General features: G+C 64.4%; 53 protein-coding genes and 4 tRNA genes (2 of these 57 running past the window's edge). 15 read left to right on the top strand and 42 right to left on the bottom strand.

The features are described from left to right. Positions 1 to 661, top strand: the 3' portion of a protein-coding gene (locus FHS50_RS03165) for an MFS transporter (protein ID WP_183932923.1). The gene continues 545 nt to the left of window position 1, outside the view; 661 of the gene's 1206 nt are visible here — the last part of the coding sequence; its start codon lies beyond the left edge, outside the window; it ends in the stop codon at positions 659 to 661. Here FHS50_RS03165 and FHS50_RS03160 read toward each other — a convergent pair. Both FHS50_RS03160 and FHS50_RS03155 read right to left on the bottom strand, forming a co-directional pair. Beyond that, the gene (locus tag FHS50_RS03160; RefSeq protein WP_246332937.1) at positions 658 to 1596 is read right to left on the bottom strand and encodes a glycoside hydrolase family 16 protein; all 939 of its coding nucleotides are present in this window, start codon (positions 1594 to 1596) and stop codon (positions 658 to 660) included. The genes FHS50_RS03165 and FHS50_RS03160 overlap by 4 nt on opposite strands. A gap of 102 nt (positions 1597 to 1698) precedes the next feature. Continuing rightward, positions 1699 to 4938: a TonB-dependent receptor gene (locus FHS50_RS03155; RefSeq protein ID WP_246332936.1), complete on the bottom strand. Its 3240-nt coding sequence runs from the start codon at positions 4936 to 4938 to the stop codon at positions 1699 to 1701. Positions 4939 to 5147: 209 nt separating this feature from the next. Here FHS50_RS03155 and FHS50_RS03150 point away from each other — a divergent pair, with 209 nt between their 5' ends. Then, positions 5148 to 6650: a tryptophan halogenase family protein gene (locus tag FHS50_RS03150; RefSeq protein ID WP_183932922.1), complete on the top strand. Its 1503-nt coding sequence runs from the start codon at positions 5148 to 5150 to the stop codon at positions 6648 to 6650. 22 nt (positions 6651 to 6672) lie between these two features. Here the strand turns inward: FHS50_RS03150 and FHS50_RS03145 are convergent, their stop codons facing one another. From FHS50_RS03145 to FHS50_RS03135, 3 genes are read right to left on the bottom strand one after another with little or no spacing between them, the layout of a single operon-like run. Beyond that, complete coding sequence (locus FHS50_RS03145) at positions 6673 to 7710, bottom strand: amidohydrolase family protein (RefSeq protein ID WP_183932921.1); 1038 nt, start codon at positions 7708 to 7710, stop codon at positions 6673 to 6675. Between the two features lie 43 nt (positions 7711 to 7753). Further along, positions 7754 to 9094 (bottom strand): glutamate-5-semialdehyde dehydrogenase, encoded by a 1341-nt coding sequence (locus tag FHS50_RS03140; RefSeq protein ID WP_183932920.1) that lies wholly within the window; start codon positions 9092 to 9094, stop codon positions 7754 to 7756. Continuing rightward, a complete protein-coding gene (locus FHS50_RS03135) occupies positions 9069 to 9848 on the bottom strand; it encodes a pyrroline-5-carboxylate reductase family protein (protein WP_183932919.1) in 780 nt (259 codons plus the stop codon). The genes FHS50_RS03140 and FHS50_RS03135 overlap by 26 nt, the downstream gene beginning before the upstream one ends. 284 nt (positions 9849 to 10132) lie before the next feature. Between FHS50_RS03135 and proB the strand changes: the two genes are divergently transcribed. Continuing rightward, positions 10133 to 11290: a glutamate 5-kinase gene (proB, locus tag FHS50_RS03130; protein WP_183932918.1), complete on the top strand. Its 1158-nt coding sequence runs from the start codon at positions 10133 to 10135 to the stop codon at positions 11288 to 11290. Positions 11291 to 11311: 21 nt separating this feature from the next. Here proB and FHS50_RS10655 read toward each other — a convergent pair whose 3' ends face one another. From FHS50_RS10655 to FHS50_RS03110, 4 genes are all read right to left on the bottom strand, one after another. Continuing rightward, positions 11312 to 14512 (bottom strand): PAS domain S-box protein, encoded by a 3201-nt coding sequence (locus FHS50_RS10655; RefSeq protein WP_183932917.1) that lies wholly within the window; start codon positions 14510 to 14512, stop codon positions 11312 to 11314. Between the two features lie 208 nt (positions 14513 to 14720). Continuing rightward, positions 14721 to 16337 carry a BCCT family transporter gene (locus FHS50_RS03120; protein ID WP_265568938.1) on the bottom strand — a complete coding sequence of 539 codons (1617 nt, stop codon included), beginning with the start codon at positions 16335 to 16337 and terminating at the stop codon, positions 14721 to 14723. Between the two features lie 184 nt (positions 16338 to 16521). After that, the gene (locus FHS50_RS03115) at positions 16522 to 16989 is read right to left on the bottom strand and encodes a DUF411 domain-containing protein (protein ID WP_246332932.1); all 468 of its coding nucleotides are present in this window, start codon (positions 16987 to 16989) and stop codon (positions 16522 to 16524) included. A gap of 92 nt (positions 16990 to 17081) precedes the next feature. Continuing rightward, positions 17082 to 17158: transfer RNA gene (locus tag FHS50_RS03110), tRNA-Met, on the bottom strand. Between the two features lie 120 nt (positions 17159 to 17278). Here FHS50_RS03110 and FHS50_RS03105 point away from each other — a divergent pair. Then, a complete protein-coding gene (locus FHS50_RS03105; RefSeq protein WP_183932916.1) occupies positions 17279 to 17692 on the top strand; it encodes a DUF3775 domain-containing protein in 414 nt (137 codons plus the stop codon). Here the strand turns inward: FHS50_RS03105 and FHS50_RS03100 are convergent. After that, positions 17689 to 18198 (bottom strand): 2'-5' RNA ligase family protein, encoded by a 510-nt coding sequence (locus tag FHS50_RS03100; RefSeq protein ID WP_246332930.1) that lies wholly within the window; start codon positions 18196 to 18198, stop codon positions 17689 to 17691. The genes FHS50_RS03105 and FHS50_RS03100 overlap by 4 nt on opposite strands. Before the next feature lie 134 nt (positions 18199 to 18332). Here FHS50_RS03100 and ald point away from each other — a divergent pair, with 134 nt between their 5' ends. Continuing rightward, complete coding sequence (gene ald, locus FHS50_RS03095; RefSeq protein ID WP_183932914.1) at positions 18333 to 19439, top strand: alanine dehydrogenase; 1107 nt, start codon at positions 18333 to 18335, stop codon at positions 19437 to 19439. Here ald and FHS50_RS03090 read toward each other — a convergent pair. The 9 genes from FHS50_RS03090 to FHS50_RS03050 all read right to left on the bottom strand — a co-directional run bounded on the left by FHS50_RS03090 (position 19421) and on the right by FHS50_RS03050 (position 25394). Then, positions 19421 to 20053, bottom strand: a complete 633-nt coding sequence (locus tag FHS50_RS03090; RefSeq protein ID WP_183932913.1) for a tetratricopeptide repeat protein — start codon at positions 20051 to 20053, stop codon at positions 19421 to 19423. The two genes, ald and FHS50_RS03090, sit on opposite strands and share 19 nt — an antisense overlap. Next, positions 20050 to 20460 (bottom strand): cytochrome c-type biogenesis protein, encoded by a 411-nt coding sequence (locus FHS50_RS03085; protein WP_183932912.1) that lies wholly within the window; start codon positions 20458 to 20460, stop codon positions 20050 to 20052. Before FHS50_RS03085 ends, FHS50_RS03090 begins: the two co-directional genes overlap by 4 nt. After that, complete coding sequence (locus FHS50_RS03080; RefSeq protein ID WP_183932911.1) at positions 20457 to 20981, bottom strand: DsbE family thiol:disulfide interchange protein; 525 nt, start codon at positions 20979 to 20981, stop codon at positions 20457 to 20459. The genes FHS50_RS03085 and FHS50_RS03080 overlap by 4 nt, the downstream gene beginning before the upstream one ends. Next, a complete protein-coding gene (locus FHS50_RS03075; protein ID WP_183932910.1) occupies positions 20975 to 22912 on the bottom strand; it encodes a heme lyase CcmF/NrfE family subunit in 1938 nt (645 codons plus the stop codon). The genes FHS50_RS03080 and FHS50_RS03075 overlap by 7 nt, the downstream gene beginning before the upstream one ends. Further along, on the bottom strand, positions 22909 to 23346 hold the full coding sequence (ccmE, locus tag FHS50_RS03070) for a cytochrome c maturation protein CcmE (protein WP_322597109.1): 438 nt from the start codon (positions 23344 to 23346) through the stop codon (positions 22909 to 22911). The genes FHS50_RS03075 and ccmE overlap by 4 nt, the downstream gene beginning before the upstream one ends. Beyond that, positions 23343 to 23471 carry a heme exporter protein CcmD gene (gene ccmD / locus FHS50_RS03065; RefSeq protein ID WP_183932909.1) on the bottom strand — a complete coding sequence of 43 codons (129 nt, stop codon included), beginning with the start codon at positions 23469 to 23471 and terminating at the stop codon, positions 23343 to 23345. Before ccmD ends, ccmE begins: the two co-directional genes overlap by 4 nt. Further along, positions 23468 to 24196, bottom strand: coding sequence for a heme ABC transporter permease CcmC (gene ccmC / locus FHS50_RS03060; RefSeq protein WP_183932908.1), 729 nt, complete (start codon positions 24194 to 24196; stop codon positions 23468 to 23470). The genes ccmD and ccmC overlap by 4 nt, the downstream gene beginning before the upstream one ends. Before the next feature lie 34 nt (positions 24197 to 24230). Then, positions 24231 to 25283: a Glu/Leu/Phe/Val family dehydrogenase gene (locus FHS50_RS03055; protein ID WP_183932907.1), complete on the bottom strand. Its 1053-nt coding sequence runs from the start codon at positions 25281 to 25283 to the stop codon at positions 24231 to 24233. 34 nt (positions 25284 to 25317) lie between these two features. Next, positions 25318 to 25394, bottom strand: a tRNA-His gene (locus tag FHS50_RS03050). A 76-nt stretch (positions 25395 to 25470) separates the two neighbouring features. On the opposite strand from FHS50_RS03050, the gene FHS50_RS03045 reads away from it, so the two are divergent. Together FHS50_RS03045 and FHS50_RS03040 are read left to right on the top strand one after the other, a co-directional pair. After that, complete coding sequence (locus FHS50_RS03045; protein WP_183933867.1) at positions 25471 to 25899, top strand: HIT family protein; 429 nt, start codon at positions 25471 to 25473, stop codon at positions 25897 to 25899. A gap of 94 nt (positions 25900 to 25993) precedes the next feature. Next, complete coding sequence (locus FHS50_RS03040) at positions 25994 to 26710, top strand: Crp/Fnr family transcriptional regulator (protein WP_183932906.1); 717 nt, start codon at positions 25994 to 25996, stop codon at positions 26708 to 26710. A gap of 89 nt (positions 26711 to 26799) precedes the next feature. On the opposite strand, the gene FHS50_RS03035 is transcribed toward FHS50_RS03040, so the two are convergent. From FHS50_RS03035 to FHS50_RS02990, 10 genes are all read right to left on the bottom strand, one after another. Beyond that, a tRNA-Val gene (locus tag FHS50_RS03035) sits at positions 26800 to 26874 on the bottom strand. A gap of 81 nt (positions 26875 to 26955) precedes the next feature. Continuing rightward, entirely contained in the window at positions 26956 to 27231 is a 276-nt protein-coding gene (locus tag FHS50_RS03030) for an HU family DNA-binding protein (RefSeq protein ID WP_183932905.1), read from the bottom strand. Between the two features lie 146 nt (positions 27232 to 27377). Beyond that, positions 27378 to 29777 (bottom strand): endopeptidase La, encoded by a 2400-nt coding sequence (gene lon / locus FHS50_RS03025; RefSeq protein ID WP_183932904.1) that lies wholly within the window; start codon positions 29775 to 29777, stop codon positions 27378 to 27380. A gap of 73 nt (positions 29778 to 29850) precedes the next feature. After that, positions 29851 to 30348, bottom strand: a complete 498-nt coding sequence (locus tag FHS50_RS03020) for a CPBP family glutamic-type intramembrane protease (RefSeq protein ID WP_183932903.1) — start codon at positions 30346 to 30348, stop codon at positions 29851 to 29853. A gap of 12 nt (positions 30349 to 30360) precedes the next feature. After that, positions 30361 to 31644, bottom strand: a complete 1284-nt coding sequence (clpX, locus tag FHS50_RS03015; RefSeq protein ID WP_183932902.1) for an ATP-dependent Clp protease ATP-binding subunit ClpX — start codon at positions 31642 to 31644, stop codon at positions 30361 to 30363. 193 nt (positions 31645 to 31837) lie between these two features. Then, positions 31838 to 32224 (bottom strand): J domain-containing protein, encoded by a 387-nt coding sequence (locus tag FHS50_RS03010; RefSeq protein WP_183932901.1) that lies wholly within the window; start codon positions 32222 to 32224, stop codon positions 31838 to 31840. Between the two features lie 79 nt (positions 32225 to 32303). Next, positions 32304 to 32957, bottom strand: a complete 654-nt coding sequence (locus FHS50_RS03005) for an ATP-dependent Clp protease proteolytic subunit (protein WP_183932900.1) — start codon at positions 32955 to 32957, stop codon at positions 32304 to 32306. 73 nt (positions 32958 to 33030) lie between these two features. After that, a complete protein-coding gene (locus tag FHS50_RS03000; RefSeq protein WP_183932899.1) occupies positions 33031 to 33960 on the bottom strand; it encodes a glycosyltransferase in 930 nt (309 codons plus the stop codon). 26 nt (positions 33961 to 33986) lie between these two features. Further along, on the bottom strand, positions 33987 to 35558 hold the full coding sequence (gene tig, locus FHS50_RS02995) for a trigger factor (RefSeq protein WP_183932898.1): 1572 nt from the start codon (positions 35556 to 35558) through the stop codon (positions 33987 to 33989). 63 nt (positions 35559 to 35621) lie between these two features. Further along, a tRNA-Leu gene (locus FHS50_RS02990) sits at positions 35622 to 35706 on the bottom strand. A gap of 137 nt (positions 35707 to 35843) precedes the next feature. On the opposite strand from FHS50_RS02990, the gene FHS50_RS02985 reads away from it, so the two are divergent. After that, positions 35844 to 35987, top strand: coding sequence for a hypothetical protein (locus FHS50_RS02985; protein ID WP_183932897.1), 144 nt, complete (start codon positions 35844 to 35846; stop codon positions 35985 to 35987). Here the strand turns inward: FHS50_RS02985 and FHS50_RS02980 are convergent. The 7 genes from FHS50_RS02980 to gatC are packed head-to-tail and all read right to left on the bottom strand — an operon-like array spanning position 35984 to position 43519. Next, positions 35984 to 36604 carry a hypothetical protein gene (locus FHS50_RS02980; RefSeq protein WP_183932896.1) on the bottom strand — a complete coding sequence of 207 codons (621 nt, stop codon included), beginning with the start codon at positions 36602 to 36604 and terminating at the stop codon, positions 35984 to 35986. The two genes, FHS50_RS02985 and FHS50_RS02980, sit on opposite strands and share 4 nt — an antisense overlap. Then, entirely contained in the window at positions 36601 to 37824 is a 1224-nt protein-coding gene (locus tag FHS50_RS02975) for a M48 family metallopeptidase (RefSeq protein WP_183932895.1), read from the bottom strand. The genes FHS50_RS02980 and FHS50_RS02975 overlap by 4 nt, the downstream gene beginning before the upstream one ends. After that, positions 37821 to 38597, bottom strand: a complete 777-nt coding sequence (locus tag FHS50_RS02970) for a hypothetical protein (protein ID WP_183932894.1) — start codon at positions 38595 to 38597, stop codon at positions 37821 to 37823. The genes FHS50_RS02975 and FHS50_RS02970 overlap by 4 nt, the downstream gene beginning before the upstream one ends. Before the next feature lie 57 nt (positions 38598 to 38654). Further along, on the bottom strand, positions 38655 to 40274 hold the full coding sequence (locus FHS50_RS02965) for an alkaline phosphatase family protein (protein ID WP_183932893.1): 1620 nt from the start codon (positions 40272 to 40274) through the stop codon (positions 38655 to 38657). Between the two features lie 10 nt (positions 40275 to 40284). Next, positions 40285 to 41751 carry an Asp-tRNA(Asn)/Glu-tRNA(Gln) amidotransferase subunit GatB gene (gatB, locus tag FHS50_RS02960; protein ID WP_183932892.1) on the bottom strand — a complete coding sequence of 489 codons (1467 nt, stop codon included), beginning with the start codon at positions 41749 to 41751 and terminating at the stop codon, positions 40285 to 40287. Positions 41752 to 41756: 5 nt separating this feature from the next. Continuing rightward, entirely contained in the window at positions 41757 to 43235 is a 1479-nt protein-coding gene (gatA, locus tag FHS50_RS02955; RefSeq protein ID WP_183933866.1) for an Asp-tRNA(Asn)/Glu-tRNA(Gln) amidotransferase subunit GatA, read from the bottom strand. Further along, positions 43232 to 43519 carry an Asp-tRNA(Asn)/Glu-tRNA(Gln) amidotransferase subunit GatC gene (gene gatC / locus FHS50_RS02950; RefSeq protein ID WP_183932891.1) on the bottom strand — a complete coding sequence of 96 codons (288 nt, stop codon included), beginning with the start codon at positions 43517 to 43519 and terminating at the stop codon, positions 43232 to 43234. Before gatC ends, gatA begins: the two co-directional genes overlap by 4 nt. A gap of 76 nt (positions 43520 to 43595) precedes the next feature. Here gatC and FHS50_RS02945 point away from each other — a divergent pair, with 76 nt between their 5' ends. From FHS50_RS02945 to FHS50_RS02935, 3 genes are read left to right on the top strand one after another with little or no spacing between them, the layout of a single operon-like run. Continuing rightward, entirely contained in the window at positions 43596 to 44702 is a 1107-nt protein-coding gene (locus FHS50_RS02945) for a DUF3089 domain-containing protein (RefSeq protein WP_183932890.1), read from the top strand. After that, positions 44699 to 45169 (top strand): Holliday junction resolvase RuvX, encoded by a 471-nt coding sequence (gene ruvX / locus FHS50_RS02940; RefSeq protein WP_183932889.1) that lies wholly within the window; start codon positions 44699 to 44701, stop codon positions 45167 to 45169. The genes FHS50_RS02945 and ruvX overlap by 4 nt, the downstream gene beginning before the upstream one ends. Positions 45170 to 45177: 8 nt before the next feature. After that, a complete protein-coding gene (locus FHS50_RS02935) occupies positions 45178 to 46089 on the top strand; it encodes an aspartate carbamoyltransferase catalytic subunit (protein WP_183932888.1) in 912 nt (303 codons plus the stop codon). On the opposite strand, the gene FHS50_RS02930 is transcribed toward FHS50_RS02935, so the two are convergent. The 3 genes from FHS50_RS02930 to FHS50_RS02920 form a co-directional block, all read right to left on the bottom strand. Beyond that, the gene (locus tag FHS50_RS02930) at positions 46086 to 47579 is read right to left on the bottom strand and encodes a tetratricopeptide repeat protein (RefSeq protein WP_183932887.1); all 1494 of its coding nucleotides are present in this window, start codon (positions 47577 to 47579) and stop codon (positions 46086 to 46088) included. The genes FHS50_RS02935 and FHS50_RS02930 overlap by 4 nt on opposite strands. A 33-nt stretch (positions 47580 to 47612) precedes the next feature. Further along, positions 47613 to 48329, bottom strand: a complete 717-nt coding sequence (locus FHS50_RS02925) for a hypothetical protein (RefSeq protein ID WP_407696060.1) — start codon at positions 48327 to 48329, stop codon at positions 47613 to 47615. Between the two features lie 277 nt (positions 48330 to 48606). Next, on the bottom strand, positions 48607 to 49329 hold the full coding sequence (locus FHS50_RS02920) for a ParA family protein (protein WP_183932886.1): 723 nt from the start codon (positions 49327 to 49329) through the stop codon (positions 48607 to 48609). Positions 49330 to 49492: 163 nt separating this feature from the next. Here FHS50_RS02920 and FHS50_RS02915 point away from each other — a divergent pair, with 163 nt between their 5' ends. Continuing rightward, positions 49493 to 50458, top strand: a complete 966-nt coding sequence (locus tag FHS50_RS02915; RefSeq protein ID WP_183932885.1) for an SPOR domain-containing protein — start codon at positions 49493 to 49495, stop codon at positions 50456 to 50458. Here the strand turns inward: FHS50_RS02915 and serB are convergent. After that, the gene (gene serB / locus FHS50_RS02910) at positions 50455 to 51297 is read right to left on the bottom strand and encodes a phosphoserine phosphatase SerB (RefSeq protein ID WP_183932884.1); all 843 of its coding nucleotides are present in this window, start codon (positions 51295 to 51297) and stop codon (positions 50455 to 50457) included. The two genes, FHS50_RS02915 and serB, sit on opposite strands and share 4 nt — an antisense overlap. On the opposite strand from serB, the gene miaA reads away from it, so the two are divergent. After that, on the top strand, positions 51290 to 52222 hold the full coding sequence (miaA, locus tag FHS50_RS02905) for a tRNA (adenosine(37)-N6)-dimethylallyltransferase MiaA (RefSeq protein WP_246332928.1): 933 nt from the start codon (positions 51290 to 51292) through the stop codon (positions 52220 to 52222). The two genes, serB and miaA, sit on opposite strands and share 8 nt — an antisense overlap. A gap of 9 nt (positions 52223 to 52231) precedes the next feature. Next, a complete protein-coding gene (ilvC, locus tag FHS50_RS02900) occupies positions 52232 to 53203 on the top strand; it encodes a ketol-acid reductoisomerase (protein WP_183932882.1) in 972 nt (323 codons plus the stop codon). A gap of 57 nt (positions 53204 to 53260) precedes the next feature. Here ilvC and FHS50_RS02895 read toward each other — a convergent pair whose 3' ends face one another. Then, positions 53261 to 53857 carry an outer membrane protein gene (locus FHS50_RS02895; protein ID WP_183932881.1) on the bottom strand — a complete coding sequence of 199 codons (597 nt, stop codon included), beginning with the start codon at positions 53855 to 53857 and terminating at the stop codon, positions 53261 to 53263. 223 nt (positions 53858 to 54080) lie between these two features. After that, entirely contained in the window at positions 54081 to 55880 is a 1800-nt protein-coding gene (gene mutL, locus FHS50_RS02890; protein WP_183932880.1) for a DNA mismatch repair endonuclease MutL, read from the bottom strand. 152 nt (positions 55881 to 56032) lie between these two features. Here mutL and FHS50_RS02885 point away from each other — a divergent pair, with 152 nt between their 5' ends. Continuing rightward, on the top strand, positions 56033 to 56764 hold the 5' portion of the coding sequence (locus FHS50_RS02885; protein ID WP_183932879.1) for a rod shape-determining protein. 312 nt of this gene lie beyond the right edge of the window; 732 of the gene's 1044 nt are visible here — the first part of the coding sequence; it begins with the start codon at positions 56033 to 56035; its stop codon lies off the right edge, out of view.

Raw genomic sequence — 56764 nt, 5'->3', positions numbered from 1 at the left:
GCTCATCGCCTGGCCAGCCGATCTCCCCCTCATCGCCCGCGAAGAACCGCCCGCCGACCGCGGCGCCGCGCTGGGCCGGGACTTCGCGCTGGCATGGGTGGCGCGCCTCACGGTGCAGACCGGCGCGGCGATCATGCTTTCCTATCTCTATCTTTACGTCGACGGCATCGCCTCGGGGGCGGCAGGTTATCCCGATCAGGCAGCTTCGGCGGGCGTGGCAACCCTCAGCCTCATCGCCACGATCATGTCCCTGGGCGCGGGGATCATCGCGGGCCGGATCAGCGATGTGGCGGGCAAGCGCCGCGTCCCGCTCGCGCTCACCGCCTGCGGCGTCGCGCTGGCGCTCGCGCTCCTGGCATGGGGAAGCCATTGGGGAGTCATTCTCGCTGCCTATGCGCTGTTCACCGCCTGCCTCACCGCTTTCCTTTCGGTCGATTCGGCGCTGGTCGCCCAGATGCTTGCGGGGCACCGGCGGCGGGGCACCTATCTGGGGCTGATGAACCTCACCAACACCTTGCCCGCGATCATCGCGCCTTCGGCGGCCCTTCTGCTCAGCAGCGGCGACCTGCCGGGCGGAGCGCTTCGGCTTCTCATCGGGCTGGGCACGCTCGCCGCGCTCGTGGCCGCGGCATCGGTGATGGGGATCCGCTCGGTCCGCTAGGGCGCGGCGCAGCCACCGGGCGGGTCGCATTGCCAGACCCGCACCCAGTCGACTTCCATCCACTTGGGATATCCGCTCTCGTCGACACCGCCGATCCCGCGCTCTTCGGACAGCTTCCCGCCGATGGCGAGATTGAGGATCAGATGGAACGGCCGGTCGAACGGCGCCTCGGCATTCTCGGATGCCGACGTCCACCACTCGTCCGCTTCGCGGCTGGCAAAGACCTTCCCATCGAAGGTCCAGTCGAACCGGCCGGGCCGCCAGACGATCCCGAAAGTGTGGAAACCTTCGAGCACTTCGGGCCGATGCACTTCGGTCGAGACATGCTCATTGTCGGGCCACTGCCCGCCATAATGAAGCGTACCCAGGATGCGATCCTCGCGCCCGCTCGGACATTGGGCGCAGGCCACGCCGAGATTGACCGCTTCCAGTATGTCGATCTCGCCCGATGCCGCCCAGCCGCCATAATTCCCGTCCTCGGGCAGCATCCAGATCGCCGGCCAAGTCCCCTGCCCCTGCGGCAGTTTGGCTCGAACCTCGACCTTTCCATATCGCCAGGCGGCCTTGCCCCGGGTCACCAGCCGGGCCGAGGTAAAGGGCTTGTGCGCGACACGGTCGGGATCGTCCTGCGCGGCGCGCAGGTGCGGCGGCCAGGCAGGCCCGCTCGCCTCTTCCCGTCGCGCCATGATGACGAGCTTGCCATCCTCGATGAAGGCGTTGCGCGGACTGTCGGTATAGCATTGCCGCTCTTCATTGCCCCCGCCCCAGCAATCGCGGTCGAAATCCCATTTGTGCGTGTCGATCCGGCTGTCGTCGAACTCGTCGGCCCAGACCAGGCTCCAGCCTTCGTGGCCGCCGCGATCCGTCACGCCCGCCGCGCATCCCGCGATCAGAAGCGCACCCGGCACCATCGCCCCGATCAAGCCTGCCCGCATCGCCCGAACCTTTCGCTTGCCTCCGCGCCACCAGCCTAAAGCTAGATGGGCCACCGCGCAAAGCGGCAGCCCATCACCCCCATTGGTAAAGCTCTCGCTTCCCTAGAAATCGAACCGCAAGAGGAAGGTGAACCTCCGGTCGTTGCGGAAGGCCGAACGCGTCAGCCGCGTCCCGTCATAATCGATCACCTGGGTGGTGCGCGTCACTTCGTCGAGAAGGTTCACGCCCTGCACCCCGATCTTCACATTGTCGGTGATCGAATAGAAGATCGACGCATCGAGCTGCCCCGTTTCCTCGCCATAGATGGGCGAGAAGGGGAAGATCACGTCGCGCGGCGTCTGCAGGAAATCGGAGCGCCAATGATAGGCCGCGCGCGCCGACAATCCGTATTTCTCGTAGAAGAGCACCGCGTTGACGGTATGCTTCGACACGCCCGGGAACGGCAGGCCTGGAAGGATGTCCCCCTCGCTCCCGAAATCGCTCGCATCGACATAGGTGTAGGTGAGCTGGGTGCCGAAGCCACCCAGCGCACCCGGCAGGAAGTCATATTGCTGCTGATAGGCGAGTTCCGCGCCCTTCAGGGTCGCTTCACCGAAATTGACCGGCCCCGTCACCAGCAACGGCACGTCCTCGCTGGCGCCGATATCGATCGGCCGCACGCTCGGACCGAAGCCGAACAGCTTGGAAAAGTCCTTCTGGAACAGTGACATGGTCACTGACCCCACGTCCGCCCAATAATATTCGGCCGACAGGTCGTAATTCCAGCTTTCGAGCGGCCTCAACAGGCGGTTACCCGTGAAGATCGAGAAGAGCGGCCCGGTCGCGGTCGTCCCTTCGGCGACGAGGGTACGGGTATTGTCACCCAGGAAACCACCTGTCCGATAGGCCGCCATGTCGGGCCTGAAGATGCCCTTCGACACCGCCCCGCGGAACAACAGTCCGCCGCCCACATCGACCTTGATGTTGAAGCTCGGAAGCCAATTGTCATAGACGATGTCGGCGCTGTCATCGACGATCTCGCCCGTCAGCGCGCCGACGAACTCGGCCTGCCGCGCCGCCGACAGGTCGCAATAGCCGGGCCGCGTCTGTCCTCCCGGGATATTGGCGCAGCGGTTCTGGATGTCCGACACTTCGGCGATCCCGTCGCCATCGCCCCCGCGATTGAACGAGGTCGGATCGCCCGGAATCTCATAGATGGGATCATCGACATAGGCTGCGGGGATCGCCTGCAATTCGCCCGCGCTGCCCACGGTCGTCTCGACATAGCGAAGCCCGAAATTGCCATCGACGCTCACGCCGCCCGCGAACTCGTGCCCGAAATCGACCCGCCCGTAAAAGGCCAGCGTTTCCTCGTCCACGTCCGAAATCTCGCCATCGAGGAACGGCAGCCCGGAGACCAGTCCTCCACGGCTGTAGATCAGCGGCCGCCCCTCGGGAGTGATCGTGAAGGCCTTGATGGCATTGAGCTGGTCCTCGAGCGACCGGTCGAGATAGGCCGCGACCAGGTCGTCTCCGCCAAAGAAGATCGCCGGCCCCACGGGCACCGCGACATTGCCGCGCTGGAAATCGTCTCCGAACGGATTGAAGGTATCGTAGGATTCGGGGAAATCGAAGGCATAGGCCCCGCCGCAGCCGAAGATTTGCGGATCGCCGCAGTTCCAATTGCCTCCGCGGCCGGTCCAGGTGTCGCCAAGATTGCTCCAGTTGGCGAAATTGGCATTGCGCGTCACCCGATTGCGGTCGGACCAACGCGCCCCGAACCGCACGCCCTTGACGGGGCCAAGACCGGTATCTTCGAGGTCGTAATCGGCATCGGCGCGCAGCGAATAGAGCTTGCCCTCATTGCGAACCTGGTTGTCGAGATGGAACCAGTAATAGATCGCCGCCGGATCGTTGAGATATTCGGTCGCATTGCCCGTGCTGCCCTGCCCCGCCTGGAGGAACTGCACCACCGGCGTCTCGCCCGAATTGTCGAAGAAGATATCGGTGAACGACCGCATCGCCAGGATGATGCCATCCTCGCTGCGGTCCGAATTGATATATTGCCCCTCGAAATTGAGTGCGAGCCGATCGGTCGGGTTGATCTGAAGGGTGCCCGACAGATCCTCGGTCATCGCTTCGTCCTTGCGCTGGAAGCGCAGGGTCTCGGTGGGAATGCCCGAAATGCCGAAGCTGTTCTGGGTCAGCGTCGCCGACACCACCTGGTTGCCGTCGATCACCGGGGTCGTGCCGGGCGCGATCACCGGGAAGAGATTGTCGTCATTGACCTGCGCCAGCACCGCGAACTCGTTGATGCTCGCATCGGTCTCGGCACGCAGATATTCGACCGTGAAGCCGACCGAACCGTCCTTCGATTCCATTTGCATGACCGCCGAATAGGCCTGGCGGTCGCGTTCGAGGCCCGTGGTGCGCACGCCCGCACCCTTCGGCGCCACCACCGTGTTGGCGGGCGGGAACTCGTCCGCACCGAAGATGACGTCGCCATAGCCGCCCGAACCCACCGGCGCGAAGCGGACGCACGGCCCGTCCAGCGTTTCGGCGCGATAGCAGGGATCGGTGATCTGCGAGGCGTCGGTCCGCGTCACCAGTTCCTGCTGCGCATAGCCAAGCTGGATGCCGAACTCCATGTCGCCCGAATCGAAGCTGTTCGACGCGAGGATCGAAAAGCCCGGCGACCATTTTTCGGCTAGGTCGCCGACATTGGCCTCGATCGTTCCCGCGATCTTGAGGCCCGGATTGTCGAGCGGCTTGCGGGTGACGAGATTGACGAGACCCGCGACCCCGCCCTCGACCATGTCGGCGGTCAGATTCTTGTACACTTCGACGCGCCCCAAAAGTTCGGGGGACACATCGTTGAAGCCGAGGACCCGGCCGCCGTTCGCGGAAAAGATGTCACGCCCGTTCAACTCCGAGCGGACATAGGGGAGACCGCGAATGATGACACCCGAGCCCTCGACCGAGAAACGGTCGGGATCGTCGCGCTGTTCGAACCTCGAGATATTGACGCCCGGAACCCGCTGCAGCGATTCGGCAACCGACCGGTCGGGAAGCGCGCCGATATCCTCGGCGGTGATGACATCGACGAAAGTATCGGCGTCGCGCTTGATCGCCTGCGCATTCTCGAGGCTCTGGAGGTAACCGGTAACGACGATCGTATCGTCTTCCTCGATCACTGGCGCATCGGTGCCCGCGCCTTCCTGCACTTCTTCCTCGTCCTGCGCTTCCTGCGTGTCCCGCGCGTGCGCGGGCTGGGTCATCGCCATGCACAAGGCCACGCTCGACACGGTGGCCAGCATGCGCGCGGCGGAAAAAGTCTCCGGATGCTCTTTGTCGATGGCCAAAATGATCCTCCCCTGACGAGTTTTGGCGAAGCGCAAAAACGCGATTGTTACGCCAGTGTTATCGCAAATTGTGAGCGTTCACAAGTCCAAGATGAACGTTCACATTTCGGGACTTTCCCGCTAAGCCTTGCCTCGCCTCTGGCGGTCATGCTTGATGAGTGTTGCCGCATTGGCACAGGCATGGCGTGTAGCGGGGGAGACAGGGCTCGATGGCCATTCGCAGGATCGTGATCGTCGGCGGCGGAACCGCGGGCTGGATGACCGCCGCAGCGCTTTCCAAGCTGGTCGACGCCCATCCCGTCAGCATCACCCTCGTCGAATCCGAGATGATCGGCACCGTGGGCGTGGGCGAAGCGACTATCCCGCCTTTCGTCGATTTCAATCGCCTCCTGGGCATCGACGAGGCCGAAATGCTCTCGGCGGTACAAGGCACCTTCAAGCTCGGCATCCACTTCCTCAACTGGCAGCGCCGGGGCGACAGCTATTTCCACCCCTTCGGAAATTATGGCTACGATATCGAAGGCTGCGCCTTCCACCAGATCTGGCTCAAATATCGCCTCGCGGGCGACCCGCGCCCGCTCCACGCCTTCAGCCCCGAAACCCAGGCAGCGATGCAGCGCAAGTTCGCCAAGACCGACCCCGCGCAGCGCGAGGATTTGCCGCCGATCAACTATGCCTATCATCTCGATGCCGGCCGCTACGCCAAGTTCCTGCGCCGCCACGCCGAGGCGCGCGGCGTGAAGCGGCAGGAAGGCAAGGTCGAAGATGTCCAGCTCAATTCCGAAAGCGGCTTCGTCGAAGCGATCCGCCTCGAAGGCGGGCAGGAAATCGCGGGCGACTTCTTCGTCGACTGCACCGGCTTTCGCGGCCTCCTCATCGAACAGGCACTGAAGTCCGGCTATGAGGAATGGACCCACTGGCTGCCCTGCGACCGGGCGGTCGCCCTCCCCTCGGCGGGCGATGGCAACATCCTGCCCTACACCCGCGCCACCGCGCACAGCGCGGGCTGGCAATGGCGCGTCCCGCTGCAACAGCGCAACGGCAACGGCCATGTCTATTGCTCCGCCTATATGGAGGATGAAAAGGCGCACGACATCCTTGCCGCCAATGTCGACGGGGAAATCCAGGCCGATCCCAATTTCCTCCGCTTCGTAACCGGCCGCCGTAAGAAATTCTGGAACCGCAACGTGGTCGCGATCGGCCTCTCGGCAGGCTTCATGGAGCCTCTGGAATCGACCTCGATCCACCTCATCAACACCGCGGTGAACAAGCTCGTCGCCCTGCTTTCGCTCGACGGCGTGACGCGCGAACAGGAAGAGGCCTTTAACCGCCTCACCCGCAAGGAATATGAGCGGATCCGCGACTTCCTCATCCTGCATTACAAATCCACTGAACGCGACGACAGCGAGTTCTGGAATTACTGCCGGACGATGGAAATCCCCGACACGCTCAAGGAAAAGATCGAGCTTTTCCGCCTCAACGGCCAGATCTTCCGAGAGGATGACGAACTCTTCACTGCGACCAGCTGGGTCGCGGTCATGGTCGGCCAGGGCATCAGTCCCATCGGCACCAACGCGATGGCAGGCACGGTGGCCGAACCCGGCCTGTCGAAGGAATTGGGCGAGATCCAGAAGTCAATCCAATATCTGGTCGACCATATGCCCACTCATGAGGAATATCTGGCGCGCTACTGCCCCGCCAATCCGATCTGATCAAACCCCGGCTCGGCGCCCTTCAGGGCGTGGCAGCGGCGATCGCATGGTGCCGCGCGATGGTCGCTTCGTCGAGGCGAAGAAAACGCGCGGCGTTATTGTAGAAGATATCGCGTTTCTGCTGCGCATCGAGGCAGGGTGCCGTCTCGATCGCCTTGATCGCCAGCGGGATGGTGTCGGGCCAGACCATCTGGTCGGTGCCGTAGAGAATGCGGTCGCCAAAACCGGCATCGACCAGGTCGCAGAGAAAGCCGTGGAATTGCGAGGGTCGCCGCGTATAGGCCAGCACGCCCACATCGGCATGAACCTGCGGATGCGCCATCATCAGCGCTTTCATCCGGTCCCGGAAGGGAAAGCCGGCATGCATGACATAGACCCGCAATTTCGGGTGGCGCAGCAGCACCGGCTCCAGAAGCAGGGGATCGCCCAGCGCCGCCTTGAACGGCAGGCCGAGATAGGCGGTGCCCGGCGGACCCTCCCCGATATGGATGCCGACCGGAATATCGAGCTCCTCGGCCAGCGCCCAGATGGGCTCCATCCGCTCGTCATCGGGCCCGATCCCGAAATATTGCACCTGGACCTCGGCAAGCACGGATAGCCTGCCCTCGGCATGGAGCGCGCGCAGCTTCTCGGCCGTATCCTCGCGCGGAAGGCTCAGGTCGAAGCCCGGGAGGAAACGGCCCGGCGCATGATCGCGCCATTCGGCGACCTTCTCGGGCGAACCGCCCAGCACGGCGAAGATGTCATGTTTCTCGACCAGTTCGATCGTGCGGTCGCGCAGCGCCTCGTCGCTCGCCGCCGAGACGATGGGATTATCGCACGCGATACCGTCGCGGGTCACCGCCTTGAAATGTTCGCGATAGTCGGTCGCCGGGTCCCATGCCGGAAAACGCTCCATTGGCGCGCACATATGCTGCGGCGGCGGACCGTTATGATCCGCCGCCACGGCATGGAGATGCATATCGATGATGGGACCGCGCCCGGCCGAAGGCCCGGCTTGCGCTCCCGCCAATCCCAAGGCGAACAATGCCCCCGCCAGCTTGCCCCACATGAACAACATGGAGCAAATTATTGCGCTAGGGGACCTTGCTTGTCAAACCAAGCTAAGCGGGCCGCGTCTGCCCTTCGCCATGGACGCGATAATGGAAGCTGCACAATTGCTCGAGCCCGACGGGGCCGCGCGCGTGCATCTTGCCGGTCGCGATGCCGATTTCGGCGCCCATGCCGAATTCGCCACCGTCGGAAAATTGGGTCGAGGCATTGTGCATCACCACCGCGCTGTCGACGCGGGTCATGAACTGCCGCGCCGCGTCTTCGTCCTCGGTCAGGATCGCATCGGTATGGCCCGAATGGTGCGCCGACACGAAGTCGATCGCATCTTCAAGACCATCGACCACCTTCACCGACAGGATATTGTCGAGATATTCGGTGTCCCAATCCTCGGCCGTCGCGGCCTTGATCCCCGGCAGAATACGCTGCGCCTCCTCGTCACCGCGCAATTCGCAATCGCCCAGCGCTTCGGCGAGCCTCGGCAGATAGTCTTTTGCCACGTCGCGATCGACCACGAGGCTCTCGGTCGCGCCGCACACGCCGAGACGGCGCTGCTTGGCATTCTGCACCACCGAAACCGCCTTATCCAGATCGGCCCTGGCATGGACATAGCTGTGGCAATTGCCGTCGAGATGCAGCAGCGTCGGCACCTTGGCCTGGTCGCGCACCCGCTCGACCAGCGACTTGCCGCCGCGCGGAATGATGAGGTCGATCTTGCCCACCGCCTCGAGCATCGCACCCACCGCGGCGCGGTCGGTCGTGCCGACGATCTGCACCGCTTCGGTGGGCAGTCCGGCGGCCTTCAGCCCTTCGGCGATCGCGGCATTGATTTCGCCTGCCGAATGATGGCTGTCCGACCCCCCGCGCAGGATCACGGCATTGCCGCTCTTGAGGCAGAGCGCGCTGGCGTCGGCGCCGACATTGGGGCGCGATTCATAGATCATCCCGATCACCCCGATCGGCACCGCGACGCGCTCGATCTTGAGGCCGTTGGGACGGTCGAAGGTGGCCAGCACGCGGCCCACCGGATCGTCGAGATCGGCGACGGTGCGCATTCCCTCGGCCATCGCCTCGATGCGCCCCTCGTCAAGCGCGAGGCGGTCGATGAAGGCATCGGGTTTCCCGGCCTTGCGGGCATTGTCCACGTCGCGCGCATTGGCACGCAGGATCTTCTCCTGCCGCTCGATGAGGGCATCGGCCCCGGCGCGGATCGCCTTGTTCTTGGTTTCGGTCGAAGCCGTGGCAAGCTGGGCAACCGCGCTCCTTGCGCGTCGTGCCAGCTCGTCCACATAGCTCTTGGCGTCGGTCGGCTCGATATCGGCCATATTCTTCTCCATATTCTGATTAATCGTCGGGCGCGGCGAAGGTTCAGCGCAATTCGACCGCCCGGGCATGGGCGGCGTCCACCGTCCGCCCCAGGAGGTCCTCGATCGCGCCCCCTTCGCGCAGCACCGACAGCCCGGCATCGGTCGTGCCGCCCGGACTCGTCACATCGTTGCGCAATTCTTCGAGCGACTTGTCTTCGCGGCGCGCCATTTCGCCCGTGCCGGACACGGTCTCGACCGCGATCCGACGCGCTTCCTCGGGCGCGAAGCCGCGCGCTTCGGCAATGTCCTGCATTGCCCGCATGATTTCGAACACATAGCCGGGGCCTGACCCGGCCAGCGCGGTGAAAAGGTCGATCCTTTCCTCATCCTCGATCCAGGCGGTCTCGCCCGTTGCCCCGACGAGCTTGCCGACCAGCAGCCGCTGCGTCGCGCTCACCTCGGGCTGGGCATAAAGCGCGCTCATCCCGCGCCCCATCGCCGCCGGCAGGTTGGGCATCACGCGCGCCGTCGGTACGCCGCCCAACAGGCTCGAAATCCGCTCGGCCGACACACCTGCCGCCATCGACAGCGCAAAGCCGTCATGCGCGATATGATCGGCATAGGTCGGCAGCACTTCCTCCATCATCTGCGGCTTGATCGCCACGATCAGCAGGCCGAACTTCTCGCCTTCCAGCGCATCCAGGCTGCGCAAGTGGCGCACCCGCTGCGGCGTCTCGATGGCAGCAGGATCGACGACCGTGATCGGCGGCAGGTCGCCTCCCGTCCAGCGGCGCAGCATCGCTCCGCCCATCTTTCCGCAACCGGCCATCAGGATTTTCATGAATGTCCTTCCCTTTCGCGACAATATTCGTCGCTCGTTTCAATTGATATGATGATCTCGATACATGAAATATGCAGACGCCAAGTTGGTTTCAACCGCTGCGCGGGACTCCTAAAGTCAAGCAAGACAAATATGCTTAGCCACGTGAATTTTTCACAGGATTATTTGTCACCACTTTGACATTACTTGTCTGTCACCATGCCGCCTTATTTCGCTCGGTCAGGAGGTTGAATCTCGACGATTAAACCGTATCTACGCACCTGAATGAATGAATGGAGTTTTTCGTGAGCGAGCAGAAACGTATCGTCATCAAGGTCGGCAGCGGCCTCGTGGTATCCGAAGAGGAGCGGAGCCCCCGCTTCGCCTTCCTCCACGGGCTGATGGCCGACATCGCCCAGCTGCGCAGCGAGGGCTATGAGGTGGTGCTCACGTCATCGGGCGCGGCAGCGATCGGTCTCGACATGATCGGCATGGCCCCCGAGGAAGCGGGCCTGCAGGACAAGCAGGCCGCCGCCGCCTGCGGCCAGCCGCTCATCATCAACGCCTACAAGCAGATCGCGCTCGAATTCGGCATCGACATCGCGCAGGTGCTCCTCACTTCGGAAGAACTGGAAAACGCCCGCCGTTACCAGAACACCAAGAACACGGTCGAACGGCTGCTCAAGAATGGCATCCTCCCCATCGTCAACGAGAATGACACGGTGACGACCAAGGAAATCCGCGTCGGCGACAATGACCGCCTCGCCGCCAAGGTCACGCAGATGATCCACGCCGAGGAATTCGTCATGCTCACCGACATCGACGGCCTCTACGACCGCCCGCCCCACGAGGAAGGCGCACAGTTCGTCGAGACGGTGACCGACGTCGCCGATTATCTCGACGCCACCAAGGGCAAGGGCCTCCTAGGCTCGGGCGGGATGCTTACCAAGATGCAGGCCGCCAACATGGCGCAGAATGCGGGCGCAACCGCGCGCATCGCCAAGGGCATCATCGAGGCCCCCGTGACGTCGCTTCTCGACGGCAGCCGCCGCCACACCCGCTGCACCGCGCATGGCGATCCGCAGTCGGCATGGCGCGTCTGGCTGACCGACCGCATCCAGATGGCCGGCAGCGTCACCGTTACCGCCGAGGCCGCCAAGGGTCTTCGCGAAGGCACGCAGGGCATCGACCGCCACGACCTCATCGCCACCAGCGGCAATTACCAGAAGGGCGACGTGCTCCACGTCTATGACGAGGACGGACGCGAGATCGGTCGCGGCCTCACCAACTTCTCCTCGAACGAGACGATGCTCCTCGCCCGCTGCCGCCAGGACGAAGTCAGCGACGTTCTTGGCTATTCGAGCCATTCGGACATCATCGCCCAGCGCGACTTCGCGCTCCTCGGCGATCACAACCTATCCTGGGACCAGCCCGACGAGACCGCGCTCGCCCTCACCGGCTGACCGCGCGGCGGCTAACGTCCGTCAGGCGGAGCCCAGCATCTCGCGAATGCGCCGCGCAAGCCCCTGGTAGGTAAAGGGCTTGGAGACGATATCGACCCCCGGCTCGATCCGTCCCTCGTGGACGATCTCGTCGCGCGTATATCCCGAGGTGTAGAGCACCTTGAGGTCGGGCTGCATCTCGCGCGCCTTGTCAGCCAGTTCGCGTCCCGACATGCCGGGCATCACGACATCGGTGAACAACAGGTCGACATCGGTTTCGCGCCGGTCGAGCAGGCTCAGCGCCGATGCCCCGTCATGCGCCTCGAGCACCCGGTATCCCAGCTCGCGCAGGATCTCGACCGTGTAGATGCGTACATCGTCATCATCCTCGACGACGAGAATGGTGGACTCGCTTTCCGCGCCCTCGACCGGCTCGTCGCGACCGTCATCCTCGAAATGGGCGGCGGCATCGCCTTCCATCCGCGGCAGGTAAAGCCGTACCGTCGTGCCTTCGCCGGGCGTAGAATGAATCTTCACATGGCCGCCCGACTGCTTGACGAATCCATAGACCATCGACAGCCCCAGCCCCGTGCCCTTGCCCACTTCCTTGGTGGTGAAGAAGGGATCGAAGACGCGGCTGGTGGTTTCCTTGTCCATTCCCTCGCCGTCGTCGGAGATGGCCAGCACCACATATTCCCCGGGCTCGAGACCCGAACGCTGATCGGATTGCGCCACCCGCGCATTGGTCGCTTCGATGATCAGCTTGCCGCCCTCGGCCATGGCATCGCGGGAGTTGACTGCAAGGTTGAGGATCGAACTTTCGATCTGTCCCGGATCGACCTCGACCAGCCACAGGTCGGGCTTGGTCAAGGTCTCCAGCTCGATCCGTTCGCCCAGCGCGCGGTGCAGCAGCTCGGCCATCCCCTCGACCAGCTTGCCCAGGTCCACCGGTTTGGGGTCGAGCGGCTGGCGACGTGAAAAGGCGAGCAGCCGCTGGGTCAGCGCTGCCGCGCGATCGGCACCTTGCTGGGCGTTGTCGATGGCACGTTGGACACGGCTGAGATTGCCCTGCTCGAGGCTCCGCCCCGCCATGTCGACATTACCGGTGATGATCGTGAGCAGATTGTTGAAGTCATGCGCGATCCCGCCCGTCAACTGGCCGACCGCGTCCATCTTCTGGGTCTGGCGCAGCGCTTCCTCGGCACGGCTAAGCGCCGCTTCATGTTCCTTCTCGGCGCTGATGTCGCGGGCGACGCAATAATAATTGCCGCCCTCCAGAGCCGCGGTCCAAGACAGCCAGCGATAGCTACCGTCCTTATGGCGGAACCGGCATTCGAACGGAGCGGCATTTTCCTCGTCGGCAAGGCGGCGCAGATCCTCGACCCGCATCGGCTCTTCGTCGGGGTGGCCGAATGCCTCGGACGTCTGCCCGACAATATCCCTTTCCTTCCAACCAAGAACGCGCGTCCAGGCCGGGTTGACGCTGACCCAGCGCCCTTGTTCATCGGCCACACCCAGAAGGTCCTGGCTCAACCGCCAGATTCGGTCGCGCTCCTCGGTGCGCTCGGCCACGCGTTGCTCGAGCGTGTCATTGAGTTCGCGAAGCCGCTGCTCGGCCAGCTTCTTCTCGGTGACATCCTGCACCAGCCCGAAATAGCGGATCGGCTTGCCATTCTCGTCGAGTTGCGGCTCGCTCCGCGCCTCGACCCAGCGGATCTCCCCGTCGTTGGCGCGCTTGATCCTGCAACCGAAATGCCAGCCCGAGGCGTCGGCCTGCGCCTTCTCGAATTCGGCGCGCACCCGGTCGCGATCCTCGGGGACGACATGCTCCATGAACTTGTGAAAGCCCCAGTCCTCGACCGGCTCGTCATAACCGAAAATCTGGTCATGAAGCGGCGCGCGGATCGCCTGGTCGGCTTTGACGTCGAGTTCCCATTCGCCCAGCCGCGCGGCATCGACCGCGAGCCTGAGTCGCGTTTCCTTGCCTCGCAGCGCATCCTCGGTCGCCTTGCGGTCGGTGACATCGACCGCCACGCCCGGAAAGCGCATGGGCTGGCCATTCTCGTCAAAGATCGCTCGTCCGCGAACAAAGACCCAGCGCAGAGCTCCGTCGGCCGGGAGCACGCGATATTCGGCCTCCAGCAGTTCGCCGCTCACCAGCGCTTCGTCGATCTTCGCCTCGATCATGGGCCGGTCGCCGGGATGGATGCCATCGACGAATTCGGCGATCGGTGCCCCTGCCTTCGCGCGTTCGGGATCGACCGAATAGAATTGGGCGAACAACGCGTCGGCATAGACCTTGTCGTTCTGGACGTCCCAGTCCCAGGTTCCGATTGCCGATGCCGCGTTGAGCGCGAGCTGGTAGCGTTCCTCGCTCCGCTTCAATTCCTGTTCGCGCGCCTTGTCCTCGGCGATGTTGCGCGCTTCGATGACCGTTCCGACGGGTTTCCCGCCCTCGCCGCGCAGCGGACTGGCGGTGAAGGCGACAGGGTAGAAGCTGCCGTCCTTGTGGACGAACATCTCTTCGCCGCGCATCTGGTTTTCCTCGGGAAAGGCCCGGTCGATCGGACATTCCTCCAGCGGATAGGGCCGCCCGTCGGGATAGCTGTGATGGACCACATCGTGCAGCGGCCGCCCTTCCATTTCGGAAAAGCGATAGCCTGTCATCTTCTCCGCAGAGGCATTGGCATAGATGCAATGCTGCTGCTCATCCATCACGAACACCGCCATCTCGGTATTGTTGAGAATGGCATCGAGCCGCCGCGAGGTCTCGCTCAGCCGCCGCTCGACCTCGCGCCTCTCGGTCACGTCGATGATGGTGCAGATCGCCCCGTGAAGCTTGCCATCCTTCAGAATGGGGCTGGCGCGATATTCGACTGGGAAAGCCGATCCATCTACCCGGAAGAAGACCTCGTCGGTGACATGGAAATCCTCACCGGTGCGGGCGCATTTGTAGATCGGGCATTCCTCGACCGCATAATCCGACCCGTCCGGATGGCTGTGGTGAATGAGGTCATGCAGACGACGGCCCAGCACCTCTTCCTCGGATGCAAAACCCAGCATCACCTGGAAAGCGGTGTTGCACATCATCGTCACGCCGCCCGTATCGACCGCGTAGAAGGCCTCCCCGGCGCAATCGAGCAGAACCCGGAGAAATTCGCCGTCATCAATGTCGCCAAAGCTGCCACGAGGGCGATTGGCCCCTGCCAGCAGGCTGGCAGCAGTGGTATTGGAATCGGTCATGCGGGGATAATCGCCATAATATCAACTCGCCTCACGCCCTGACCCCTCCATGTTGCCCCCTCGGCAACCACAGCGGTCGAAGGTCGATGGCCTTACGCTCGCTCCTATGTCGCACCGGATGGATAGCAATGGTTACAGGTCCGGCACAGACCAAATGTTCTATCCCCTTAATGTTCCGGAAAAAAACCGGAATTGTGGTTAATCGGGATCAACGCTCTTCGGGTGGCAAAGGGGTCGCCGGAATGGCCGCATCCATCTCCAGAGCGTATGCGGTCGTGGGAACGCCATGATGCTTGCGCCGGATGTCATAGATCACTGCCTTGACGATCGCCGCGGCGATGAAGGCGATCACCAACGAGAAAGGCAGCGCGCCGATGATCATGGTGATGCGGATCGCGTCGATCCCGCCGAGGATGAGCATACTGCCGACGACGAACGCCAGTGCCGCACCCCAGAAAAGGATGTGCCGCCGCCGCTGCCCCTCGTCGTCGCCCGCGCCGTTGATCGTGTTGACGATCAGGATCGCGCTGTCCGCCGAGGTGACGAGATAGGTAAGGAGAAGGAGAACCACGAGCCCCGAGACGATCATCGCCACTCCGGGGTCGAGCAGCACCGCGAGCGTGGCGAAAAGCTGGTCGGATAGGCCCGCTTCGACGATCCGGCCCGCTGCCGTTCCGCTCAGTTCGAGGTCGATCGCGGTCCCGCCCGCCAGCGCCATCCAGATGAAGCACATCAACGACGGCAGGAGCACCACGCCAAAGATGAATTCGCGGATCGTCCGCCCCTTTGAGATACGCGCGATGAACATGCCGACAAACGGTGCGAATGCGATCCACCATGCCCAGTAGAAGACCGACCAGTCGAGCTGCCAGCGCACCAGGGTCTCGGCCACCGCGCTCCCGTCGGGCCGGAACAGGGTCAGCGTCTTTTCGGGCAAGGTTCGGAGATAATCGTACAGCCCGACGCCCAATAGCTTCAGCCCGAACAGTCCCGATCCCACGATCGCGAACAGTGCGAGCAGCGAGAAGGACAGGCCCATGTTGATGTTCGACAGCCATTTGATTCCCCGCCCCACGCCCGACAGCGCACTCACCGTCGAGGCACCGACCAGCACGAGCAGCGCGGTAATGATCGCTGCCGCCGAGGCCGAGCCGTCACCATCGATCAGCCAGTCTCCCATCCCGATGCGATGCAGGCCCGCGACGAATTGTTCGACCCCGAACCCCATGGTCACCGCCACCCCGAGGATGGTCGCCACCACCGCGACGATGTCGACCAGATGCCCTAGCGGTCCGGACATGGCCGATCCGAACAGCGGCGCGAGGCTCGACCGGATCGTCAGCGGAAGCGCGCGCCGGTAGGCGACATAGGCGATGCCCAGTCCGACCAGCGCATAGGTGCACCAGGCGGCAAATCCCCAGTGGAGGAAGGTATAGACATAGGCAGGTCGCACCGCCTCGTCGCTCAGGGCTTCGACCTCGCCGCGGATGATATCGGGGCTGTTGGCGAAATGCGCCATCGGCTCGCCGGTCGAATAGGTCAGCATCCCGATCCCGATCCCTGCTCCGAACAGCATCGCGAACCAGGATGCGCGGGAGAATTCGGGCCGGTCGTCGGGCGCGCCCAGCCGCAACCGACCCGACTGGGGAATGATCGCGACGAGAAAGCAGACCAGCATCAGCGCCGCGACCAGATAGACATACCAGCCCGAGAAGGTCGCGATGATGGTCGAATTGGCGGCGCTCAACGTATCGTTGGCATGGACCGGAAAAAAGATGGCCCACATGATGATCAGCGAAACGATCACCTTGGAGGTGATGGTCACCTCGCGGCTGAAGCCATGGTAGAAACCGCGTTCCGCCGTCGAAATCGGCAGGTCGACTAGGGGTGGATCGATCGGACCGTCGGACTTGATGGCACTGCTCCCTCGGATTGCACGTGCAAGTGCAACGAGCGAGCCCCCCAAAGAGGTCCGAACGGCGTAAGGGCCGCGCCCGGGCGGCCCTTTCCTAACGGGCGATCAGCCGGCCACCCTCGAAGCGCGCGAAGACGCTCGCGCCCTTCTCGCCGAACGCGACCACGTCATAGGTCTGCTCGCGGCCCGGGACTTCCATGCCGGGCGAACCGAGTGGCATCCCCGCCACCGCCAGCCCGCGCACGCCCGCAGGCCGCTCCTTCAGAAGCAGCTTCACCGCTTCGGCAGGCACATGACCCTCGATGACATAACCATCGACGATCGCGGTATGGCAGGACAGAAGATCCTGCGGCACGCCATGACGCGCCTTCACTTCCATCATGTCGGGACTGTCGACCGCCTTCACCTCGGTTTCCATGCCCTTTTCGAAATGCGCCGCCCATTTGAGGCAGCAACCGCATCCCGCGTCGCGGAACATGGTCACCTCGACCGCCTGCGCAGCAGTCGAACAAGCGGCAAGAAAGGCAAAGGACAGCATCACGCTGCGACGGAAACTGGTCATGACGGATCCCTGGATCTGAGAAAACTCGTCCCTACCCAGCCACACCAACCCTGTCACTCCGCTGAACACAGCGCTTCATCGATATCGGAAAATGGTAGCGGAGGAGGGACTTGAACCCCCGACACGCGGATTATGATTCCGCTGCTCTAACCAGCTGAGCTACTCCGCCCCAAAAGGCTGCGGACGGGCCTATACGGTCGCCTCGCAGGCGCGTCAATCGGGCTTGTGGAACCGGCGCCCTTTCTTCTCGTTCCCCCAACGATACCCTGCGCAGAAAGGCTCCGCTGACATGGAATTCGCGACCCCGATCGACACGCTTTGCCGCATCATCATCCGCGCCCGCGAATATGAAGCGCAGGTCCCCACCAATTATGACGGCGATGAATCGCCCGACAATGTCGACGGCGACGACGAGGACGAGGCCTATTCGGTCCTCGACGACGACATCAACACCAGTGTCGAGGAAGAGCTGGCGGGCATCATCGACGACCTCGCCGAAGACCAGCAGGCCGAGGTGATGGCGTTCGTACTCGTCGGCACGGGCGAATATGACGCCAGCGACTGGGAAGAGGCGCTCGAGGCCGCGGGCGAGGAAAGCCACATCACCGACACGCTGATGGAAACCCCGATGCTCGCCTCGGTACTCGAAACGGGAATGGCCGCCTTCGACCTCAATTGCGACGGCGTCGGCTCGATCAGCTAGCCCGCCCCGCGAAAGCTCCAGCTGCCGATTTCCTCCCACGGCCCGCCAAGATAGCGGTGCAGCGACAAACCCGTGATCGACAATGGCCGAGGCTCGAACGGCGCCTGCTTCGCCTGAAGTAGCGCCTTCGCCTCCTTGGGCTCGACCTTGTTCTGGATGGTGACGTGCGGCCGCCACCCGCCCGCATCCTGCGCGCTCAACAGGCCGTGGAAAGCCTCGGCGATTTCCTCGCGGATTGCCTCGAGCGCAGGGGAGCGCACGCGATAGGCCACTCCCCGCCCCAGCGAATAAAGCTCGCTTATCCGCGCCTCGGGCGGCGGCTCGCTCGCGGCGATGCGCTTCAACAGGCCCACCGCTTCGGCTTCGCTGCTGGGCGGCAGGGCGTGAAACATGGTAAGATGCGCGGGCAGATGGTTGCGCTCGGGCGGAAAATGGGCCTGCCGCTCGGCGGTCAGCCAGCCGGCATCGCCATTGCCGAGCCGCGCGGTGACGATCAATGCGCTCATCTGCCTGTCCTCGCTCGCTGGCCCCCGATGGAACCCGGCGGGTAGCATCGCGGCGAGCGGGTCGCAATCGAGGCGACAAAGCGGCGCCTTGGGGCTATAGCCCCGCCCGAATCAAATTGTCGGAGAGCTTTTCCATGCGCGTAGGCGTTCCCAAGGAAATCAAAAATCATGAATATCGCGTGGGTCTCACCCCCACCTCGGTGGCCGAACTGGTCAATCATGGCCACACCGTCATCATGGAAAGCAATGCCGGCGCAGGCATCGACTTTCTCGACGAGGATTATGTCGCGGTCGGCGCCCAGATCGTCGAAACCGCGAAGGAAGTCTTCGCCGAAAGCGACATGATCGTGAAGGTGAAGGAGCCCCAGCCCGAAGAAATCGCGATGCTGGAGCCGCGCCACACGCTCTACACCTATCTCCACCTCGCGGCGGACAAGCCGCAGACCGAAGGCCTGATGAAATCGGGCGCGACCTGCATCGCCTATGAAACGGTCACCTCGCCCGCGGGCACCCTCCCACTCCTCAAGCCGATGAGCGAAGTCGCGGGCCGCATGTCGGTCCAGGTCGGTGCCCATTATCTCGAAAAGGAACAGGGCGGCCGCGGCGTGCTGCTCGGCGGCGTCCCGGGCGTCAATCCGGGCAAGGTCGTGATCTTCGGCGGCGGCGTCGCGGGCGTGAATGCCGCGATGATGGCGACCGGCCAGCGCGCCGATGTCACCATCTACGACATCAATCCCGACCGTCTCGCCGAACTCGACCTGCACTTCGGCAGCACCATCAAGACCCAATATGCCTCGAAGCGCGCGATCGAACGCGCGGTCCGCGAAGCGCATCTGGTGATCGGCGCGGTGCTCGTGCCGGGCGCCGCCGCGCCCAAGCTCGTCACCCGCGAAATGCTTTCGACGATGAAGCGGGGCGCGGTGATGGTCGACATCGCGATCGACCAGGGCGGCTGTTTCGAAACCTCGCGCGCCACCACCCATGACGATCCCGTCTACGAAGTCGACGGCGTCATCCATTATTGCGTGGCGAACATGCCGGGCGCGGTCGCGCGGACGAGCACTTTCGCGCTCAACAATGCCACTCTTCCCCACGCGATCCAGATCGCGAACAAGGGGCCGATCCAAGCGATGAAGGACGATCCCCACCTCGCCAACGGCCTCAATGTCTCGGATGGAAAGGTCCGCCACAAGGCCGTGGCCGACACGTTCGACGATATCGACTACGAACCGCTGTTCTGATCGGCCGGGGCATCGCTGCTGAAGGTGGCGATGCCCTGCACGATCAGCGGATAATATCCGGCGCGCTCGGGCGTTTCCAGTTGCAGCGCCCGCCATGTCGCCAGGGCTTCCTCGACTTCGCCCGACCGGGCCTGCGCCAGCGCGCGGAAGAAGCGCGGCCCGGGATGCTCGGGCGCCAATGCCTCGGCACGCGCGAAAGCCAGCCGCGCGGCGGGATTGATCCCTCCGCCATGATCGGTGAGCGCATTGCCGTAGAGCGTCCACAGCGCGAAATTGCGGGGGCTGTCCCTGACCGCCGAGCCCAATATGCCCGCGGCCTTTTCGGTGTCCCCGCGCGACGCATAGCTTTCGGAAATGATCGCCCATTGGTCGGTGCTGTTGAAGCGCCCGAAAAAGGCGTGCCGCGCACCCGTCAGCGGCATCGGCGGGCGCGCCTGGTCGCTGGCAGTGCGCGGATCGCCGCCCAGCGACGGACGCCCCTCGAGCGCATAGCCCGCGCCGGCGAAGGCCAGCGCGGCAGCGACCATGGTAAGCGCATTGCCGCGCACCTTCATCAGCCACAACAGGCCGAGGACGATCGCCGCGACCGTCAGAAGGATGAGGAAACCGGTCATGGGCGCGGCCTCCGGAAGCGTCGCCGCACCATCCATCCCGCGATCAGCAGCAGGAGGACGGGCGCAAGGTAAAGCGGCCAGAAGATCGGCCGCTCGGGCGCGGGGCGATAGCTCACCCACTCGCCATAACGCTCGATAAGATAGTCGCGGATTTCGGCAGGGCTTTCGCCGCGCTGGATACGTTCGCGCACGAGGTGGCGCATGTCGCCCGCCATGTCGGCGTCGCTGTCGGCGATCGACTGCCCCTGGCAGACGAGACAGCGCAATTCCTCCATCAGCGCGGCGGCCCGCGCTTCCTGCCCGGCGTCCTCCAGCTGGCGATTGGCATAGTCGGCGGGGGCAAGGCTGCCCTGCGCCGCCAACGGCAGCGACAGTCCCAGTCCGATGACGAACAACAGCTTCCTCATCGCGCTTCCTCCCACGCCGCCCTTAGCGCCGGAAGGTCGGCGGGCATCAGCGGGCCCTGGTGATGGTAACGGATGACGCCTCGGCCATCGACGATGAAGGTCTCGGGCACGCCCGATGCGCCCAATGCGATCATCGCTTCGCTGCGCGGATCGTTACCCAGCCGCTCGAACGGGTCGCCATGCTCGTCGAGAAAGGCGAGGATGTCCGAAGGCCGGTCGCGCACCGCGATACCGTCGATCGGCACGCCTTCCCCGGCCAGTGCATCGAGCAGCGGCGCCTCGGCCTTGCAGGGCAGGCACCAGCTCGCGAAGATATTGACGAGGCGCGGCCCCTCGCTTTGCGCAAGGTCCGCCGACGACAGGCCGGGCTTGCCCTCGATCGCAGGCTCAAGCGCGAAGGCGGGAACAGGCTGCCCCACCAGCTTGCTTCGCACCTGTTCCTCGCGCTCGGCGGTCAACGCCCAGATGGCGATCCCGACGAAGGAGAGAAGAAGGAGGAGGGGGAGAAAGCGTCTTACCATGCGCGCCGCTCCCGATAGCCGCTGCCCGCGAGGCGCCGGCGACGGCGCCATTCGCCCCACCAGCGCCCGATGAGCGCGATGAGACCGCCCAGCGTAACCAGAAAGCCGCCCAGCCAGATCAGCGTCACCAGCGGCTTCCACCACAGCCGAAGCTGCCAGCCCTCGCTTTCGCTCCCCTGCCCGATCACCGCATAGAGCTGCCCGTCCCAATCGGTCGCCAGCGCCGCTTCGCTCGTCTGCGTGGGCGGCGAGGAAAAATATCGCGACTGGGGCTTGAGCAATACCGGCCCCGACCCGCGGCTCGCGCGCAATTCGGCTTCGACCGCGGTCCAATTGGGTCCGGCGACGGGCCGCGTGCCCTCGAACTCCATGGTCCATGGCCCCACCTCGATCTGCTCGCCAGGCCGGGCCAGCACCAGTCGCTCCTTGGTGAAACCGCTCTCGGCGGCCATCCCCGCGAGCAGGACGGCGAGGCCGAGATGCGCCACCACCATGCCGGTGATCGGCGCGGGCGTGCGCAGCAGGTTGCGCCCCCACAAGGGCGCGAGGCTCGCCAGCGCCAGGCCCGGCGCGATCGACAGGCCGAGCCGTTCGAGGATGGTGAGGTTCCAGCCGAGGAGGAAAGTGATGACCAGCATCGCCGCGCTCAGCAGCAGCCCGGCGATCCCGAGCGGCGAGAAAAGCGGCCCGCCGCGCCGCCAGCGCAGCTTCGGTCCGACGAACAGGAGAAGCGCGAGGATGAGCGCCAGCGGCCCGATCACCGTGTTGAAATAGGGCGGCCCGACCGAGATCTGCTCGCCCATCGCCTCGGCGAGGATGGGATAGAGCGTCCCGATGAAAACCAGCGCGAGAATGACCGAGAGAAGGAGGTTGTTCGCCACCAGCGCGCCTTCGCGGCTCACCGGCTCGAAGGGTTCGCTGTCGCGCACATGGCCGATCTTCCACCCGAAGATGAGCAGCGCGGCACCGATATAGAAAGTCAGCAGGAACAGGATGAAGGCGCCCCGCTCGGGATCGACCGCAAAGGCATGGACCGAGGTAAGGATGCCCGACCGCACGAGGAAGGTGCCGACCATCGACATGGAAAAGCCGATGAGCGCGAGCATCATCGTCCAGGCCTTGAGCGCGTTGCGCGCCGCCAGCACCCCCACCGAATGCAAGAGCGCGGTCGCCGCGATCCAGGGCATCAGCGAGGCATTCTCGACCGGGTCCCAGAACCAGTAGCCGCCCCAGCCCAGCTCGTAATAGGCCCAATAGCTTCCCGCGAGGATGCCCGCCGTAAGGAAGATCCAGCTACCCAAGACCCAGGGCCGCATCGCGCGCGCCAGCGCGCTTCCCACGCTCCCCGTCAGCATCGCCCCCACCGCCAGGCTGAACGCCACCGACAGGCCGACATAGCCGAGGTAGAGCGTAGGCGGATGGAAGGCGAGGCCCGGGTCCTGCAACAGCGGATTGAGCCCCTTGCCTTCGACCGCCGAGGGATTGAGCCGCTCGAACGGATTGGAAGAAAGGAGCAGGAAAGCGAAGAAGCCAATGCCGATCGCTGCCTGCGCGGCGAGCGACGCCGCCATGGTGCGCGCTTCGAGCCTTTTCTCGAACGCAGCAAACAATGCCCCCGACCCTGTCAGCACGGTCAGCCAGAGGAGCATCGAACCTTCATGGTTCCCCCACGCCCCGGCGATCTTGTAGAGAAGCGGCTTGGCCGAATGGCTGTTGGCCGCGACCAAGGCGACCGACAGGTCGGTCCGCCAGAACAGCCAGATGAGTGCCGCGAAAGCCGTCACCACCAGCAGCGCCTGGATCGCGGCAATCGGCCGGATCGCCCGGCTGATCGCCTGTTCGCCGCGCAGCGCGGCCACGCCCAGTCCCAATTGCATCAGGCACAGCGCCGCGGCCAGCCACAGCGCGCCATGGGCGAATTCGGCGATCATCGCTCGAGCGTCTCGCCCGCCGCCTGCGCCTTTTCCAAGGGCGGCGGCATGTAGCGCTCGTCATGCTTGGCAAGGATCGTGTCGGCAAGAAACCGCCCGTCGGCGCCCAGCCGCCCCTCGGCCACCATCCCGCTCCCCTCGCGGAACAGGTCAGGCAGGATACCGGTGTAGGAAACTTCCACCACGTCGGCCCCCGACACCGCCTCGAAGCTAACCGTCACACCGTCCGGCTTGCGATCCAGCGACCCCTCGCGAACCATCCCGCCCAGTCGCAGCGGCACCCCCGCCTCGACCTTGCCCGCGACAATGTCCGACGGCGTCACGAAATAGGCCGCCCGGCTTTCGAGCCCCCACAGGGCAAGCAACGCCGCCCCGCCCAGCGCCACCAGCGCCGCGACGACCAGCACCAGCCTCTGTTGCTTGGGCCGCATCATCGCCGCTTCAATTCCTCCGCGCGCTTCTCGAACCGCCGCATCCGGACGAAAGCGACGAGCAGCAGCAGCGCCGTTCCCCCGAGGGTCAGGCCATAGGCCGCGATGATGAAGGGCCAATGGTTCACCGCTGCCCCTCCGCCTGGCGGCGCAACCGCGCCTCGACCCGTCCCCGAGCCAGCTCCGCACGCATGAACATCAGCACCGCCGCCGCGAACAGCAGGGTGAAGCCGCCCGCCGTCAGCGGCAGTGGCCAGAACAATTCTTCCGCTATGCTGCTTTCGCCGCGAACGAAGCTGATCGACTGCCCCTGGTGGAGCGTGTTCCACCACAGGACCGAATAATGGATCACCGGCAGGATCGCGGTCCCGGCAATCCCGAAGATCGCCGCGATCCGTCCCTCGCCGCCGCGCTCGCGGTCGGCATCGGCAAGCGCGATATAGGCGAGGTAGAGAAAGAAAAGGATCAGCATCGAGGTCAGCCGCCCGTCCCATTCCCACCAGGTCCCCCAGGTCGGGCGTCCCCAGATCGATCCGGTGGCAAGGCACAGCGCCGCAAAGACCGCACCAACAGGGGCCGTTGCCTGGGCCGCGACAAAGGCCAGCGGATGGCGCCAGACGATCTGGGCGATGCTCGCCGCGGCAAGTCCGCTCCAGCCCGCCATCCCCAGCCAGGCGGCAGGCACATGGACGTAGAGGATCCGCGCGCTATCGCCCTGGAGATAGTCGGGCGGCGTGATGAACAGGCCGCCGTAGATGCCCGGAACAAGCAAGAGCAGGCCGAGCGACAGGCAGACCCACGTCGCGGGTCGCGCGAACTTCAGGAAGCGGGTCGGATTGGCGAAGCGGTGCATGGGCCCTGCCTGTTAGACGCTTGGCCCCGACTTGTCAGGCCCGGCCGATCAGGCGCTGGGCCATCGCGTCGGCGACCGCCGCGGGATCGCGGCCCGAGGACTGGCTTTCGTCCCAAATCTGGTCGAGTCGGCCCGGGATCGCGGCGATGCGCTGCTGGACCAGTTCGGGGCCGCCATCGTCGAGATATTCGGTCGAGACGTTGATGATGCCGCCGGCGTTGATCACATAATCGGGGGCATAGAGAATATCGCGCGCCTCGAGCCGCTGGCCGTCTTCGGGCGTGGCGAGCTGGTTGTTTGCCGCCCCGGCGATCACCGGCACCTTCAGCGCCGCGATCGACGCCTCGTTGAGGATCGCTCCCAGCGCGCAGGGGCTGAGCACATCGGCTTCGACGGTGAGGATTTCGGCAGGATCGACGATCGTCGCGCCGGTCTGCGCGGCCAATTCCTCGACTCGAGCCTGATTGATGTCGGCAATCGACAGCTTCGCGCCCTCCTCGGCGCAATGGCGGGCAAGATGGCTCGCCACGCTTCCCGCACCCTGGATCGCGATGTGCACGCCATCGAGATTGTCCTTGCCCAGCTTGCGCTTCACCGCCGCCTTGAGGCCGAGGAATACGCCGAGCGCGGTGTGCGGGCCCGGATCGCCGCCGACTTCGCCCGCTTCGTCCACCGGGAGGCCGGCAACGAAATCGGTTTCGCGCGAAATGGCGATCATGTCCTGCACGCTCATCCCGACATCCTCGGCTGTGACATAATTGCCGCCAAGCCGGTCGACCGCACGGCCGAAAGCCGCGAGCATCTCGGGCGTCTTGGTGCGCGCCTCGTTGGCGAGAATGACCGTCTTGCCGCCACCCAGCGGCAGCCCCGCCATCGCATTCTTATAGCTCATCCCGCGCGACAGGCGCAGTGCGTCGGTCAGCGCAGCCTCGTCCTCGGCATAATGCCAGAAGCGGGTGCCGCCCGCCGCGGGGCCCAGATGGGTCGAGTGCAGCGCGATGATCGCGCGCAGTCCCGTCGCCTCGTCGGTGACGAAATGCACGGCTTCATGATTGTCGAACGCGGGGGTGTCCCAAAGACTGGTCATGAGCGGGGATGTTTCCGGATCTGTTGCAAGAGAATGGGGCGACCGACGGGACTTGAACCCGCGACCCCCGGTACCACAAACCGGTGCTCTAACCAGCTGAGCTACGGTCGCCACTCCAGCCTGTTGCCAAGCTGCGCGAGGCTCTTAGGGTCGCTCGACGACAAACGCAAGCAAGGGTTCGGCAATGATCAACGAAACCATCGAAAAATTCGGCTATCCCGATACGCTCATCAGGGAATATCGCCACTGGATGCTTCTCCTGCGGCCCGCCCAAGTAACTTTGGGCTCGATGGTGCTTGCCGCCAAGTCCGACGCCACCCGCCTTCATCAAATTTCGCCCGAGGCCTTTTCAGAGCAGCATGAAATCATTAGCGACGTCGAAAGATTGCTTGATGCGCATGTCGCGCCGCAGAAAATCAACTATCTGATGCTGATGATGGTGGATCCCCACGTCCATAGTCATGTCATCCCGCGTTATGAGGGATCGAGGCAATTCGCCGGTCTTGATTTCGAAGATCATGGCTGGCCCGGGCCTCCGGACCTCGGAAAAGCGGTAAAGATGGAAAAAACTGTGGCAAGACAAATCATTAATGCTTTTCAAGCTGATCTATGTTAATGTTGAGATGAGGCAACGCGGGATGTTTGCCGATGACATTCATGCCCGTTGCAGGCAATGATCGGGGAAGGCAGCAAAGACAGTGAGTCGAACTATGGCACGCGGAGACAATGGCGTGGACCTCAAGGCTACCCTGATAAAGGTTGGCCTGGACGAAGAGTCCGCCGAGGCCCTGGCCGCTATTCCGCACAAGACGGTCCAGGTGGACCCCCGGCGTGCATTTCGGGAACCCGGCAGCCCGCGCGACGAAGTGATGTTCGTGCGCTCCGGCATCCTGTGCAAATATAAATCGGACGGAAGCGGGAGGCGCCAGATCGTCTCGCTCCGTTTTCCCGGTGAAGGTATCCTGCCTTCGCCGTCCAACGCCGACTATGGCCTGCAGGCCATCGTCCGTTCCGAAGTGATGGTGGGCAAGGCGGAGGATTTCTATCCGATCGTCCAGGCCAACCCGGCGATCAATCCCTTCCTCTTCCGGCTGGTCCAGCGCGAAGCCTCGATCAGCCATGAATGGCTGCTCAATTGCGGGCGGCGGGACTCGGCGACTCGCGTGGCCCATTTCCTTTGCGAAGTGGCGGCGCGCACGGGCGTCGACGGGGTCGAGACCCCGCTCAAGATGCCCTTTACCCAACAGCAGATCGCCGACATCACCGGCCAGACCTCGGTGAACGTCAACCGTGTCTTCGCCGATCTCGAACGGCGCAAGCTCATCCGGCGCGAGGGACGCACCATCTTTTTCCTCGATCCGGTCGAACTGCAGCGCGTCGGCAGCTTCAACCCGAGCTACCTTCTCGGGCAGACCAGCTTCACCTGATCGCCTTCAAAAACGAAAAATGGCGCAGCGGACCCTAGTCCGTCTGCGCCAATTTTTTTTCCGATGTTCATCGCCCGCCGACGGGCCGATGGTGGGCGCGGCAAGGATTGAACTTGCGACCCCACCCGTGTGAAGGGTGTGCTCTACCACTGAGCTACGCGCCCGGTCCGTTTGCACCGGTCGGCGGCCATTAAGCGAGGCTTTGAAACTTGTCCAGCCCGCGCCTTGGGTCCGCGATGAAATGCTTATTTCTGGACGGCGTCCTTGAGGACCTTGCCCGGCCGGAATTTCGGCTGCATCGACGCCTTGATCTGCATGGGCTCACCCGTGCGAGGATTGCGGCCCGTGGAGGCCTTACGCTGCGTTACCGAGAAATTACCAAAACCTACAAGACGCACTTCGTCGCCCCGCTTCAGGGTCGACGTAATCACTTCAAGCATCGTCTCGATCGCCCTGCTCGCATCGTTGCGGCTCAGGCCCGCGCGGTCTGCTACTTCGCCAATCAGCTCCTGCTTGTTCATTCCCTGCTCTCCCGCCTAAGCGCCGCAAAGGACTCGCGGCCTCTTCGAGTCTCGAAAGGCGCCTTTAAGGCAAACCTGTCGAGCGAAGTCTAGGGCAGCCTATCGCAATTCCCTGAAAAAATCGCTGATCGCCGTCCCAAATCGGTTCAATGGCGGATTGGCGCCCCGTCATCGCTGCCCGTGGGCGAAACCAGCGGCTCGGTGGAAAGCTCGTCGGCGTCACTCCATTCGATCGCGGTCATCGGCTGGGTGAGGGCCAGCGCCAGCACCTCGTCGACATGCGACACGGGCACGATCTTGAGTTTGTCCTTCACGTTGGCGGGGATCTCGGCGAGATCCTTTTCATTCTCCTGCGGGATGAGGACAGTCTTGATCCCGCCGCGCAGCGCCGCGAGCAGTTTCTCCTTGAGGCCGCCGATCGGCAGCACCCGCCCACGCAGCGTCACTTCACCGGTCATCGCGATGTCGCGCCGGACCGAAATGCCGGTGAGGGTCGAGATCATCGCGGTCACCATCCCGATGCCCGCCGAGGGGCCGTCCTTCGGGACCGCGCCTTCGGGCAAGTGGATATGGATGTCCTTGCGCGCGAAGATCGACGGCTTCACGCCATAGGAAGGCGAACGCGCCTTCACGAAGCTCATCGCCGCCTGGATCGATTCCTGCATCACTTCGCCAAGCTTGCCGGTGGTCTTGATCTGGCCCTTGCCCGGCACCGTGACCGCTTCGATGGTGAGCAGTTCGCCGCCCACTTCGGTCCAGGCCAGACCGGTGACTGCGCCGATCTGGTCCTCTTCCTCGCTGATCCCGTAGCGGTATTTGGTGACGCCCAGATAGTCGCCGACATTGTCGGCGCCCAGCACCACCTGCTCGGCCTTCTTTTCGAGGATGCGGCGAAGCGCCTTGCGCGCCACCTTGGCAAGCTGGCGTTCGAGCGTCCGCACCCCGGCTTCGCGGGTATAATGGCGGATCATCGCGCGCAGCCCCTCGTCGGCAAACTCAAGTTCGCCGTCCTTGAGGCCATGGGCTTCCATCTGCTTGGGGATGAGGTGCCGCTTGGCGATCTCGACCTTCTCGTCCTCGGTATAGCCTTCGAGGCGGATGATCTCCATCCGGTCGAGCAGCGGCTGGGGCATGTCGAGCGAGTTGGCGGTCGTCACGAACATGACGTCCGACAGGTCATAGTCGAGTTCGAGATAATGGTCGTTGAACTTCGAATTCTGCTCGGGGTCGAGCACCTCGAGCAGCGCCGACGCAGGATCGCCGCGGAAGTCCTGTCCCAGCTTGTCGATCTCGTCGAGCAGGAACAGCGGATTGTTGGTCCCCGCCTTCTTCAGGTTGGACACGATCTTGCCCGGCAGCGAGCCGATATAGGTACGGCGATGGCCGCGGATCTCGGCTTCGTCGCGCACGCCGCCGAGGGACTGGCGAACGAATTCACGACCCGTCGCGCGTGCGATCGAGCGGCCAAGCGAAGTCTTGCCCACGCCCGGCGGTCCGACGAGGCACAGGATCGGCCCCTTCAGCTTGTTGGTGCGCGCCTGCACCGCGAGATATTCGATAATCCGTTCCTTGACCTTTTCCAGACCATAATGGTCCTCGTCGAGGATCGCCTCGGCCTCGGCAATGTCGCGCTTGAGGCGGCTCTTCTTGCCCCAGGGCAGGCCAAGCAGGATGTCGAGATAGTTGCGCGCCACGGTGGCCTCGGCGCTCATCGGCGCCATCGCCTTCAGGCGCTTCAGCTCGGTCTCGGCCTTCTGGCGCGCTTCCTTGGACAGGCGCGTCTTGCGGATCTTCTGCGCCAGTTCCGGCAGCTCGTCGCCGCCTTCGGCATCATCGCCCAATTCGCGCTGGATCGCCTTCAGCTGCTCGTTGAGATAATATTCGCGCTGCGTCTTCTCCATCTGCCGCTTCACGCGGCTGCGGATCTTCTTCTCGACCTGAAGAACGCCCAATTCGCCTTCCATGAAGGCGAAGACCATCTCGAGCCGCTTGCCGGGATCGAGTTCACCGAGGAGCGCCTGCTTGTCGGCAACCTTGACTGACAGCGCCGAGGCGACCGCGTCGGCAAGCACCGAGGGGTCGTCAATGTCGCCCAGCTGGACGGTGGTTTCCGCGGGCAGCTTTTTGTTGAGCTTGGCATAATTCTCGAACTGGTCGAGCACCGAACGCATGAGCGCCTGCACTTCGGTCCCTTCGGCGGGCTGGACATCGACCAGCTCGACCTCAGCCTGCGTATATCCGTCCTTCTCGTGCAAGGCGACCAGCCGGGCGCGCTGCGCGCCTTCGACGAGCACACGTACTGTTCCGTCGGGCAGCTTCAACAGCTGCATCGCGGTCGCGACCACGCCAAGATCATACATGGCATCGCGATCGGGATCGTCGTCCGCCGGATCGAGCTGGGCGACGAGGAAAAGCTTCTTGTCGACTTCCATCGCAGCCTCGAGCGCGGCGACGCTTTTCTCGCGGCCGACGAAGAGAGGGACGATGCGCTGGGGAAAGACAACGATGTCGCGCAGCGGAAGGATCGGATAGAATTCAGTAGGCATGGGCACCATATGGGAGGCCGCCCTTCCCTGTGCAACCGGATATTAGGCGGATATCAGATCGGCATCGGCCCGATCAGAGGCCGAGCAGCAATACCATCGCCGGAAGGCTGTTCTGCATCGCGTGGGTGAGCGCGGGCACCGCGAGCGCCCATCCCCATCCGCGTTGCCGCCAGACGACGAATTGCACCGAGAAGATGAGGAAGGGCCACCAGATGACCAGTCCCCAAGTCGGCGCGGCCATGCTGTGCGCGACGCCCCAGCCGATCGCGCTCAGGATGACGGCGGGCAGCGGTTTCATGAATTTGAGGAGGATCGCCAGCACGCCGGCCATGATCAAGGTCTCGACCAGCGGGGCGAAGACGACCAGCAGAAAGAAGCCGTGCGCGCCCTCGACGCCTTCGAAATCGGGCGGCGCGGCCGCGGGGAAGACAAGCTGGGCGATGGTCGCGAGTGCGAGCGAGCCGCCCAGCGCCAACAGCCAGGCCGCGGGAATCGCCAGCCAAGGCCGCTCCGCGCGTCCGAGGAGCGCGGGCAGCCGTGGCAGCGGCGGCTTGTTGCTGGCTTGAGTCAACCGACGGACCTTTTAGGCAGCGTCGCCGCTGGCGGCCGATTCCTTGTCCTTCTTGGCATAGACGCGCACCGGGTCCTTGCGGCCCGCGACGACATCGCCATCGACATGCACTTCGTCCACGCCTTCCATCGAGGGCAGGTCGAACATGGTGTCGAGAAGGATGCCTTCGAGAATCGAGCGCAGACCGCGCGCACCCGTCTTGCGCTCGATCGCCTTGCGGGCAACCGCGCTCAGGGCGTCGTCGGTGAAGACCAGCTCGACATCTTCCATGTCGAACAGCTTCTGATACTGCTTCACCAGCGCGTTCTTCGGCTCCTTGAGGATCATTACGAGGGCGTCCTCGTCCAGATCCTCGAGCGTTGCGATGACCGGCATACGACCGATGAATTCGGGAATGAGGCCGAATTTCATCAGATCCTCGGGCTCGGTATGCTTGAGCGTCTCGCCCACCCGCTTTTCCTCGGGCGCGGCGACATGGGCGCCAAAGCCGATCGACTTGCCTTCGAGGCGGTCGCCGATGACTTTTTCTAGCCCCGCGAACGCACCGCCGCAGATGAACAGGATGTTGGTGGTGTCGACCTGCAGGAATTCCTGCTGCGGATGCTTGCGCCCGCCCTGCGGCGGCACGCTGGCAGTAGTGCCTTCCATCAGCTTGAGGAGCGCCTGCTGCACGCCTTCGCCCGACACGTCGCGCGTGATCGAGGGATTGTCCGACTTGCGGCTGATCTTGTCGATTTCGTCGATATAGACGATCCCGCGCTGCGCCTTGTCGACATTATAGTCCGAGGCCTGGAGCAGCTTGAGGATGATATTCTCGACATCCTCGCCGACATAACCCGCTTCGGTGAGCGTCGTGGCATCGGCCATGGTGAAGGGCACGTCGAGGATCCGCGCCAGCGTCTGCGCGAGCAGCGTCTTGCCGCAGCCCGTCGGGCCAACGAGCAGGATGTTCGACTTCGCCAGTTCGACATCGTTGCCGTTCTTCTGGCCGTGATTGAGGCGCTTGTAATGGTTGTGGACCGCCACCGACAGGACGCGCTTCGCCTGCGACTGGCCGATCACATAGTCATCGAGCACCTCGTTGATTTCCGCGGGCGTGGGCACGCCGTCGCGCGTCTTGACCAGCGAGGACTTGGTTTCCTCGCGGATGATGTCGTTGCACAGCTCGACGCACTCGTCGCAGATGAACACGGTCGGGCCCGCGATGAGCTTGCGAACCTCGTGCTGCGACTTGCCGCAGAAACTGCAGTAGAGGGTCGACTTGCCGTCGCCATTGCCGCCTTGAAGCTTGGTCATACTCGTCCTTCTTGCGGGCCAGATCGGGGCCCATTCTTCGCCCCCATGCTATACCCTAATTCTAGAGAGGCAATGCTGGATGAAGCGTTAATGATCCGCCCAGCCGCCAAATCGTTGAAATCCCATATGGAAGCGCACCGGCCAAATGCCAAGGGCCGTCATTGTCCCCGCCCCTCTTTGAGACGCTTTTTGGTTAAGGCAGGCTCCACCAGACGGCGTAGAGGAACGGCGAAAAGAGCAGGAGCGTGAGGAACAGGAGCCAGAAAATCGCGATCGGATTGAGATAGACTGGGCGAGCGACCCGCACGGGCCGCGGCGACTTCGCCGCGCTCCGCCGTGCCGGGAGATGACCACCCGCCTGCTCGATCCGCGCCTTCAGCATCCGGTCGTAGGCGGCCCTGCGTCCCGGGTCCGACAGGATGCCATAGGCCTCGTTGAGCCGCCCGGCATGATCGCCATCGGCGCGCTCATCGCCGCTGTCAGGATGGAAGCGGCGCATCTGCGCATGATAGGCGCGCTTGATCTCGACGCGGCTCGCGCCGGGCGAAAGACCGAGAAGGGCATAGAGATTGGTGTCCATCGCCCTCCCCTTATAACGCACAAACGCGCCCCGCGTCACATCGGACGCGAGGCGCGTGATGGCTTGCCCGAACGGCGGATCAGGACGGAGTGACGTCGCCCGCGCCGGTATCCTTGTCCTCGCCCTGTTCGGGACGCTTGTCGAATACCTGGTCGATGAGACCGAATTCCTTGGCCTCGTCGGCTTCCATGAACTTGTCGCGGTCCATCGCCGCTTCGATCTTGTCGATCGGCTGGCCGGTATATTCCGCATAGAGCGCATTGAGACGCGACCGGATGCGCAGGATTTCCTTGGCCTGGATCTCGATATCGGCGGCCATGCCCTGCGCACCGCCCGAGGGCTGGTGGACCATGATGCGCGCATTAGACAGAGCGACGCGCATCCCGGGCTCGCCCGCGGCAAGAAGGAAGCTGCCCATCGAGGCGGCCTGCCCGATGCAGACCGTGCCGACGCGCGGGCGGATATATTTCATGGTGTCATGGATCGCCATGCCCGCCGTGACGACGCCGCCCGGCGAGTTGATGTACATGAAAATGTCCTTCTTCGGATTTTCCGATTCCAGGAACAGGAGCTGCGCGGTGATCAGCGCGGCCATGCCATCTTCGACCGGACCGGTGATAAAGATGATCCGTTCGCGCAACAGGCGCGAGAAAATGTCGAAAGAACGTTCGCCCCGGTTCGACTGTTCGATGACGATGGGAACGAGGGCGTTCGTAATATCTTCGTGATCCATGAGAGGTCCTTGTGTTTGGTCTGGCTCCAACATCGGGAAATTTTCGCGCCGTTCAACCCGGACCTTCGAAAATTCACCGATCGGCTGGGGAGCCGGGTGCCGGTTGGGCAAGATAGGCGATACGCCGGACTTCGCGGCGCTGGCGCGTGATCGCCGAGATGATCAATCCGGCGAAGAAGGTCAGCACCGCGACGATGGTCATCCCGGTCACCAGCACGGCGGTCGGGAAGCGCGGCACGAGGCCGATCTGGAAATAGGTGATGAACAGCGGGATGGCGATGAGGATCGCCGCCAGCTGGATCGTCGCCGCCGCCGTCCCGTAGAATGCGCGCGGCTGCTCGACGCGGAAGAGCGTCCCGATGGTGCGAAGGATGCGCCAACCGTCGCGAAAGGTGGACAGCTTGGATTCGGAGCCCTCGGGGCGGGCGCCATAACGCGTCGCGACCTCGCCCACCGGCATCCGGAGCTCGAGCGCATGGACGCTCATCTCGGTCTCGGTCTCGAAACCCTCGGAGAGCGCCGGAAAGCTCTTGGCATAGCGGCGCGAAAAAGCGCGGTAGCCCGAGAAGATGTCGGAAAAGCTGCGACCGAATAGCCAGGACAGAAGATTGGTGAACAGCCGGTTGCCGAGCACATGGCCGCCGCGATAGGCGTCCTTGGCGTCGTGGTGGCGCGTGCCCACGACCATGTCGAGCTGTTCGTCCCACAGCTTGCGCACCATCTCGGGTGCGGCGGTGGGATCATAAGTCAGGTCGCCATCGGCCATGACATAGACGTCGGCGTCCACGTCGGCGAACATGCGGCGAACCACATTGCCCTTGCCCTGCTGGGTAACGCTGCGGACGGTTGCGCCCGCCGAGCGGGCGATCTCGACCGTGCGATCGGTCGAGGCATTGTCGAAGACGTAGATGCGTGCATCGGGGAGGGACTGGCGGAAACCGGCGATCGTTTCGGCGATCGCCGCTTCCTCATTGTAGCAGGGCAATAAAACCGCAACCTGCATGATGCCCCTCCCCCGATGCCTATCGCCTATTTCGTCTTGGCGGGTGCCTTCTTCTTGGCGTCCGCCTTCTTGGCCGGAGCCTTCTTAGCAGCCGGTTTCTTAGCAGCCGGTTTCTTTTCGGCGCTTTTCTTCGCAGCCGGCTTTTTGGTCTCGGCCTTCTTGGCGTCGTCCTTCTTGGCAGCGGCCTTCTTGGCCGGCGCCTTCTTCGCCGCCGGCTTCTTGGCCGCGCCCTTCTTGGCGGGCTTCTTGGCCTTTTCGGCTTCGGCGTCGTCCTCGGCCTCGATCGCTTCTTCCAGTTCCTTGCGGGTCACGGTGCGATCGGTGATGTCAGCCTTGTCGAACAGGAAGTCGACGACCTTGTCCTCGTAAAGAGGTGCGCGAAGCTGCGCGGCGGCCATCGGGTTCTCCTGGACATATTTGAAGAACTGCTGCTGCTGCTCGGGCGGATACTGCTGGGCAGCCTGGGCAACCAGGCGGTTCATTTCCTGGCTGCTGACTTCGACGCCATTGGCTTGGCCGATTTCCGAGAGAAGCAGGCCGAGGCGCACGCGACGTTCGGCAATCGCCTTGTAATCGTCGGCATCGGCCTCGATTTCCTTCAGCGCGGCTTCGCTGTCTTCCTCATGGCTCGCTTCGTGGCGAAGCTGGTTCATGATGTTTTCATATTCCGCTTCGACCATCGAGGCGGGTACTTCGAAATCATGGCTGCCGGCCAGCTGGTCGAGCAGCTTGCGCTTCATGTGGGTGCGCGTCAGGCCATTGAGTTCCTGCTGCGCCTGGTCGCGGACCAATTCCTTGAGCTGATCGAGGTCCTTCAGACCCATGTTGGTCGCGAACTCGTCGTCAATCTTGGTCTCGTCTTCGACTTTGACCGCGGTCACCTTGACGTCGAAGGTCGCGGCCTTGCCCTTGAGATTTGCCGCCGGATAATCCTCGGGGAAAGTCACTTCGATGGTCTTCTCGTCGCCTTTCTTGACGCCCATCAGACCATCTTCGAAGCCCGGGATCAGACGACCCGAACCCAGTTCGACTTCCATGCCTTCGCCGGTGCCGCCTTCGAAGGCTTCACCGTCGACCTTGCCGACGAAGTCCATGACCACGAGGTCGCCCTTGGCGGCCTTCTTGGTCTTGGGCGCGTCCTTCCAGCTCTTCTGCTGCGAAGCGATCTGCTTGATGCGCGCTTCGACATCCTTCTCGGCGACGTCCACGGTCAGACGCTCGAGTTCGAGGCCGTCGATTTCGGGTGCCTCGATATTGGGCAGCGCCTCGAGCGAGACGGTGATCACGGCATCCTTGCCATGCTCATAGCCTTCGCCCAGCGAGACTTCGGGCTGCATCGCGGGACGCAGCTTGTTGTCGGCCAGCACCTTCTGCACCGCTTCCTGCACCGTGCTGTTGAGCGCCTCGGCCTGCAGGGATTCGCCATGCATCTTGCGGATGAGGTTGGGGGGAACCTTGCCGGGACGGAAGCCGGGCATCCGCACCTGCGGCGCGATCTTCTTCACCTCGGCATCGACCCGCGCCTCGATTTCCTTGGCGGGGATAGTGATTTCATAGGCCCGCTTGAGGCCCTTGTTTTCCGTCTCGACGGTCTTCATGTCTTGCGTCGTTCCCGTTCGATAAAAATTCATGTTCCGGAGCGCCCAGCCACGGTCCGGCCGTGGTGCGCGCGGAGGGAATCGAACCCCCACATCTTTCGATACTGGTACCTAAAACCAGCGCGTCTACCAGTTCCGCCACGCGCGCGTGTACGCTCCTCGAAGGTGGGCGGCCTATAACAGGCCATGCAGCAGGGGCAAGCCATCAAAGGGAAAAAAGCGGGCAGCTTCACCGGGATGGCGGCCAATCGTGCAACCCGCGGGGCAGTCGCCGGTTGGTGGCCCATGGCAAGTAAACCTCCCATTCCGCCCGTCGGCCCGCACCCCGATCCCGACCCGCGCCCGGTACCGGGCCGCCGCCCCGATCCCGACCGCCCGCCGCGCGTCCCCGGTGAACCCGAGCGCCCGCCCGAGCCCGATCCGGTCTAGGTCAGCCGGGCGCTCTGCACCATCGCCTCGAAATCGGGCAGCGCCTCGTCGAAATAATGCTGGCGCGTGCCTTCGAGCAGGATGAGGTAGAGCCGCCCTTCGACGATCGCGCCCACCGCTCGGCCGCGCCGCCACAGTTCGTCTCCGCCCAGATAGTCGAAATCGAACTGGAAGCCGGGATGGCCAAGGAATTGCCGCGGCTTCAGACCGGTCTGCTCGAACTGCAGCGCCCCGCCTCGCGCGCGGTAATAGCTCTCGAGCATCGAGGCGATTTCGGGCGGGGTCATGCGCGCGTCGAACTTGGGCACCTGCCGAATGTCGCGCTTGCGCTGGTAGACGATTGCCCTGCCGTCCTTGAGGCCGCTGACGAAACTGAGCGTGTCGAGATAGGGGCCGTTCAGCGTCCAGTCCTCGACTTCGCGCACATCGGTGAAGAGCCGGCGGGTGCCAAGCCGGTTCCAAGCGCGCGGCGGCGTGACCGCCAGGCGGTCCGAGCCGACCTTATATTCGCGCCCCTCTTCGGCGAGGCGGAAGATATTGCCGCCAAGGCCGGGGCCTGCCGCACAGGCCGACAGCGACGTCGCCACGGCGACGATGAGGACAAGACGCTTGATCATTCCATTCCTCCCGCCATCGCGCGGATCATTTCCGCGTCGGGCGCATCGGGCGCCAGCATGAGATAGCGCCGCAGGGCATCGGCGGCTTCGACATTGCGGCCTTCGCGGTGAAGCGCGATGCCGTGCCAGCGCCACGCCTCGGGCGGCACGTCGGGATAGAGCGTCGCGGTGGCATAGCCGCGCGCCGCGCGCTGGAAATCGCCGGGCCGGCCGCGCAATCGCCAGATCTCGGCCTCGCTGAAACGAAGCTGGCCGTTCCAGCCATCTTCGGCGAGCGTCTCGACCACATATTGGCTCGCGCCGGGATCGTTGAGCTTGACCTGGTCCTCGAGCATCCAGCGCCGCGCTTCGCCCAGGGCGGCGTCATATTGCTCGCGCCCGCGCGCATAGTCGCGTCCCTCGATCCGAAGCTCCTTGGCGCTCACGGTCAGGTCCTTCATGCGGCGCTCGGGGCTTGGATGGGTGCCGAACATGGCGAAGCGCCGCTCGCGGTTTCGCCCGCGATAATGGGCCGACTGGTCGAGTTCGGCGATCAATTGTTGCCAGGTCTCGGGCATCACCATCGGGTCATAGCCCGCCTCGGCAAGAAGCCGCGCGCCCATCGCGTCGGCCTCGGCTTCCAACTCGCGGCTGTAGGACAGGATCGACATGATCGTTGCGAAACGGCCCAATTGCATGAGATCGCCCATATAGGTGCCCGTCACGCCACCGACCGCGCCCGCTCCCATCGCCAGCAGGGCGAAAATGTCGCTCTTTCGCTTCACGCTGCGCCACTGGCGGATCTGGTGCTTGCGAAGGAAATGCGCACTTTCATGCGCGATCACCCCGGCAAGCTGAGCTTCATTCTTCATCCGGAGAAGGAGGCCCGAGAAAAAGACCGTGAAGCCCGTCGGGAACATCATCGCGTTGAATTCGGGGATGCGCGCCAGATAGATGCGCATGTCCCCGGCGGCAGGCCCGCCAACCTTGGCGATGAGCCCGCGCAGATAAGCATTGAGGTCCGGGTCATCGACCAACAGGTTCGAGCCTGCGATTTCCTCCTCGACCCGCTCCATCTCCTCCCACATCGAACGTTCGTCGAGGTCGGTGGGGCGATAGCCGGGGCCGATGAGCGGCTCCATGTCGCGCGGCAGGACACGCGCTTGCGCGCTCCCGGTGACGAGCGCGGCCGCACCGAGCGCTCCGCTGCCCATCAGCATCTGGCGTCGGTCGAGGATCATCGGCTCTCTCCCTGGCCCGCCTTGCGCATCGCCTTGCCGGGTTTCATCCGACCCAGCAGCCGCTCGACCATCTGGTCGGCGCCCTCGCGGGTGCGGATGTCGCCGAACTTCACTCCCGCGACCTGGCTTCCGGTAGTGAGGATGTTGAACCACACCACTTCGCCGGTCCGCAGATCGACGAGGCTGGCATAGGCAAGCTGCCCACCGCCCCCCATGGTTGGCGCGCAAAATCCGATGAAACAGCCCGCCACCCCCAGCACCTGGAGCGCGGCGCGGCCCGACCCGACAATGCGATCCTCGGCATGGAGGAACAGCGCATAGTCATGGCCGGTCTTGCGCCCCAGTTCGAGCGCACCTTCACCCAGCGTATAATCAAGCCCCTGCCCCCGCTTGTTGGGAAGCCGGTAGCCATAATAATGATGCAGCGCGATCGAATTGCCGACCGCCGAATGCAACCGTTCGAGCGAAGCCACTTCTTCGGGCGAAACTCCCGGCAGGTCATCGCGCGTGGCAACGATCCGCACTTCTCCGCCGCGCTCGGCCTGCTGCGCCCGCAGGGCGTCGATGACATGGCCCCGCGCGGTCTCGGTCCAGTCGGCGCGCGGCTCGACCACTCCTCCGGCCGAGACGCTCCCGACCGAGACGTCGGGCCTCATCACGAGAAGGCTATAGTCGCCCTGCGGCGGAAGGAATTGGGGATCGGCGAACTGCCTTGTCGACACGCAGGCCGTCAGGCTCAACATCAGCATCAGCGCGATAGACAACTGGCGCATCGGCTTTCTCCAGCATGGATCGGACCGGCGCTATCCTACGCGAATAAAACGAAAAAACTAGTCGCAGATGATGCCTGGCACGTTCCGGATGCACCGTCCGTCGATTTCGGCGCCATCGAGCGGCAGCCCGATCTGCGCGGCAAGGGTCGGAAGAATATCGACCGTGCTCACTCCCTCCTCGCGAACATCGCCCATTCCGCCCGGCCGCCAGAAGACGATCGGCACCCGCCGGTCGTAATCCCAGGGACTTCCATGGGTCGAGACATAGCCCGTGCCCGGGTTGGCAATCGGCTGCACATATTCCCTGGCCACGACGATGAGGTCGCCCGACCGTTCGGGATGGAAGGAAGCGCGAACCCGCTGCGCGAGCGTCCAGTTGGTCGGATCGCCACTCGGGATGGGCAGACGCGCGATTTCATCGGCCTCGAACACAGCTTCGATCTGCGGATGTTCGGAATAGCTTTTCTTCACTTCGCGGACGACCCGCGTCGCAAGCTTTCCCTCGATCAGCGGGTTGAGATGCACATCCCCCGGCGCGCTGCCGTAGATGAGCCGCCCGTTGAGACCCAGCTTTTCGGCCACCTTGATGCTGACCTGCTCGGTCGATAGCGCGGGGTCCAGCCACTGGGCCTTCGAAACCCCCTTGGCGTTCAGCCGGTCGGGAACATCGAGAGCGCCATGATCGGAGGTCAGCACCACCGCATAATCGACGTCCCAGCCATCGAGCGTGGTGAAGAAATCCCCAAGGCTGCGGTCAAGCGCCAACAGCTGGAGGCACATTTCGCCGCCTTCGGAGCCATAGCTGTGCCCGACATAGTCGGTGGCGCTCAGCCCGATCGAGAGAAGATCGGTCTGCCCCTGCCTGCCCAGCTGCATCTCGCGCACCAGCGCCGCGGCCAGCGCGAGCACCGCGCCGTCATAGGCAGGCGACGTCTGAAAGGCGCGGACATCGCCCGGCGGCACCGCCAGTTGTCCCGCGCCCACGACATGCTCGCTTCCCTTCACGGCGGTTGCCGCCGACTTGGCGCCGCAATAGGGCGGATATTCGAGCGCAGGGATGCCCGTCGCGATCATCGCCTTCGCGGCCTCTGTGGCCGCCGGAACCGATTGCGGCACCTGCCGGTCGAGATCGCTGGTCCAACCGTTGCGGCCCCAATACCAGCGCTGGTCGGGATGATGCCCGCCCATCATCACCGCCGACCGGTCCTTGCCGGCCACCGCGACATTGCGCGACGCGGGATTGCGCGCCTTCATCCGCTCGCCCAGCGTGGGGACGAGAAGGTGCACGGGCGACACGCGATAGGCTTCGCCCTCGGCCAGTTCGGCCTTCACGTCCTCGGCGCAATAGACAAGCTTGTTCTCGCGTTCGAGCGCAAGGTCGAGCCAGGCATTGGCGACGATCCCGGTGCGCGCCGGATAGGAACCAGTGAGGATGGTCGAGTGGCCAGGACAGGTCTCGGTCGCCATCTGCGCCTGGTATCCGTTGATGAAGATGGTGCCCTGGTTCACCCGCTTCAAGCCCGCCGTGAACAGCGGGGCATATTGCTCGTAAAGGTCCGAGGAAAGCTGGTCGACCGAGATGGCGATAAGGAGGTCGGGCGCATCGGACCCTTGCGCGACCGCGGGCTGGGCGGCGGCCAGGCTGACCCCCGCAAGCATCATTCCCAATCGCCGCATCACTCGTCTCCTACTCGTCCAGCTTGGCCCGCAGGATCTGGTTGACGACCTGCGGATTTGCCTTGCCCTGCATCGCCTTCATCGTCTGCCCGACGAAGAAGCCGAACAGCGCCTGCTTGCCGTCCTTATATTGCTGGACCTTGTCGGCATTGGCGGCAAGCACTTCATCGACCTTGGCCTCGATCGCGCCCGTGTCGCTGGTCTGCTTGAGGCCCTTGTCCTCGACGATCTTCGCAGGCGAATCGCCGCTGTCGAGATAATATTCGAAGACTTCCTTGGCCTGTCCCTTGGAAATCTCGCCCTTGTCGACCATCGCGAGAATCTCGGCGCTCACCTCGGGGGTGTTGCGCGGATCGTCGAACGCGACTTCCTTGGCATTGAGCAGGCCCGGCAGCACCGAATTGGCCCAGTTAGAGGCGGCCACCGCATCGGCGCCTGCATCGAGGAGGCGATCGAACCAGCGCGCATTTTCGACCTCGGCGGTCAGCACCGCGGCATTATAGACCGAGATGCCAAGGTCCTCATAACGCTTGCGCTTGGCATCGGGGAGTTCGGGCAGGCTCGCGCGGCATTCGGCGAGAAATTCGTCCTCCAGTTCGACCGGCAACAGGTCCGGATCGGGAAAATAGCGATAATCATGCGCATCTTCCTTCGAGCGCAGGGGCTTGGTCACACCCTTGTCGGGATTGAAGAGGCGTGTTTCCTGCACCACTTCCTCGCCCGCCTCGATCGCCGCTACCTGCCGCTTGGCCTCATATTCGATGACCTGCTGGACGAAGCGCACGCTGTTGACGTTCTTGGTCTCGGTCCGCGTGCCGAATTCCTCGCCCGGTCGGCGCACCGAGACATTGACGTCGGCGCGCATCGAGCCTTCTTCCATATTGCCGTCGCAGCTGCCAACATAGCGCAGGATCGACCGCAGCTTGCGGATATAGGCCCCCGCTTCGGCGGGTGAGCGCATGTCGGGCTTGGACACGATTTCCATCAGCGCGACGCCGCAGCGGTTGAGGTCGACATAGCTCATCGTCGGGTGCTGGTCGTGCATCAGCTTGCCCGCATCCTGTTCGAGATGGATGCGCTCGACCCCGATGGTCTTGGCCGAATTCTCGTCCTTCTCGTCGACGAGCACGGTGATTTCGCCTTCGCCCACGATGGGATGGTAAAGCTGCGAGATCTGGTAGCCCTGCGGCAGATCGGCATAGAAATAATTCTTGCGGTCGAAGCGCGAGAAACGGTTGATCTGGGCATCGATCGCCATGCCGGTGCGCACCGCCTGGCGGATGCATTCGCGGTTGGGCACCGGAAGCATCCCGGGCATCGCCGCATCGACAAGGCTCACCTGCGTATTGGGTTCGGCGCCGAAGGCAGTCGCTGCGCCCGAAAACAGCTTGGCGTTCGAGGTCACCTGCGCATGGATTTCGAGGCCGATCACGACCTCCCAGTCGCCGGTCTGCCCCTTGATGACATAATCGCTCATGCCGCTCACCACCATTTCTTGGGAAGTTCGATTGACGGGGCCCGTTCCTCGATGGCGAGGCCGGCGTTGAGGACGGTCTGCTCGTCCAGCTCGTTGCCAATGAGATGCAGGCCCAGCGGCAGGCCATCGCCGTTGACCCCGCCCGGCACGCTCATCGCGGGCAGGCCAGCAAGGCTCGCGGGCACCGCGAACACGTCATTGAGATACATGGCAATCGGATCGTCCGATTTCTCGCCCAGCGCGAAAGCCGCGCTCGGCGCAGTCGGCGTCAGGATCATGTCGCACTGCTCGAACGCCTTGCGGAAATCCTGCTTGATCAGCGCGCGAACCTTCTGCGCCTTGGTGAAATAGGCATCGTAGAAGCCCGCCGACAGCACATAGGTGCCGATCATGATGCGGCGCTTCACTTCATCGCCAAATCCTTCGGCCCGCGTCGCCTTGTACATGTCGTGCAGGCCGCCGCCCTCGACGACTTCGCGAAGCCCGTACCGCACCCCGTCATAGCGAGCGAGGTTCGAGGAAGCTTCCGCCGGCGCGATGATATAATAGGTCGGCAGCGCATATTTCGAATGGGGGAGCGAGATTTCCACAGGCTCGGCGCCTGCATCGCGCAGCCATTCGACGCCCTGGTCCCACAGCGCGTTGATTTCCCCGGGCGTGCCGTCGATCCGGTATTCGCGGGGAATGCCCACCTTCTTGCCCTTGAGGTCGGACGAAAGCCCGGCTTCCCACTGCGGCACCTCGACATCGAGCGAAGTCGAATCCTTGGGATCGAATCCGCACATCGCCTCGAGCATGATCGCGCAATCGCGGACCGTGCGAGCCATCGGCCCCGCCTGGTCGAGCGAGGAGGCAAAGCTCACGATGCCCCAGCGCGAACAACGGCCATAGGTCGGCTTGATCCCGCAGATGCCGGTGAAAGCCGCGGGCTGGCGGATCGACCCGCCGGTATCGGTGCCCGTCGCGCCCGGCGCGATCCGCGCCGACACGGCCGAGGCCGAACCGCCCGACGAACCGCCGGGCGTGATCGCGGCATTGCTGCCTTCGCGGCGCCACGGCGAGATCACCGGCCCATGCGCGCAGGTCTCGTTCGACGAACCCATCGCGAATTCGTCCATGTTGAGCTTGCCCAGCATCCCCGCGCCCGCTGCCTTCAGATTGGCGGAAACGGTCGATTCGTAAGGCGGCAGGAAATTGCCGAGCATTTTCGAGCCCGCGCTGGTCAGCACGCCTTCGGTGGCGAACAGATCCTTCATGCCGAGCGGGATGCCCGACAGCGGCTTCAAACTGTCCGAACCACGCGCCTTGTCGGCGGCTTCCGCGGCTTCGAGCGCCAGTTCGGGCGTCTTGACCAGGTAGGCGTTGAGCGCATCGGCCGCATCGACCGCCGCGTTAAACTCCTCGGCGATCTCGCGCGCGCTGAAATCGCCGGCACGGAAACCGTCGCGAAGCTCGGCGATCGTCTTGTCGGTCAAGCTCACTATTCAATCACCTTCGGAACGGCGAAAAAGCCGTGCTGGGCATCGGGCGCGTTCTCGAGCACCTTGTCGCGGATATCGCCGTCGGTGACCTCATCGTCCCGAAAGCGCAGTTGCTGGTCGATCACGGCGGTAAGCGGCTCGACCCCGTCGGTATCGACTTCGCCAAGCTGCTCGACCCAGCCGAGAATCTTGTTGAGTTCGGGCAGGAGCCGTTCGGTCTCCTCCTCGCTCATTTCGATCCGCGCCAGATTCGCGATGTGGCGCACTTGTTCTTGGGTGACAGACATGCCGCGCGGCTAGCAGGGCGCGCCCTGCCCTTCAAGCGCGTTGCTTGCGCCCCAACCTTCGGCTAACGGGCGCGCCATGTGTGCGCGCCGCTTTCTCATCGCCATCGTGCTGGTCACGCTGCTCGTCGTGCTGGCGGCCTTTGCCATCTTCCAGTTCGGGGACAAGGTCATCGCGGGCCAGTCGATGCCCACGGTCAAGTTCGAACTACCGGAACCCGAGGCAGAGGACCGTTACGACAATGCCGAATATTGGCTCGCGCGGCGGGGTCTGCCGACCGACCTGACCGACTGGCGCCCCGAAAGCGAGGAAGAAGCCGAGCCGCTGTCGCTCGATCCCCGCGCCGCGGTCTTCTATGTACACCCCACCACCTATCTTGCCCGCGACCGCTGGAACGCGCCCATGTTTCCGGCCGAAAGCAGCCAGCGCCGCACCGACCTCTTCCTCCGCACCCAGGCCAGTGCCCTTTCGGACGAAGCCGATATCTGGGCGCCGCGCTACCGCCAGGCCGCCTTCGGCGCTTTCCTCAGCCGCGAGGAAGACGCGCTTCGCGCCCTCGACGTCGCTTATGAAGACGTGCGCGAGGCATTCCGCACCTTCATGGCGGAAAATCCCGATCGGCCCCTGATTCTCGCGGGGCACAGCCAGGGCTCGCTCCATCTTCTCCGCCTGCTCGCCGAGGAACGGCCAGAATTCGGCGATCGCCTCGTCGCGGTCTATCTCGCGGGCTGGCCGATCGATCTGGAAGCCGACCTTCCCGCCACCGGCCTCCCGCTCTGCGAGGAAGGGGGCCAGACGGGCTGTATCCTCAACTGGCTCACCTTCGGCGATCCGGCGAAGCCCGATCTCGTTCTCGATGATTGGGTGGGCAGCATGGGCTATGCCGAAATCGAGCGCAGCCGCGATCGCCTCGCCTGCACCAATCCCGCCAATGGCGGCGCGGAAGGCCCCGCCTCCCCCGCCATGCTCGTCCCCGACGAGAAGTTCGAAAATGCCCGTCTCGAAGTGCCGCCGATGAGCGCGCGATGCAGCGAGGGCCTGCTCATCATCGAAGGCGAGATCCCCGATGTCGGGCCCTATGTCCTGCCGGGCAACAATTATCACGCCTATGACTATGCGCTTTTCTGGGGCGATGTGCGCCGCGACGCGATCTCCCGGCGCCAGGCCTGGGCCGCGCGGTCATGATCCTCGATTCCACCGCCGAATTCCTTGCGCAGGTCAAAAGCGGCAAACTTGCCGGCCTCGATGTCGGGACGAAGACCATCGGACTGGCGACCTGCGATGCAGGCTGGTCCTTCGCGGGACCCTCGCAGACGTTGAAGCGCACCAAATTCCAGAAGGATCTCGCCCGCCTCGAACAGTTCGTCGCCGACGAACAGATCGTCGGGCTGGTCGTCGGCCTGCCGCTCAATCTCGACGGCAGTGACAGCCCGCGCACCCAGTCGACCCGCGCCTTCGCCCGCAATCTCGCGCCCCTGAGCCTGCCCATTCTCCTGTGGGACGAGCGCTGGTCGACCATGGCGGTTGAAAGGGCGATGATCGATGCCGATGTCAGCCGCGCCAAACGCGCCGAGAAAGTCGACGCGATGGCCGCAGCACATATCCTTCAGGGCGCGATCGATGCGCTCGTCAATCTCGGACAGGACGATTAAGGCAGGGCATGGACCTTCTCTCGACACGCGATCTTTCGGACGAACAGCTCGACTATCTTCTCGACGCCGCGAGCCATTGGCTGCGCTTCAACAAGCAGCTTCGCAAAAGCGATGACCGGCTCGCGGGGATGACCGTCCTCACCGCCTTCTTCGAAAATTCGACGCGGACGCTCATGTCCTTCGACATCGCGGCGCGGCGGCTCGGCGCGATGGTCTCCAACCTGCCCGTCGACATGAGCTCGCTCGCCAAGGGCGAAAGCCTGCATGACACCGCAGTGACGCTCGATGCGATGCGTCCCGATGTTCTCGTACTTCGCCATTCCCAGCCGGGTGCGCCCCGGCAGGTCGCCGACTGGATGGACTGTCCGGTGGTCAATGCAGGCGACGGCACCGGAGAACATCCCACCCAGGGCCTGCTCGACGTCGCCACGATCAAGCAGCATTTCGGCCGGGCCGAGGGCCTTACCGTCGCGATCTGCGGCGACATCCGGCACAGCCGCGTCGCCAATTCGACCCGCGACCTTCTCGAACGGATGGGTGCCAATGTGCGGCTCGCCGGTCCCGCCGCGCTGATGCCCGAGGGACATGACGGCCCCGACGGCATCGACGATGCGGTGCGCGGCGCCGATGTCGTGATGATGCTGCGTGTGCAGCGCGAACGGCTCGAAAGCGACCTTGGCGATGCGCCGGGCGAATATCTGTCGCGCTACGGCCTCACCGCTGACCGGCTTGCCCTCGCGGCCCCTTCGGCGATGGTGATGCACCCGGGTCCGATGAACCGCGATGTCGAAATCGAAGGAGCGATCGCCGATGGCGACCGCTCCCTCATTCGTCAGCAGGTGGAAATGGGCGTGGCGATGCGCATGGCGGTGCTCGACCTGGTCACGATCGAGCGACGCAGCCGCGCCCCCGCCAGTTAACGCGACGCCAGCTTGAAGGGCGTATCGCCCGCCATCTTGCGCACGAAGCATTCGCCGCCCGCTGCGCGGACTTCGCCGCAGAAGTTGCGGGCGTCGGCATCGCTCGTAAAGCCATAGGCCGCGAGGCGATAGAATTTCTGGCCATCGACCGTGGTCCGCGCTGCCATCGGCTTATATTCACGCACCGGCGAGAAGCGGCGGGTCGCCACCTGCCAGCCGAGATCGAGGCTCGAACGCTTGGTATAGGCGCCCAGCTGCACGACGCTGCGGCTCTCGCCCTTCACCCGCGCGGCTTCGGCACGGATCGAGCGGGCCGACTGCGTCAGGCGCGTGGTCGCCGCCGACAATGCCGGCTTGGGCGCCGGATCGGCAGCCTTGGCCACCGGCGCGGCGGCCAGTTGAACCGGCGTCACCAGTGCAGGCTTGGGCGCGGGCTTGGGCGTCGGCGCGGCCGGGACCGGCTGCGGAGCGGGAACGGCCGCCGCTTCGGCCACCGCGAGCGGCGCCAGCTCGTCTTCATCCTCTTCGAGATCGACATCGACCACCGGCAATTCCATCACGCGAACATGCGCTTCGCCCACGGGCTTCACGTCGGCAGGCGGCGTCGGTGCCACCGGCATCGGCGCCAGCGAAACGGTCTGGACTGCGGCAGGCGCGGCCCGTTCGAACTTGGCGGCGACCTTCGTGCCGGGCGCGACATAGGGCACCGGCTCGGCCGGGAGAGCCACCGCGAGGCGCTGGCCATCGTCATTGCGAAGCACAAGACGGACGGGCTGGCCCGGATCGAGAGCGGCAGGCGCGATGCCGGTCAGTTCGGCAACCTGCTGCGAAGGATGGGTCGGCTTGGCCATCCGCATCCACTGTTCCATCCGCGCGTCGATCTGGTTGGCCGGAACATCCTGCGCGGCAACCGCACGGGCCTGCTGCCAATCGCCTGCCAGCGCATGGGCAAGCGCGAGATTCTGGCGCGTCCGGGCATCGGCACCCGGGCGGCGCGCAGCCTTGCCCAGCACCGCGACCGCGCTGTCGGGACGGCCCGCCAGCGCCAGCGCAAGGCCATGATCCGCTTCATCGACAAAGCCGTCGGCCATGTCGAGCAAAGCGACCGCCGCAGTCGGGCGACCCTGCGCGATCAGCACCAGCGCACGCTTCAGGATGACCTGGGGCTGCGCCGGAACCAGCGCCAGCGAATCGCCATAGGCCGCTTCGGCAGAAGTGAAACGACCCGCGGCGAAATAAGCGTTGCCCAGAAGGGTACGGAAACCCGCGTCATGCGGGCTCTTTTCCACGGCCCGCTCGGCAAGCGCGATGGCTTCGTCATATTGCTCGGCGACCAGCGCGGCCTGGGCACGGGTGGCGAGGCCGATATTGCTCTCATCGACCTTGCCGCCGAAGATCGATGCCTGCCGCGATGCCGGCGTGGCGCAGGCACCCAGTGCCGCGGCCAATGCGATCCCGCTGATCAGCTGTTTCATTCGGTGGTTGGTCATGATGCTATCCCCTCAGCCTCAATCTATCGTTCCCTAGCCGGCTTTCTTGCCAGCTTCCGGCGCGCGCTCGGCCAGCGCATCGATCTCCGGCATTTCTTCCAGCATGCGATCGAGAGCCTCGATCAGCATTTTCTGGGCCGAGCGCCCCGTGACCGCGCTGGCGAGGCGCAGCTTGAGGTGGCGCGACTTGTCGAGCCGCAAGGTAAAGGCAGCCTTTTCCTTGCTGCCGGGCGCGGCGCGGCTGCGCACTTCCCGGCGGACGCGGCGGGGCTTGGCGGGCTGCGCCTGGCGCGTCGGCATCGGAACCACGTCGGCGATCGAAACCGGTGCCTTGGCCTCGACGGCTTCGGCAGCTTCCTCGGCTTCCACGCTTTCCTCGACCGGCATGGCGGCCTCGGGTGCGTCCTCGCTTTCGGCGTAGACGGCAAAGCGATCGTCGTCGCTCTCGTCCTCGTCGAAGGAAGCGGCGACGGGCTCTTCTACCTCTTCCTGGTAGACTTCGCTGACTTCGAGCGGTTCTTCGCCCTCGTCCAGCTCGACACCACTCTTGGCGACCGAAGAGGTGTGACCGGCAAAGACATTGCCGTCATCTTCGGCTTCGGGATCCCACAGTTCGGCGGTTTCATCCTCGATGTCCGCGCCGTCGTCGGCTTCCTCGCCCTCGGCGATCTTGAAATGCGCCATGATGTCGGCGCGCTGTTCCTCGACCGACTTGGCCTGGGTCGCGACCGACTGGATCTGGTCCTGCACGGCCTTCTGGGCCGACAGACCCGCCAGCGGGCCGAGCGCGGCCAGCACGCCACGGTCATTGTCATCGCCATCGGCGTCGCCGCCGAAGGAAGGAGCCGGACCCGTGGGCGCATCATCGTCGCCCATGTCGTTCCAGCCGAGATCGTCGAGATCCTGGCCCATTTCGCCAAAGCCCTGGCGGCGCATGGCGGGACGCGCGTCTCCCTTGCGGGCCAGCAAGCCCGAGGAAAGAGAAGCGAAGGCCTTATGTTCGCTGTTCATGGTGGGTCGGCCTCCTCTACTGCCCGACTACCCGGCGACCGAAGCCGCCGACAGGGCGAGACGAATGGGGAGCCGCGACATGGCTGGCTCCCGGAGCGGCAAAGACCGTCCGGCGGAAATTCTTTTCCAGGCGGTCCGAGATATAATCCCAGAGCGCGGTCACTTCCTGCGCCGAGCGGCCTTCGGGATCGACTTCCATCACCGTGCGTCCATCGATCATCGAAGCGGCATAATCGGTGCGGTGATGAAGCGTGACCGGAGCCACGGTGCCATGCTGCGACAGCGCGACCGCGGCTTCATAGGTGATCTTGGCCTTGGGCGTCGCGGCATTGACCACGAAGATCAACGGCTTGCCCGCCCGGTCGCACAGATCGACCGTGGCGCCCACGGCACGAAGGTCGTGCGGGCTCGGTCGGGTCGGAACGACGATCAATTCGGCCACCGCGATGACCGACTGGATGGCCATGGTGATGGCCGGCGGCGTATCGATCACGGCCAGCTTGAAGCCCTGCTGACGCAGCACCTCGAGGTCCGACGCGAGCCGGGCCACGGTGGTCTGCGCAAAGGCAGGCATTTCATCTTCCCGTTCGTTCCACCAGTCCGCAAGGGACCCCTGCGGATCGATATCGATCAGGCAGACCGGGCCAGCCCCGGCTCGTTGCGCTTGCACCGCCAGATGTCCGGATAGAGTCGTTTTGCCTGACCCTCCCTTCTGTGATGCCATTGCGAGAACGCGCATTATCTTCCCCTCAGACGATGGACGCTGTTGTTCAGTGCCGAATTGACACGGAAGGGGCTAAAATCTGGTTAACGCGCTTTTTGACGCACTTGCATGACACCCCGAATGGGCGGATGATGCGCGCGCCGTCCCTAAGGGACCGGCCGGTAACCCACGGATTGGAATGATGAAGCAGAAATTCTTCCTGGCAATCGCCGCGGCCATGGTCGCCACGGCCTCCGCACCCTCCCACGCGCAGAGCGTCGAGGAAGGGATCGGCGCATGGCAGGCAGGTAACCATGTGAAGGCGGTCTCGATCTGGCGCCCGCTCGCCGACCGGGGCGATGCCGACGCCGCCTTCAACATGGGGCAGGCCTATCGTCTGGGTCGCGGCGTCCCCACGAATTTCTCGCGCGCCCGCCATTATTTCGAGATTGCCGGAAACAAGGGCCATGTCGATGCCCAGACCAATCTCGGCCTCATCCTCTTCAACAACGGCGACCGGACGGGTGCGCTGCGCTGGCTGCGCCTTGCGTCGGAACAGGGCGATCCACGCGCCATGCTGGTCTATGGCACCGCGCTCTTCAATGGCGACGGCGTTCCGATCGACCAGGTCAGCGCCTATGCCTATGTCAGCCGGGCCGCCGCATCGGGCCTCGGCCCCGCACAAGCGACCAAGTCGGAGATGAATCGCCTGCTTCCCGAAGCAGTTAAAAAGGAAGGCCGCGCGCTCGCTGCTCGCCAGACCAGCAAGAGTGCCGCCCCTCCGCAAAAGAGCGCCGCCCGCGCCGCGCCCAAGATAGAAACGCCAGCGACCAGGCCCGCACCGGCAAAAAGCGCTGCGAAAGCGCCCGAGAAGCCCGCCGCGAAAGCCGCGCCCAAGCCTGCCGCGAAAAAGGCCGAGGCCAGCAGCGCCACCGGCCCCTGGCGGGTCCAACTCGGCGCTTTCTCCCAGCGCAGTTCGGCATCGGGCCTTTTTGAAAAAGTCAAAGGCCACAAGGCGCTTGCGGGCAAACGTTCATTCCTCGTCGCAGCAGGAAAAGTGACCCGTCTACAGGTCGGCCCCTTCGCCAGCTCAGCGCAGGCCAAGGCCGCTTGCCAATCCTTGTCGGCCTCGGGACAGGCCTGTTTCCCGGTAAAGGTCGACTAGACCCAGTCCTCGCGCCGGATCCCCAGCGCCCAGAGAAGCGCGTCGAGCGGATGATGGTCGAGCCGCGCTTCGGCGGCCTCGGCCAGGATCGGCTTGGCGCGAAAGGCGATTCCCACCGTCGCCGCGCGGATCATTGCAAGATCGTTCGCGCCATCGCCGATCGCCAGCGAAGCGCCCTCGCCCGCTTCTTCGCGCAGCACCCGTTCCTTCACCGCGCCATCGACGACATCGCCGTCCACCCGGCCCGTCAAGCGCCCCTCCGCTTCGCCCAGCCGATTGGCGACGACCCGGTCGAAGCCGAGGTCGGCACCGATCCGGTCGGCAAAACGGGTAAAGCCCCCCGACACGAGAACGCAGCGGACCCCGCGTGCCTTGAGCGTCCGGACCAGTCGCTCGGCGCCTTCCCTTGGCCGGATCCGCTCGGCGATGCACCGGTCGATGATCCCGGCGGGCTGGTCGGCCAATAGCTCGACCCGCGCCGCAAGCGCACCGCGAAAATCCAATTCGCCCTGCATCGCGCGCTCGGTGATCTCGGCGATGCGTCCCCCGACGCCCGCCATGTCGCCCAGTTCGTCGATGCATTCCTGCCCGATCATGGTCGAATCCATGTCGGCGATGAACAGGCGATAGTCGGGAATGGGATCGGGCTGGACGATGATGTCCATGCCTTCCCACCCCTCGATCGCCTGCCGCGCTTCCTCGCCATTGCCGACGCGCAACTGCGCCGCGTCCTGCCCGTCGCGCCACAGGGGTGCCTTGGCGCACCCGACCCGCTCGGCGGCGGCGCGAAGCAGGCTATCGTCAAGCCTTCCGGCTGCTATGAGCGTCGCAATGGCCAAGTTTTATCCTCCTCTCGCCCTCATTGCCGGTCCGACCGCCAGCGGCAAGTCGGCACTTGCCATCCTGCTGGCACAGGAAGCGAACGGCGTCATCATCAATGCCGACAGCGCGCAAATCTATTCCGACCTCGACGTGGTCGCCGCCCGCCCCTCGCCCGACGAACTCGCCGCCGCACCGCATCGCCTTTACGGCGTGCGCGACGGCGCCCGGCCCTGCTCGGCTGCCGACTGGGCGGCGCTGGCCCGGGTCGAGGTGGACGAGGCGCACGAAAAGGGCCTGTTGCCCATCCTCGTCGGCGGAACCGGCCTTTATCTCCGCACCCTGCTCGAGGGCATCGCGCCGGTCCCCGACATCGACCCCGACATCCGCGCGTCCATCCGCTCGCGCGATGCTGCTGCCAACCATGCCGACCTTGCTAAAGAGGATCCAGATGCCGCCCGCCGCCTCCATCCGGGCGACAGTCTTCGCGTCGCCCGCGCGCTCGAGGTGGTCCGTTCGACCGGCAAGCCTTTGTCCTACTGGCAAGCGCACAAGGAAGGCGGGATCGGCGACAAGGTCGGGCTCTCGCCGCTCATCCTCCTCCCTCCCCGCGAAGAGCTGTTCGAGCTATGCGACCGGCGGTTCGAATGCATGGTCGAAGAAGGCGCGCTCGACGAGGTCGAAGCGCTCCTCGCCCGCCATCTCGATCCTTCGCTTCCGGTGATGCGCGCGATCGGCGTGCCCGAGATCGCGGCCTATCTCGCGGGCGAGACCAGCCGCGAGGAGATGATCGCCGCGGGACAGCTTTCAACCCGCCAATATGCCAAGCGCCAATATACCTGGTTCCGCCGCCAGCCACCCGGCGATTGGCCACGGTTCGAGCATTTTCCCCGCCCCGGCGAAGGCGCCGAAGAAGCCGTGGCGCTTCTGCGCTCCGGCCTGTAGGACGGCTCCATGCAATTGCTGCGCGACCCGGACATCGACCCCGCCCCTCTCGAGGGCAGGAAGATCGCGATCATCGGCTATGGCAACCAGGGCCGCGCACAGGCGCTCAATCTCCATGACGGCGGATTCGAGGTGGTGATCGGCCTTCGCGAAAACAGCCCCTCGATCGAAAAGGTCGAGGCCGACGGGCTTCGCCATGCCGCGCCCGACGCGGCCGTCGATGGTGCCGCGCTCAGCATGATGCTCGTCCCCGATGAAGTCATGACGTCAGCCTATGGCATGATCGCCTCGGCCCTTCCCCAGGGCAGCGCGCTGGGCTTCAGCCACGGCCTTGCAGTGCACTTCGGCTTCATCGACCCGCGCGACGATCTCGACGTGGTGATGCTCGCGCCCAAGGGCCCGGGCACCGCGCTCCGCTCGCTCTACCGCGAAGGCAAGGGAATGCCGGGCCTCTGGGCGGTCGAACGGGACGTGACGGGCAAGGCCGCGGCCATCGTCCAGGCTTATGGCAAGGCAATCGGCTGCGCCCGCTCTGGCCTCATCGCCTCGACTTTCGCCGAGGAATGCGAAGCCGATCTCTTCAACGAACAGGCAGTGGTCTGGGGCGCGGTCCCCGCCATTCTCGAAGCGGGCTTCGAAACGCTGGTCGAGGCAGGCTATTCGGAGGAATTGGCCTATTTCGAATGCGTCTCGGAACTGAAGCTGCTCGCCGACCTCATCGAAGCGCGCGGCATTGCTGGAATGCGCGAAGCGATCAGCAACACCGCCGAACTGGGCGCGGTGCTGGGCGGCCCCAGGATGGTCGGCGAAGAGGAAAAAGCGAAGATGCGCGCGATCCTCGCCGACGTCCGCGCCGGCAAGTTCGCCGAGCAGCTGAAGGGCGAGGAAGCCGAAGGCTATCCCCTGCTCCGCTCGGCAAGGAAGGAAGCGCGGTCCGCGAAGATCGAAGCGGTGCGCCAGGCCCTCGACCGCCTCAAATGAAAGGAGGCGCAGGGCATTTGCGCCCTACGCCTCCCCTCCTGTCGATCCGTCGATCGATTAGAAACGAACGCCGACGGTGGCCATCACCTGGTGGCGATCGAGACCTTCGTCATAGTTCGAATAGCGATATTCACCGCCCGCATAGGCATTGCTGGCCAGCCCGAACTGGAGGCCCGCACCGAGGCGATAGCCGGTTTCGTCATCGCTGAACTGCTCGGTGATCACCGAAGCGCCATCGTCATAGGTGATGCGATAGTCGGCCTTCACATTGGTGATGCCGCCCTTCAGATAGACATTGGCATTGTCGGCAATCCCGAAGCTGGCGCGAAGACCGGCATAGAGATCGCGGCCAAGGTCGATCGAGGCGTCATAGGCAGTGTTGCCGATCATGCCGCTTTCGCTTTCCTCGACGCTGCTGTCAGCGATCTCGGCGTCAATGCCGAGCGACACGGTCGGGGCCACGGCGAAGTCGTAACCCGCGCCAAGGCCGTAGGAAATGCCATCGCTCTTGACGGATTCCACGTCATCACCGGTCTTGAACTGGTCCCAGCCAAGCTGGACTTCGGCACGGGCGCCCTGCGGAGCGGCCTGCGCCGCCGCCGGAAGCGCGACCATCGCCGCGGGGATGAGTGCAAATGCAAGCTTCTTCATCATTTTTCTCCATTCAACTTCGCGCACGCTTCCATAAGCCGTGCGCCGATGGCCCCTCGCTTGCGCTGCGCGCATGAACGGACGATGAGAAAGCTGTAAGCTCGCGTTCATCCGGCATTTCGCTCGATGAATGATGGAATTCTTTCAGTGATTTAGATGCCGGCAAGCCGTTCGTCGAAAGGCGCGAAAATCTCTTCGCGCTCCCGCACACACTCCGCGAATCAGCCTATTTTCGCCCGAACAGCTTCTCGATATCGTCATGCGCCAGCTTCACCCAGGTCGGGCGGCCATGGTTGCACGACCCGCTGTGCGGAGTGACTTCCATTTCGCGCAAGAGGCTGTTCATCTCGGGCACCGACAGCACGCGCCCCGCGCGCACCGAACCATGGCAGGCAATCGTCCCAGCCACTTCATCGAGCCGGTCGCGCAAGGCAAGCGCCGTTCCCAGCTCGGCCAGTTCGGCGGCGAGATCGGAAAGAAGCGCGGGCGCCTTCACACGGTCACCCAGCGGCGCAGGCACCGCGCGCACCAGCATGGTAGCGGGCCCGAACCGCTCGATCTCGAGCCCCAGCTTGGCCAATTCCCCGGCCGCTTCCTCGAGCCGGTCGCAATCGGCTTCGTCCATCTCGACAGGCTCGGGGATCAGCAGCGGCTGCGACATCACCCGCTCGCCCTTCACCGCCCGTCGCATCCGTTCGAGCACCAGCCGCTCATGCGCGGCATGCTGGTCGACGATCACCAGCCCGTCGCTCGCTTCGGCGACGATATAGGTCGCCGAAACCTGCCCCCGCGCCGCGCCGAGCGGATAGCGTTCGGCATCAGGGGTCGGCGCTTCGGCGGGCTCGGCCCGGGCCTGCGGCGGCGCCGCGAAAGTGGATTGGCTTTCCCACACGCTCGACTGACTCGGTGGCAGTGGCGCGGCAGGCGCATCGCGCACTTCGCCAAAGGGCCGGACGGGCGACGCCTCCGAAGAAGGCGCCTGCGCTCCCACCGGCTCGACCTGCCAGGCGGCAGGCTGGGCATGCTGTTCGCGCGCCGCCGACAGATGCCCCGCTTCCTCGAGCGCATGGCGCAAGCCCCCGACGATCAGCCCGCGCACGCCCGCGGCATCGTGGAAACGCACTTCGGTCTTGGCGGGATGAACATTGATATCCACTGCGTCGGTCGGCAGGTCGAGAAACAGCGCGGCGATCGGATGACGGTCGCGCGGCAACAGGTCGCGATAGGCACCGCGCAGCGCCCCGACGAGCAAGCGGTCCTTCACGGGCCGCTTGTTGACGAACAGATATTGCTGGTCCCCCATTCCCCGGTTGAAGGTCGGCAGGCTCACCACCCCGGTCATTCGCATCTCGCCCCGCGCGGTGTCGATGCCGAGGCCATGGCGCGCAAGCTCGGGGGTCAACAGCGACGCCACGCGCTGCGGCGCGCTCTGCGGCTGCACCTCGATCACGCGCCGCCCGTCATGCTCGAAGACGAAGCCGACATCGCTGCGGGCCATCGCCAGCCTGCGCATGACATCGAGGCAGGCCTGATATTCGGAGCGCGGCGTGCGCAGAAACTTGCGGCGCGCGGGCACCTTGGCGAAGATCTGCTCGACCCGGATGCGCGTACCGGGCGGCAATGCGGCGGGCCCTTCCTTCACCCGTTCGCCATGATCGACGATGATCTGCCAGCCTTCTTCGCCGCGCACCCGGCTCTCGAGGGTGAACTGCGACACGCTCGCAATCGAGGGCAGCGCTTCGCCGCGAAATCCGAAGCTCGACACATTCTCGATATGCGCGTCGGGAAGTTTCGAGGTCGCATGCCTCTCGAGCGCCAGCGCCATGTCGGCGGGGCTCATGCCATGGCCGTCATCGACCACCTCGACCTTCTCGATCCCGCCCGAGGCGATCCGCACGGTGACGTTCGCCGCCCCGGCATCCAGAGCATTTTCAACGAGTTCCTTGAGCGCGCTTGCCGGACGCTCCACGACTTCGCCCGCGGCAATGCGATTGATGAGGTCCGAGGGCAGCCTTCTTATTGACATATGGCCCCTTCTAGCCCAATCCGGAACTTCACGCGAAGTGCTGTTTTTCTTAGGAAATTCATGCTTCTTTCATCGGTAGCGGATTAACCCGTTGTGAAAGGGCGTTAGCGCCCGTTCATCAGCAGATAAAGCGAAAGCGAGTAACGCCTCTTATGTTCTGGAACCGCTGGTTCAAATGGATGAGCCATGACATGGCCATCGATCTCGGCACCGCCAACACGCTGGTCTATGTACGCGGACGCGGCATCGTTCTCAACGAACCGTCGGTCGTTGCGATCGAGACCGAGAATGGCATCAAGAAGGTCAAGGCGGTCGGCGACGACGCCAAGCTGATGATGGGCAAGACCCCCGACCAGATCGAGGCGATCCGCCCGCTGCGCGACGGCGTCATCGCCGACATCGATGTCGCCGAACAGATGATCAAGCATTTCATCGAGAAGGTGCATGGCGGCAGGATGCGCGCCTGGCGTTTCCCCGAAATCGTGATCTGCGTGCCGTCGGGTTCGACCAGCGTCGAACGGCGCGCGATCCGTGACGCGGCTTCCAACGCGGGCGCCAGCGCGGTGTGGCTGATCGAGGAACCGATGGCCGCCGCGATCGGCGCCGACATGCCGGTCACCGAACCGGTGGGCTCGATGGTCGTCGACATCGGCGGTGGCACCACCGAAGTCGCCGTCCTCTCGCTGCGCGGCCTTGCCTACACCACCTCGGTGCGCGTCGGCGGCGACAAGATGGACGAAGCCATTTCCTCTTATGTCCGCCGCAACCACAACCTCCTGATCGGCGAAGCCACCGCCGAGCGGATCAAGAAGGAAGTCGGCATCGCCAAGCCCCCGCTCGACGGGATCGGCGAGACGGTCCACATCAAGGGCCGCGACCTCGTC

The organism is Sphingomicrobium lutaoense, assembly GCF_014195685.1.
Classification (GTDB): Bacteria; Pseudomonadota; Alphaproteobacteria; order Sphingomonadales; family Sphingomonadaceae; genus Sphingomicrobium; species Sphingomicrobium lutaoense.
Note: the sequence above shows the minus strand (reverse complement) of the source record. Positions and strands in the feature narration are given on the sequence as shown.

Coding starts and splice junctions, on each gene's coding strand:
- FHS50_RS03140 (WP_183932920.1), bottom strand. CDS start 9,094: ATGCCCGGGCGGTCGAATTGCGCTGAACCTTCGCCGCGCCCGACGATT.
- FHS50_RS03055 (WP_183932907.1), bottom strand. CDS start 25,283: ATGACCAGTCTTTGGGACACCCCCGCGTTCGACAATCATGAAGCCGTG.
- gatB (WP_183932892.1), bottom strand. CDS start 41,751: ATGAGCGATTATGTCATCAAGGGGCAGACCGGCGACTGGGAGGTCGTG.
- FHS50_RS03030 (WP_183932905.1), bottom strand. CDS start 27,231: ATGAACAAGCAGGAGCTGATTGGCGAAGTAGCAGACCGCGCGGGCCTG.
- ilvC (WP_183932882.1), top strand. CDS start 52,232: ATGCAATTGCTGCGCGACCCGGACATCGACCCCGCCCCTCTCGAGGGC.
- FHS50_RS03145 (WP_183932921.1), bottom strand. CDS start 7,710: ATGTTGTTCATGTGGGGCAAGCTGGCGGGGGCATTGTTCGCCTTGGGA.
- clpX (WP_183932902.1), bottom strand. CDS start 31,644: ATGACCAAGCTTCAAGGCGGCAATGGCGACGGCAAGTCGACCCTCTAC.
- FHS50_RS03115 (WP_246332932.1), bottom strand. CDS start 16,989: ATGACCAGTTTCCGTCGCAGCGTGATGCTGTCCTTTGCCTTTCTTGCC.
- FHS50_RS03075 (WP_183932910.1), bottom strand. CDS start 22,912: ATGATCGCCGAATTCGCCCATGGCGCGCTGTGGCTGGCCGCGGCGCTG.
- FHS50_RS02975 (WP_183932895.1), bottom strand. CDS start 37,824: ATGATCCTCGACCGACGCCAGATGCTGATGGGCAGCGGAGCGCTCGGT.
- FHS50_RS03105 (WP_183932916.1), top strand. CDS start 17,279: ATGGAATTCGCGACCCCGATCGACACGCTTTGCCGCATCATCATCCGC.
- FHS50_RS03080 (WP_183932911.1), bottom strand. CDS start 20,981: ATGGTAAGACGCTTTCTCCCCCTCCTCCTTCTTCTCTCCTTCGTCGGG.
- miaA (WP_246332928.1), top strand. CDS start 51,290: ATGGCCAAGTTTTATCCTCCTCTCGCCCTCATTGCCGGTCCGACCGCC.
- FHS50_RS02930 (WP_183932887.1), bottom strand. CDS start 47,579: ATGACCAACCACCGAATGAAACAGCTGATCAGCGGGATCGCATTGGCC.
- FHS50_RS03160 (WP_246332937.1), bottom strand. CDS start 1,596: ATGCGGGCAGGCTTGATCGGGGCGATGGTGCCGGGTGCGCTTCTGATC.
- ald (WP_183932914.1), top strand. CDS start 18,333: ATGCGCGTAGGCGTTCCCAAGGAAATCAAAAATCATGAATATCGCGTG.
- FHS50_RS02935 (WP_183932888.1), top strand. CDS start 45,178: ATGGACCTTCTCTCGACACGCGATCTTTCGGACGAACAGCTCGACTAT.
- ccmE (WP_322597109.1), bottom strand. CDS start 23,346: ATGATGCGGCCCAAGCAACAGAGGCTGGTGCTGGTCGTCGCGGCGCTG.
- FHS50_RS03010 (WP_183932901.1), bottom strand. CDS start 32,224: ATGGACACCAATCTCTATGCCCTTCTCGGTCTTTCGCCCGGCGCGAGC.
- ruvX (WP_183932889.1), top strand. CDS start 44,699: ATGATCCTCGATTCCACCGCCGAATTCCTTGCGCAGGTCAAAAGCGGC.
- FHS50_RS02970 (WP_183932894.1), bottom strand. CDS start 38,597: ATGCGCCAGTTGTCTATCGCGCTGATGCTGATGTTGAGCCTGACGGCC.
- FHS50_RS03135 (WP_183932919.1), bottom strand. CDS start 9,848: ATGAAAATCCTGATGGCCGGTTGCGGAAAGATGGGCGGAGCGATGCTG.
- FHS50_RS03005 (WP_183932900.1), bottom strand. CDS start 32,957: ATGGATCACGAAGATATTACGAACGCCCTCGTTCCCATCGTCATCGAA.
- FHS50_RS03000 (WP_183932899.1), bottom strand. CDS start 33,960: ATGCAGGTTGCGGTTTTATTGCCCTGCTACAATGAGGAAGCGGCGATC.
- mutL (WP_183932880.1), bottom strand. CDS start 55,880: ATGTCAATAAGAAGGCTGCCCTCGGACCTCATCAATCGCATTGCCGCG.
- tig (WP_183932898.1), bottom strand. CDS start 35,558: ATGAAGACCGTCGAGACGGAAAACAAGGGCCTCAAGCGGGCCTATGAA.
- FHS50_RS02920 (WP_183932886.1), bottom strand. CDS start 49,329: ATGCGCGTTCTCGCAATGGCATCACAGAAGGGAGGGTCAGGCAAAACG.
- FHS50_RS02945 (WP_183932890.1), top strand. CDS start 43,596: ATGTGTGCGCGCCGCTTTCTCATCGCCATCGTGCTGGTCACGCTGCTC.
- FHS50_RS03040 (WP_183932906.1), top strand. CDS start 25,994: ATGGCACGCGGAGACAATGGCGTGGACCTCAAGGCTACCCTGATAAAG.
- FHS50_RS10655 (WP_183932917.1), bottom strand. CDS start 14,512: ATGACCGATTCCAATACCACTGCTGCCAGCCTGCTGGCAGGGGCCAAT.
- FHS50_RS03090 (WP_183932913.1), bottom strand. CDS start 20,053: ATGACCGGTTTCCTCATCCTTCTGACGGTCGCGGCGATCGTCCTCGGC.
- FHS50_RS02985 (WP_183932897.1), top strand. CDS start 35,844: ATGGCAAGTAAACCTCCCATTCCGCCCGTCGGCCCGCACCCCGATCCC.
- FHS50_RS03100 (WP_246332930.1), bottom strand. CDS start 18,198: ATGAGCGCATTGATCGTCACCGCGCGGCTCGGCAATGGCGATGCCGGC.
- FHS50_RS02965 (WP_183932893.1), bottom strand. CDS start 40,274: ATGCGGCGATTGGGAATGATGCTTGCGGGGGTCAGCCTGGCCGCCGCC.
- FHS50_RS03085 (WP_183932912.1), bottom strand. CDS start 20,460: ATGAGGAAGCTGTTGTTCGTCATCGGACTGGGACTGTCGCTGCCGTTG.
- gatC (WP_183932891.1), bottom strand. CDS start 43,519: ATGTCTGTCACCCAAGAACAAGTGCGCCACATCGCGAATCTGGCGCGG.
- FHS50_RS03150 (WP_183932922.1), top strand. CDS start 5,148: ATGGCCATTCGCAGGATCGTGATCGTCGGCGGCGGAACCGCGGGCTGG.
- lon (WP_183932904.1), bottom strand. CDS start 29,777: ATGCCTACTGAATTCTATCCGATCCTTCCGCTGCGCGACATCGTTGTC.
- FHS50_RS02980 (WP_183932896.1), bottom strand. CDS start 36,604: ATGATCAAGCGTCTTGTCCTCATCGTCGCCGTGGCGACGTCGCTGTCG.
- ccmC (WP_183932908.1), bottom strand. CDS start 24,196: ATGCACCGCTTCGCCAATCCGACCCGCTTCCTGAAGTTCGCGCGACCC.
- FHS50_RS02895 (WP_183932881.1), bottom strand. CDS start 53,857: ATGATGAAGAAGCTTGCATTTGCACTCATCCCCGCGGCGATGGTCGCG.
- FHS50_RS02915 (WP_183932885.1), top strand. CDS start 49,493: ATGATGAAGCAGAAATTCTTCCTGGCAATCGCCGCGGCCATGGTCGCC.